This window comes from Marinomonas shanghaiensis (assembly GCF_003259175.1).
In the GTDB taxonomy this organism is placed as follows: domain Bacteria; phylum Pseudomonadota; class Gammaproteobacteria; order Pseudomonadales; family Marinomonadaceae; genus Marinomonas; species Marinomonas shanghaiensis.
Genome location: NZ_QGOK01000010.1, coordinates 115,343 through 173,013, shown reverse-complemented (window position 1 = coordinate 173,013; position 57,671 = coordinate 115,343). Strand labels below are relative to the sequence as shown.

Here is a 57,671-nt window from a genome sequence, read left to right as displayed (position 1 = left end):
GTATTCATTAGCGAGTAATTTTACATGCCTGCATGGCTCAAGGTATTGACATGACAACTGAATCTCAAACGAATGCTTCTGTAAGCAAAATGAATATGGATACCATTAATATTGGCAATAGATTGAAGTCAAAAAGACTAGAGCTAGAGTTTGATGAAAGGTATGTTGCCACTGCGTTAAAAATCCCCATAGATCAAGTTCGAGCGCTTGAAGCGAACGATTTTAAGTACTTCCGTTCTGTGACCTTTGCTCGGGGTTTTTTAAAAAGCTATTGTCGTTTATTGGGTATCGAGCACACCGAAATGCTGCATGCCTTCGATAGCAGTAGAGAAGTGGTTGAAACAACCATTAAGCCTGTTGATAAGGTGAACAAGCAAACGCATCTTGGTGATCCAATTATTGTGTTTATTTCCATTGTTATTATTGCTGTTTTAGTGTTTTTAGTTTTTTGGTGGCCATCCCAATCCACAACGGTTGCTGTGGAAGAGCAACAGATGGAAGCCAATGAGAGCGCTTTAATGGTTGAGCCAAATATGGAAACTTCCCCAGCGATTGAACCGACTATGCCACTTGATGAGTCTTCTAGCGCTCCAGCTTCGACGAGTGATGAGGCTTCAGCCCCGGTACTTGATGAGAGTGATGTAAGCACGAGCGGTTCGGTTGAGAATGAATCTGTTGCACCTTCTTCCGTTAGAAACAGTTCGGTTGTCACAGGGCTTTCTGCGGAAACGATGGCTATTTTAGAAGAAGCTGGAGTCAGACCTGAAGATGTTATAAGGGCTACGGCTGAGGTGCCTACGACACCAGCTCCGACTATTCCATCTTATACAGATGAGGTTGAAGTGGCTTTTTCGGCGGATTGTTGGACAGAAGTGCGTGATGCTACCGGTAAAATTCTATTTTCTGGCGTAAAAACGGCGGGTAGTAATTTGTCTTTAACGGGCAAAGCTCCTTACCGTATTGTCTTTGGTTACGCGCGAGGTGTGTCATCTTTAAAATTTAAAGGCGAAGTGTTCGATTTTTCTTCTTCTATTCGTAACGATTTGGCTCGATTTGAGCTCAAGTAGAGACTTTTATGCATTTTGAATCCCCTATTAAACGCCGACATTCTCGCCAAATTATGGTTGGCAATGTGCCAGTTGGCGGTGGCGCGCCAATCAGTGTTCAAAGTATGACGAATACTGAGACTTGTGATGTTGACGCGACGGTTGCTCAGATTCGTGCTATTGCGGCTGCAGGTGCAGACATAGTTCGTGTTTCTATCCCATCTATGGATGCGGCTGAAGCGTTTAAAAAAATTCGGGAAGCGGTCTCTATTCCCTTGGTTGCCGATATTCACTTTGATTATAAAATTGCGTTGAAAGTGGCTGAGTACGGCGTTGACTGTCTTCGTATCAATCCGGGCAACATCGGCAACAAAGATCGTGTTCGTGCTGTTGTTGATTGCGCGCGAGACAAAAACATACCCATACGTATCGGTGTTAATGCTGGGTCTTTGGAAAAAGATCTACAAAAAAAATACGGTGAGCCAACACCTGATGCTTTAGTTGAGTCTGCTTTTCGTCAGATCCAGTATTTTGACGAGTTAGATTTTCATGAATATAAGTTGAGTCTAAAAGCTTCCGATATATTCATGACAGTAGAAGCGTATCGCAAAATTGCGAGTCAAATAGACAATCCATTGCATCTAGGTATTACTGAAGCAGGTGGCCTACGTTCTGGTACAGTGAAGTCTTCTATCGGTCTTGGTTTACTTCTGATGGATGGTATTGGTGATACTTTGCGTGTTTCCTTGGCGGCTGATCCTGTACAAGAAATTAAAGTGGGCTGGGATATGTTACGCAGTTTAAAACTGCGTAATCGCGGCATTAACTTTATTGCCTGTCCAAGCTGCTCTCGTCAGAATTTTGATGTAATCAAAACGATGAACGAACTTGAAGAGCGACTTGAAGATATCGTTGTTCCTATGGATGTGGCGGTTATCGGCTGTGTCGTTAATGGACCTGGCGAGGCAAAAGAAGCAGACATAGGTTTGGCTGGTGGATCGCCAAACAACTTGATTTACCAAGATGGCAAGCCAAATAGCAAAACTAAAAACGAAACGCTTGTTGATGATTTAGAAAAAATGATTCGTAAAAAGGCGCTTCTTAAAGAACGAGAATTAGCCAATATCATTGTAAAAAATTAAGGATCCATTGTGGCTCGTAAAATTCAAGCGATTAGGGGAATGAATGACATTTTACCTGATCAATCCTCTGTTTGGTTATATTTAGAAAAAACAGTGGCTGATGTTGTTAAGTCTTATGGATATCAGCAAATTCGTTTTCCCATTGTAGAGAACACAGATTTGTTTAAACGCGGTGTTGGTGAAACAACTGATATCGTGGAAAAGGAAATGTACACATTTAATGATCGCAATGGTGAGTCATTGACCTTGCGTCCTGAAGGGACAGCAAGCTGTGTTCGTGCTGCTGATCAAGCTGGTTTGTTGTTTAACCAGACTCAGCGTCTTTGGTACATGGGGCCAATGTTCCGTTATGAGCGTCCTCAAAAAGGGCGCTATCGTCAGTTTCATCAGATTGGTGTCGAGTCTTTTGGCATGGGAACCGCGGACATTGATGCTGAGCTGATTATTTTGTCTGCTCGGCTGTGGCAGAAGCTTGGTCTTTTAGGGCAGGTTGAGTTGCAGTTGAACACGATAGGTTTGGCGTCTGAGCGTGAAGCTTATAAGGCAGCTTTGGTTGATTACTTGACACAATTTAAAGATCAGTTAGACGAAGACAGCCAACGTCGCTTAGGTACCAACCCGCTCAGGATTCTAGACTCTAAAGATGAGGCAACTCAGTCTGTATTAAAAGAGGCGCCAAGTTTAGAGGATTTTATTGGGGAAGAGTCGCAAAGTCATTTTGAGCGCTTACAAACCATCTTAAAAGCCAACGGCATCTCTTACGTTATTAATCGCCGTCTAGTTCGAGGTTTGGACTATTATGGCAAAACTGTTTTTGAGTGGGTGACCTCACATCTTGGTGCTCAGGCGACTGTTTGTGCAGGTGGTCGCTATGATGGCTTGGTTGAGCAGCTAGGAGGAAAACCTACCCCTGCGGTCGGGTTTGCTATGGGGATAGAGCGCTTAGTTTTATTGCTTGAAACCTTAGATTTGATACCTCAGTCGGCTAAATTTTCAGCTGATGTTTTTGTGGTTAGTATTGGTGATGACGCCGAAGTTGCTTCTTTTGTTTTGGCAGAGAAGTTGCGCGAAGTGAGCCCAAATCTGGTCATATTGCGCCATTGTGGTGGCGGTAGTTTTAAGAACCAAATGAAAAAAGCAGATAAATCAGAGGCGCGCTTCACTCTTATTTTAGGCCAAGACGAAATCGATCAAGGCATCTGCCAAGTGAAAGACATGTCAACGGGAGAGCAGCAATCTCATCCGCTCCATGATGTGGTTGCTTACCTGAATAGCAAATTATAATTTGATTTAATAGCGTGCTGCCATTTAAGTGATTTGGTAGTGCCTTGTATGAGGAAATGAAAGTGTCTGAATTAAAGACTGAAGAAGAACAAATTGAAGCGTTTAAATCTTGGTGGAAGAAAAACGGTATTATTCTAGTGGTCGCGGTGGCGTTAGCCGTTGGCGGTTATTTCGGCTGGCAAGCATGGAAAACGAGTCAAGCGAATTACACGAGTGAAGCGTCTGCTTTGTATCAAAATTTGGTGCAAGCGTCTGCCGATTTAAGTGATGAAGAGAATCAAAAAACGGTTACTTTTATTGCTAAGCAATTGGTTGATGATTATGGTGACACAGGCTATGCCATGTTTGGCCAGTTATTTTTAGCGCGAGTGGACGCTGAGAATGGTCAATATGATGACGCTATTAGTGCCCTAGATACGGCTATTGCCAAAACAAAAGATGTGTCTTTTATTGCCATTGCGAATCTGCGTGTTGCTCGTCTATTGCTTCAAAAAGAAGACTACGCGGGTGCGATGGCTCGAGCAGAACAAGTAACCGCAGAGGAATTTGAGGCGCAACAGCAAGAGTTAATAGGGGATATTTTAATATCACAAGGTAAGCGTGATGATGCCCGCGTTGCTTATACGAAAGCAAACGAAGCATTGGGCGTGGGTGTGAATCATCCTCTGCTAGATATTAAACTGAAAGATTTGGTAAAAGGCTAAATTATGAACAAGTCTCTTTTTCTTGTTGTATTGTTTTCAGCGCTAGTCATTCAGGGGTGCTCTAACTCTCGTCCCGCTTTACCCGATTTACCGGCATTAGACGCTAAAGTAAATCTTAAAACTTCATGGCGCACTGGAGTAGATGGAAACTTTGGTGAGTCGAGCGAACGTTTTAATCTCGTAGCGGAAGATGATGCTCTGTTTTTTGTAACGGAAAAAGGCACGGTTTACGAGCTAGGGCAAGAGAAAGGTAAAAAGAAGAATACACTGTCGACTGAATTTAAACCGAGCTCTGGCGTAGCTCGTCATGGAGACACGCTGTTCTTTGGTACATATGATGCTAAGTTAGTCGCTGTTTCTTTGGCAAATAAATCTGTTTTATGGGAAAAGTCTTTAAGTTCGGAAGTTTTATCTGAGGCTGCTTACGCCGCTGGCAAATTGGCGGTACAAACTGCTGATGGCTGGTTGAGTGTGCTTGACGCTGAGACCGGTGATATTCTGTGGCGTGCCAAAGAAGATTTGCCATCGCTTACTGTACGTGGTACAAGCGCTCCCATTATTGTAGATGGCAAAGTGATTGCGGGCTTTGCGAGTGGACGATTAAAAGCGTTTTCTTTACAGGGTGGCAATCTGCTTTGGTCTTATGAAGTAGGAAAGCCGGAAGGGCGATACGAAATAGAAAGGTTGAGCGATATCGATGGTCGTTTGGTAGTAAGTAATGGCGTTGTTTATGCTGTTGCTTACAATGGGACGTTGGTTGCGCTTTCTCTTGAAAGTGGACGGCCATTATGGCAACGCAGTATTGCGAGCTCAGTTGGTGTTGCGGTTAAAGGTGAATTACTCATTGCTGTTGATATGACGAGCAAAGTCATTGCTTTGAATGCAAAAAATGGTACTGAGGTATGGGAGAATGCGGATCTTGTTGAGCGTGATTTGATCTCGCCTGAATTTTTCCGTGATTATGTGGCTGTCATGGACCGAGCTGGTTATGTTCATTTACTTGACTTAAACTCAGGTGAAATAGCGGTGCACAAGGTTGCTGACAACAAGGTGCCACCAGGAAGTCGAATGGTCGCAAATGATAAACAGCTGTTTATTCTTACGCCGAACTCTAACGTGACGGCATTGAGCTACTGAAATTAATTTTGATTTTTGTTAGCGATTTTTTAAAGAGGCTGCCATCCTTTTTTAGGGTGGTGGCCGCTTTGTATTTTTATAGGTAAAAAAATGATTCCAGTTATTGCATTGGTAGGTAGACCCAATGTTGGCAAGTCAACTCTCTTCAATCAATTGACGAGATCCCGTGATGCTTTGGTTGCCGATTATCCAGGCTTAACCCGTGACCGCAAATACGGTGACGGTAAGCTTGGTGAACATGAGTTTATTGTTATTGATACGGGTGGTATCAGTGGTGATGAGCAAGGTATTGACGAAAGAATGGCACGACAGTCTTTGTTAGCCATCGAAGAAGCTGATACTGTTTTGTTTATTGTTGATGGCCGCCACGGCTTAAACCCTGCTGACGAGATGATTGCTAACCATTTGCGTCGCTCAAATAAGCCCGTTTCTCTTGTGGTGAATAAGACAGATGGTATTAACGAAGACATTGCCTTAGCAGACTTTTATTCGTTGGGTTTTGGTGAGTTGCATCCGATTGCGGCGTCGCATGGTAAAGGGGTTCATGTCTTAATTGATAAGGTTATGTTGCCTTACGCTGAGCGTGTTGAAGAAGCAAAAAATCAAATTAGTTTAGAATCTCGCGGTATTCGTATCGGCGTGGTGGGGCGTCCAAATGTGGGCAAGTCTACATTGGTCAATCGCATGTTAGGTGAAGACCGTGTGGTGGTTTATGACATGCCTGGTACGACCCGCGATAGTGTGTATATTCCTTATGTGCGTCACGATAAAGAATACACCCTTATTGATACAGCGGGCATTCGTCGACGTAAACACGTCAAAGAGGCGGTTGAAAAGTTCTCTATCGTGAAGACATTGCAGGCCATTCAAGACGCTAACGTGGTGATTGTCGTGATCGATTCCCACGAAGATCTAGTGGAACAAGATCTTCATATGATCGGTTATGTGTTGGACGCTGGTCGCGGTGTGATTATTGCAATTAATAAGTGGGACGGTCTTAAAAAAGACGACCGTGAACATATTAAGAGTGAAGTAGAGCGTCGTTTAGGCTTTGTTCCTTACGCGAAGGTTCATTATATTTCGGCGTTGCATGGTACGGGCGTTGGTGATTTATACGATACCATCGAAAGTACGTATGAATCCTGCTATGCCAAGTGGACAACCAACCGTTTGACACGGATCTTGGAGGATTCGGTTGCAGAGCATCAGCCTCCTATGGTGAACAGTCGTCGCATTAAATTACGTTATGCACATCAAGGCGGCTCTAACCCGCCACGTATTGTGGTGCATGGAAATCAGACAGACTCTTTGCCTGGTAGTTACAAGCGCTACTTGGAAAATAAGTTTAGAACCGTGCTTAATATTACCGGCACACCGATTATTTTTGAGTTTAAATCGTCTGAAAACCCGTTTTCACCGAAAAAGTAATCGCAGCTTTTTGTTTGACTCTTGACGAATCTCTAAGTGCTTTTGTTATGCAAAGGTGCTTGGAGATTTTTTTATGGAAAAGGCAGAAATCTCTTTCTAAATGTATTCTGATTCACTATTCTCGCGCCAATGGTCTTTCTCTATTTATAGGCATTTTTATAAGCATCGTTTGCTCGTGTGCTTTATTTTTCTGTTCAAAGGACATCTATGAAAATCGCAATACTTTCTCGTAATCCTCGGCTTTATTCTACTCGTCGATTGGTTGAAGCCGGTGAGCAGCTCGGTCATGAGGTAGATGTTATTGATACGATGCATTGCTACATGGACATCACCAGTAGTAATCCATCTGTGCGTTACAATGGCCAGCCTTTACCAAAATACGATGCCGTTATTCCAAGAATTGGCGCGTCCGTGACTTTTTATGGTACGGCGGTTGTTAGGCAATTTGAAATGATGGGGACCTACAGCATCAATGAGTCGGTTGCGATCAGTCGATCTCGTGATAAGTTAAGATCTTTGCAGTTAATGTCTCGTAAGGGTCTGGGGTTGCCCAAAACAGGCTTTGCACATCACCCAGATAAGATAGGCGACTTGTTGAAAAACGTCGGTGGTGCGCCTGTTGTGATTAAGTTGCTAGAAGGTACTCAAGGTATCGGAGTTGTGTTGGCGGAATCGAATAAAACCGCAGAGTCGATTATTGAAGCCTTTATGGGGCTAAAAGCGAATATTTTGGTACAAGAATACATCAAAGAGGCGGGTGGCGCTGATATTCGTTGTCTCGTGGTCGGTGGTAAAGTTATTGCCGCAATGAAGCGACAAGGAGCCGAGGGCGAGTTTCGTTCTAACCTGCACCGTGGCGGAACGGCATCGTTAATCAGATTGTCTCCGGAAGAGAGGCGCACGGCCGTGGAAGCTGCAAAAGTGATGGGGTTGAATATGTGTGGTGTGGATATTTTACGTTCTAATCACGGCCCTTTGATTATGGAGGTTAATTCATCTCCAGGTTTGGAAGGTATTGAGGCGGCCACTGGAAAGGATGTCGCTTCAATGATCATTCAGCATATTGAAAAGACTGCTTTTTTGAGTAACACAAAAACAAAAGGGAAGGGCTAATGGCGAAGACAGTTTTAACGATTGGCGGTGTGGAGATTCCGTTAGGCGGCACTGCAAGAATAAAGCTGCCAATGGTAAAACTGTATACCGATACCAATATGTCGATGCCTGTTTTTGTTAAACGTGGCAAACGATCTGGTCCAACATTATTTATTAGTGCGGCTATTCACGGCGATGAACTTAATGGCATTGAGATCATTAGCCGTATTATTCAAAGTAAATATTTGGAGAATTTGAAAGGGACTCTGATTGCCGTGCCAATTGTGAATGGTTATGGTGTTCTAAGTCAGAGTCGCTATTTACCCGACCGCCGTGATTTGAATCGTTCTTTTCCTGGTTCTCAGCGTGGTTCTTTGGCTGGTCGTGTCGCTGATCGCTTTTTAAATGAAATTGTTTCCAAAGCAGATTACGGTATTGATCTTCATACTGGGAGTTTACACCGTACGAATTTGCCGCAAATTAGAGCCAATCTTGATGACCCTGAAACACTTGAAATTGCTAAAGCGTTCGGTGTGCCGGTTCTGATGAATTCCAACCTGCGTGATGGTTCGTTGCGAGAGTGCGCAAATGATGTGGGGGCCAAAGTCATTCTGTATGAAGCAGGAGAAGCTTTGCGTTTTGATGAACTTTCCATCAGAGCAGGCGTGAAAGGGATTGTTGGAGTGATGAGGCATTTAGGGATGTTGCCCAAGTCTCGCAGTAAGAAATCGCTGTCTGAGCCAAGAATTGCTCGAAGCAGCAGCTGGATTCGCGCCACCGACAGCGGTTTTACTACACATATCAAAGAACTGGGTGACCTTGTTGAAGCGGGCGATGTGCTGGCTGAAATCAAAGACCCTTATGGTGATATTCTCGATAAGGTATTGTGCAAAAATGGTGGCATTATTATTGGTAAGCAGAATATTCCTTTAGTTCAGGAAGGGGATGCTATGTATCACATTGCACACTTTCTGGCGCCTGATGAAGTGGCTGGTTATGTGGAAAGTATGCAGGATGAGTTGATGGACAGTGAGGCGTCATTAAATTTGATTGATTATAAATCCTCCTAATCAGAGGCGTGGTATTGCACGTCCTACTGGTACGCATGTTATGACATATTAATTATAAATGTCATAACATGCGCATAAAACAAGAAATGATAGTGTCATCTTCTTGTAATACATCGTTTTTTCACTTTTTTTTCATTAAAATCTCGTCATTAAAAATCGAGGTTTTTTTATGTTTATTTTTCGTAGTCTTGCTTATCTTTTCGCTGTGGCGGGTGTGGCTCAATTAATCGCTTTGGAAGGTTATGAATTCCAAACAGCTGCTCAGTACAGTGAAAGTACACTGACTGAACACTTGCAAGACTTTATGTCTTTTTTTAGTTGTTTGCTTTTTTTGTACGCAGCGCGTTTGAATGAAAAATTGAACATAGCAGCAACTTTACTCGGTGCTTTGCTTGCGATGATGTTTGTACGTGAGTCTGATTCTTTATTGGACAGCTATGTGTTTGATGGCGCTTGGCAGACACTGGTAGTAGGGATCTTTGTGTGTGTTATGGTGTTTTTATGGGGGCGTTTTTCTTCGATATACGCATCATTAAAAGAATATTCTCAACAGCCTTGCTTCGGCACATTCTTGGCTGGATTTGTTACCATCTTGGCATTTTCTCGTTTAATGGGTCGAAGTTCATATTGGCAGGCCATTATGGGGGACGCCTATATGCGATTAGTGAAAAACATTGTAGAAGAGGGAATCGAGACGTTAGGTTATACCTTGATTTTAATTTCTGCCATTGAGCTGGTTCTGATTTGTCGTAAGCAGAATAAATTACCCTCATAGACGTTACTAAGACTATTGTTTCTAACCTAAAAAACGTGGCATATGTAAATAATATGCCACGTTTTTTTTATATTCTAGTCAGGGTTTATTGGCGAGTCTTTACTTTTGCCTTACGACGTTTTGATGGGGCTGCAGAAGCCTCATTTGCGTTTTTACGACGTGCTTTTTCGGCAACTGCATTTTTTTCCATTGTCGGTCTATTTGATGTATGAGATGCACCAATGGCCTGCCCTGGTTTTGCTTTTTGTGGTCGACGGTGTATTTGCTTGTCTTTGTCTTCAGCCGGAACCAATTTATTGTCTCCGTGACCGATAAGATCAGTACGACCCATTTTAACCAAGGTATTGCGTAGGTCTTGCCAGTTACTTGGGTCATGGTAGCGTAAGAAACCTTTTTGTACGGTTCGTTGCTTGGCGTCTTTTGGAGTATAAACGTCTTCACTCTTGTAGGTAACGGGTTTGAGTGGGTTTTTACCAGAGTGATACATGGCTGTCGCGAGTGACATAGGCGAAGGATAAAAGGTTTGTACTTGGTCTGGTTTAAAATCATTGGTTTTTAACCAGACGGCAAGGTTAAGCATATCCTCATCTGAGCTGCCTGGATGAGCCGCAATAAAGTAAGGGATCAAGTGTTGTTTCTTACCCGCTTCTTTAGAATATTTATCAAACATACGTTTGAAACGGTCGTATGTTCCCATACCCGGCTTCATCATTTTTGATAAAGTGCCTTGCTCAGAGTGTTCTGGCGCGATTTTTAACAAGCCACCAACGTGATAGGTCACCAGCTCGCGCACGTACTCTGGATCCTCAACGGCGAGGTCATAGCGCAGGCCTGAGGCAATAGAAACGGTGTGAATGCCTTCTACAGCACGTGTTTTTCGGTACAGTTCCGTCGTTGGACTGTGGTCCGTGTTTAAATTAGAGCAAATGGTGGGATACACGCAGGACAGCTTGCGGCAAGAAGCTTGAACCTCATCATCATTGCAGTTCAAGGTATACATGTTAGAGGTTGGTCCACCAAGGTCAGAGATATGACCTGTGAAACCTGGTACCTTTGCTTTTATGTCTTCAATCTCATTTAAAATAGATTCGTGTGAGCGAGATTGAATAACGCGTCCTTCATGCTCGGTTATCGAACAAAAAGTGCAGCCACCAAAGCAGCCACGCATGATGTTGATTGACGTTTTGATCATATCATAAGCAGGGATACGGGCTTTTTTGTACTTTGGATGTGGTACGCGAGCATAAGGCAAATCGAACACCCCATCCATCTCTGGGGTTTCTAATGGGATTGGTGGTGGATTTACCCAGATTTCTTTTTTGCCATGTTTCTGGATCAGCGCACGAGCGTTATGTGGGTTTGATTCAAGATGCAAAATACGTGAAGTGTGCGCGTATAGCACTGGGTCTTTAGACACTTTTTCAAAAGAGGGTAAACGAATATAGGTTTTTTCTGGATCCAGTTTTTCACCACGGCGTAGTGGTGCGGGAATCACGCGAATAGGCATAACATCCGAATCGCCTTCGTCTTTAGTCTGACATTTTCCTTCCGGAATGTATTCGTAAGGACTGTAGATTTGATCGACCTTACCCGGCCAATCAACACGAGTCGAGTCGATTTCTGTATAGCCACCAGGAGGCGCATTACGAACAATGGTGGTACCACGAATATCGGTGAGTTCGTCGAGAGTTTTGCCCATGGCCATTTGATGCGTGACTTCAATCATCGCACGTTCGGCGTTACCGTAAAGTAAGATATCTGCTGTAGAGTCGATTAAAACTGAGCGACGAACTTCATCACTCCAGTAGTCGTATTGAGCAATGCGTCGCAGACTGGCTTCAATACCACCAATCATCACAGGCACGTCTTGGAAGGCTTCTTTGCAACGCTGCGAGTAGACAATAACCGCGCGGTCAGGACGTTTTCCTCCAACACCGTAAGGTGTATAGGCATCGTCATTTCGTACTTTCAAATCGGCCGTGTAACGGTTGATTAAAGAATCCATGTTGCCTGCGGTAACACCAAAATAGAGATTGGGGCGACCAAGGCGCATAAAATCTTGAGTATTGCGCCAGTCTGGCTGATCAATGATCCCGACACGATAGCCCTGAGCTTCTAATAAGCGACCTAATACCGCCATGCCAAAACTTGGGTGATCAACATAGGCGTCGCCGGAGACAATAATGACATCGCAGCTGTCCCAACCAAGGGCATCCATTTCCTCTCTGGTGGTAGGAAGAAAGGGGGAAACCCCATAACACTCAGCCCAATACAATGGGTAAGAAAAGAGTTGCTTGGCGGTTTTATGTCGTTTGATCATTATCTACTCTTGGTATCGGGCGTAATGGCGATGATTGTTGCGTGGCAATTACAAGGATACATGGATTATCGGTGAAAAATTGTGCCGTATTATCCCAGAAAAAACCTAGGGTAGACAGTCTAATCTAGGGCTATTCAACCTTATATTCGCTAAGCTTGAATACGCCACACACTTTCCTCAAAAACATTGTGTCCTTGTTCTTTGTAGAGAGGGGTGGTTTGCGCTAAATTCTCGGACGCAATTCTTTGAATTTTATTTCCCCACAGTGCCGTTATGCTTTCTTCTTCGACCGAGAATGGTGGTCCCTGTGTGTCGCCATCATACTGTAATGAAATCAGCAATAAGCTGGCAGTAGAAGACATACGCCCAAGAGTGTGTGTGACATATTCAGCGCGTCTTGAGTCTGGCATGGCGATCATGGCGGCGCGATCGTAGCAAGCATCAAATTCGCTCTCAGTGAAAAGGAAATAATCGCCTTCAACAATGCGCAGTGGTAAGCCATTCACTGTGTGGATTTTTAGCTCACCTTGTTGATGGGTGTCATAACTTAAATCGTTATCACCTAGAAATTGAATGACTGCTAAGGAAGACAGTTCAACGCCCGTGACCTGATAGCCTTGTTCCGCCAACCAGATCATGTCATTGGACTTGCCACACAAAGGCACAAGAACGCTACTGCCTTTTGGTAATATGGGCCAAAACTCAATCAGTTTAGGATTGACACCTTCTTGGTGAAAGCCGATACGTCCCGTTTTCCATCGATCTAACCAAAATTCATTTGTAATCACGGTAACCTCGTTAAATTAGGCTTGTTTATGTTCGATGTGTATTGTATTTGTCTTATTTACGCTGAACAATTGATAATGCCAAAAGCCATTATAGACGGCAAAATGGTTTTTCACGGACTATTTAGTGTATTTTACCTATATATTATTGCCGTTTTTCGCATGGAGTTTTTATGTCTTTAGACCAAGCGCCAGATCATATCAAATTGGCTGTTGATCTTATTGCGTTATTGGAAAGTCACGATATTGAACCCAGTGTCGCCGTAGGTGCGCTGACCATTGCGCTGCAAGATTTCCAGCAAAAACTTGCGCAACTAGATGAAAAATCTAACGTGCTTGATGAAGTAGACCAGGATAGAGCAAAATAGTTTCTCTGTTTCTTGATTGCAATGAGATAAGAGACTGGGGAAAGTTTGCTTAATGGGATAAAAATAAGAAGGAGAGAGGGTATGGAGTTAATCGCAACGTTAGCCACGGTTTTTGTCGCATTCTTGCATTTCTACATCATGTATATTGAGATGTTTCTTTGGGATACGCCTAAAGGCATGAAGATCTTTGGGTTGAAGCCAGACTTTGCTAAAGCAAGTAAGGTGATGGCAGCGAATCAGGGACTTTACAATGGCTTTCTTGCTGTGGGCTTGTTGTGGGGGTTGTGGCTTGGTGACGGGGGGGCACACGTAACGATTTTCTTTTTACTCTGTGTGGGTGTCGCTGGCGTGTATGGTGCCATTACTTCAAGCAAAAAGATTTTATTTATACAAGGTTTGCCGGCAATGATTGCACTGATTGCGGTGCTATTAGCGAGATAAAAGTCACCATCCTATACCCTTAATTGGTTATAATGTGTGTAAATTTTCATTACAAAGAGTTTTATTTTGCACACACTCGACCAGCTTAACCGTGGAGAGCTGAAAGGCGTAGTTCGCTTACAGTTATCGGATAATTTAACGACTTTCCCTGAGGCTATTTTTGATCTGGCTGACAGTCTAGAAATTTTAGATTTGTCGAATAATAAGCTAAGTGAATTACCCGCGGACCTCTCGCGTCTCACAAAACTTCGTATAGTGTTTTGCTCGAATAATTGTTTTACTCATTTGCCAGAAGCGTTAGGACGATGTGAAAACTTGGAGATGATCGGGTTTAAAAGTAACCAAATCACTCGTGTCTCATCGGATTCGTTACCGACCTTAACGCGTTGGCTCATTCTTACGGATAACAAAATAACGTCGTTACCAAAAGACTTTGGCAGATTGACGCGATTGCAAAAACTGGCATTGGCTGGTAACCGTTTAACGACACTTCCCGACTCCATCGTAAACTGCCGTAATCTAGAGTTGATTCGTTTGTCGGCTAATCAGCTGGCGGCTTTTCCTGATGTTTTATTAACGCTACCTCGTTTGGCTTGGTTAGCATTTTCTGGTAATCCATTTTGTGCTGCACGTGATCCCCATAATGAATTTAAGACAGTGCCATTTCGAGACTTAGAGTTACATCAGGTTTTAGGGCAGGGCGCATCTGGCGTTATTTCCCTCGCAACATGGCGAGAAAACCCCTTTCATTTTTCAGACTCTGTTGCTGTAAAAGTATTTAAAGGTGAGGTGACCAGTGACGGTTATCCACAAGATGAACTGGATGCATGTCTTGCCGTTGGCAGTCATAAAAACTTGGTTCGCCCTCTTGCTAAGGTGGCAGAGGTGGATTGCTCAGCTCTCGTAATGGAGTTAATTCCTGCCCATTATACAAATTTAGGGCAACCGCCCAGTTTGGCGTCTTGCACACGAGATACTTTTGCACAAGACCAGCAATTTTCAGTTGATAAAATTGCCCGAATTATTGAGCAAGTAGATCAGTTAGTCGCATATTTTTGTGAGAAAAAGGTCAGTCACGGAGATCTTTATGCTCACAATACCTTGATCAACGAAGAAGGACATGTGTTGTTTGGTGATTTTGGGGCGGCCTCAAGATACGGCAATTTATCCCTTCAACAGCAGCAAGGCATCGAGCAAATTGAACGCCGAGCGTTAGGTTTTTTTATTGATGATATGTTGGGGTTATGTGTTGAGGCGGATAGGAAGAGTGATCTTTATATCTCGCTAAGATCTCATGCTTTTTCTTAGCACATTCTCTTAGTGTGTATCGTTAAAATAAAAACGCCTCGTATCATCTGAGATACGAGGCGTTTTGACGACTTTGGTGCCTGTTAAGCTAATGCTTATCGCATTTGTTTGGCTTTTTCTGTCAAGCGAATGGTTTGATCGCAGGCATTTGCCAGCTCAATTCCCTTCTTAACAAAATGACGGCTAAAGTAGTCTTTATGTTCGTCGTGTTCATGGAAGTTATGTGGTGTCAGCACCGCGGTAAGAACCGGTACTTCTGTTTCCAATTGGACTTGCATTAGGGCATTGCAGATGGTTGAGGCAACAAAGTCATGACGATAAATACCGCCATCCACAACCAATGCCGTGCCAGCAATCGCGGAATACTGTCCGCTTTTAGCAAGCAGTTTTGCTTGTAGGGGAATTTCGTAGCCGCCAGGTACGGGAATGATGTCTATTAATGACGCATCGTAACCACGAGCTACAAGCTCTTTTGTGAAGCCTTCTACGCAATTCAGCACGATTTCGGTGTGCCAAGAAGCATGCAGAATAGCGATGCGTTTTGTTGCTGGAGTGAATTCAATATTCGTTGAGCTCTGATTCATTTTTTAATCCTAAATATCTAAGGTGAATCAGGGCGAACGGGCAGGCAAATACACCACGTTTAAATGGCATACCTTTGTTGGGCACCGCAAAAAATACGGTACTCTAATAGGTTTTGTCTGACGCGCTCTCTATCATCCGGACTATGACCGTCGGCTCTGGAGTTACACCAGATCTGCTGACCCTAAAAGAAAATATCTAAAAGGCGCTCGCGGGCTTAGGCTGTTGTTTAAAAATAGCCTTTACCGCCGGTGGGGAATTTCACCCCGCCCCGAGAACGAAGTCGGATATGTCCGACGCAGGAAATATACTCGTTTTTGTCCTTAACTGTCAAAGTCTCTGATCGTCTCAATTGTGGTGATTTTGTGACAATGTATCGGTTTATTCGCCAATAAGAAGCGATTATTCACATAAAGCAACCCATCAGAATCGCGGTGGTTGATCTTATTTTCTGGCTAGAGGTCGAAGGGAGTGTTAAAATTCATGTTACTTATTATAACCATCACTCAGAAAATAAGTGGACTGGAACAAGTGGTTCTAGAATGGAGTCTCGAAAATGCGTATAAAAAAAACCGTGTTACCCAACGCCCTAGTGGTTATTTCTTTTTTTGGTTTAGTGGCTTGTAGTTCTGTAGGAACGAATATCGACTCTGACGATGAAGTTTATGAAGCTGAAAACACCATACAAACCAATTCTGCTGTTTATAACTGCAATGGTAAACCGTTAGCCATTCTTTTTCACGCAGATCAAGCGCAATTATCTTGGCAGAAAAAAGAGTATCAGCTAACTCAAGCCGTGAGTGCTTCCGGCGCTTCTTATTTGGGAGAAGGTGTGTCTTTCTGGATTCACTCCGATGAAGCCATGCTTGAGCTACGGGATATGAAAAAACTCCAGTGTCAGCTTGTGCGTGTTGAATCTTAGTGTTGCTCCTGAAAAGCGTTCATTCTAAATCGTGGTGTTTTCATCTCGTCCGCTTTGTAATCCGTGTACAATGGTCTTATTCGCGTCTTGTGGCGCTTGATTAGATTGTAGAGAGTGCATGAGCAAGTTATTTGTAATGGGTATGGGGCCTGGCGATCTCGGTTTGGTAGCGCCCAATGCCACGACAGCATTAGCTGTCTGCAGTGATTGGGTTGCCTATGGCTATTATTTAGATTTACTTGGTGAGCTGAGTGAAGGTAAGACGTTTCATGACTTGCCCCTAGGTGAAGAGATTGGGCGTGCCCGCTTAGCGCTTAATTTGGCAGCGCAAGGTAAAAATACCGCGTTGATTTCCAGTGGTGATATTGGCATTTATGCCATGGCCACCTTGGTATTTGAATTGCTTGATATGCAGTTACAAAGCAAAGAGAATCACCCTGAATGGCTGGATGTAGACATAGAAGTTATTCCAGGTATTTCAGCGATGCAAGCGGGAGCGAGCCGAGTCGGCGCTATGTTGGGGCACGATTTTTGTACCATTTCACTGTCTGATTTGTTGACCCCTTGGGAAACCATTGATAAGCGCTTACATGCCTGTGGTGCAGGTGATTTTGTGGTGTCTTTTTATAATCCTGTGTCAAAAAAACGCGATTGGCAATTGAATCACGCGCGTGATGTCTTATTGCAATATCGTCCTGCCAGCACCCCTGTGATGATTGGTCGTCAGCTCACTCGTCCAGAAGAAGAAATTACCTTTACGACATTGGGTGAATTAGACGCCAAAGACGTAGATATGTTCACCATGGTCAGTGTCGGGAACTCGGATAGCAAACACATAGTCAATGGTCAGAAGCATTGGATTTATACGCCGCGTGGCTACTCTAAGAAGCTGTAAGAGCGCTGATATAGGCTTTAGCTTGTGATAAAAGGTAAGAGAAATAAATGAAAGTTTACTTTATTGGCGCAGGCCCTGGCGATCCAGATTTGATGACGGTGAAAGCCGTTAAGACCATGGAGCGCTGCCCAATTGTTCTTTATGCGGGTTCTTTGATTCCCCCACAAGTAATAGACAGTGTTCGTGGTTCTGCGCAAGCGATATACGACACCGCCGAAATGAACTTGGATGAAACCACAGCCGTTATCGAAAAAGCGGCGCAAGAAGGCAAAGATGTTGCTCGTTTGCAGTCTGGCGATCCGGCTTTGTACGGTGCGATTGGCGAACAAATTCGTCGCTTGGAAGCTCTGAATATTGATTACGAAGTGATACCAGGGGTCAGTGCTGTTGCCGCCTCGGCCGCGTTGTTACGCAAAGAGTTGACTTTATCGGGCGTTTCTCAAACGGTCATCATGACGCGCTATGAAGGTAAAACACCTTTTCCTGAAAGGGAGCGTTTGCCTGCGCTAGCACAGAGTGGCGCCACGTTAGCGATTCATCTTGGTATTACGCGTATCCATAAAATTGTTGAAGAGCTGATTCCACATTACGGTGAGGATTGCCCTGTTGCGGTGTGTTATCGCACCAGTTGGCCTGATCAAGATTATGTGGTGGGAACCTTGGCAGATATTGTCGCCAAAGTAAGAGAGAAAAAATTTACTCGTACCAGTTTGATATTGGTCGGGAAGGTATTAGACACGGAAGATTTTGCGGATTCTTATTTATACGATAAAGGACAAGCGCACATCTTTCGTAAGATACATAAGCCTAAAAAAATCTAGTGTAAACAGACTTTCCCTCAAAGTAAGAAGGATGAATCATGCAATTGAATAAAATTCCAACAACAATTGTGACTGGCTTTTTGGGCAGTGGTAAAACAACGTTATTATCCAATGTGCTAAAACAAGCCGCAGGCAAGCGTATTGCGGTGATCGTCAATGAGTTTGGTGAGCTGGATATTGATTCGGACCTACTGCGCTCTTGTCCTCTTGATTGCCCAGAAGGGGTTGAAGAGGGAAGCCAGCGCAGCGACGACGGTTTTTATGAGCTGGCGAATGGTTGTATTTGCTGCACTGTAGAAGAAGAGTTTTTACCTGTCATGCAGCAGTTGGTTGCTCGCCGAGGTGATATTGACCATATCCTGATCGAAACCAGTGGCTTGGCGTTACCTAAGCCGCTCGTTCAGGCTTTTAACTGGCCGGGTATAAAAGAGCATTGTACCGTTGATGCGGTCATTACCGTTGTTGATGGTGCGGCCGTGGCGGCGGGGCGTTTTGCTCATGACGAAGACAAGGTGCAAGCACAACGTCTAGCGGATGAGAGTTTGGATCATGATCCAAGCCTGCAAGAATTACTGGATGATCAGCTCAGTGCCGCGGATCTGGTGGTGGTGAGTAAAAACGACTTACTTAATGACGAAGAACGTGCACGCGTGCAAGCCATTATTGCTCATGAAGTACCCAGCACAGTGAAAACCGTGTATATCGAAAATGGCGAGGCGGCATTGGATGTTTTGTTAGGCATTGACGCAGCAACAGAAAGCCGAATCGATGAGGTGCATAACCATCACGACCATCATCATGCTCATGGTGCCCATCACGACCACGCTCACGATCATTTTGATTCTTTTGTTGTGACATTGGGTGAAGTGCAATCTGATCTTTTGCAAGAAACCCTGACTCAGCTGGTTGAAGAGCACAACATTTTTCGTATTAAAGGTTTTGCTGCCGTTCACGGCAAACCAATGCGCCAAGTGTTTCAAGTGGTTGGCACGCGTTTAGATCGTTACTTTGACCGTTTATGGCAGCCAGAAGAAGTGCGCAAAACACAGTTGGTGTTCATCGGTAAGGGCATTAGTAAAGAGAACATCGAAGGTATTTTACACGATGCACTGAGTGCTTGATGGCGGCTACTGCGCTTGCTTTTAGTCATCCCAGTCGTTCTTTTGTAGGTCGTGGCTTTAGCCTACAATTGTTTGATTTATATTGTTTTTTTGTAGGTCGTGCTTTAGCGCGTCAAGGGTTTTGGTTTGGTGTTATCAGGTTTTTGACGGCCTAAAGGCCAACCTACAGGAGATTACCTTTAGCGACGACCTCGAAGGCGGGAATCAATCTCTTAATTTTAAACTTGTGGATTCCCACCTTCGCGGGAATGACAGGTAAGTACAAAAAAGAAGCTGGAGAAACCGTGCATTTATTAGCAGCCAAACCGGGTGGCTTTGTTGACGATGAAGGGATTGTTGATCTTGGGCAAACTCCAGCAGAGTTGGTTATTCTGGCGGCTGCGGATAGTGTGCTCGGTTCACTTGGCAGTGCGCTTGATCAAATTGTTTCTCTTCATCGTGCCAATGATGAATGGGAAAACGTGCGACTACCGACTGTTCGCCTTGCTAATTGGATGCAGCTGGTTAAACCCGCGGCTTACGATTTATATGAGCACAAGGTGCTTGATCATGCCAACGTCGTGGTGGTTTCACTGCTTGGCGGTGAGCATTATTGGGCGTATGGCTTTCAGCGCTTGCAAGAATGGGCGAAAGCAAAAGCCAGCCGCATTTTAATCGTGGTATCCGGTGACGACTCCCATGACCCTTTGTTAACGAATGTCTCCACCGCGACACCAGAAGATTGCCATCGAGTATGGCGGTATCTACGTGAAAGCGGGCAAGTTAACGCCCAACAATTGTTTTATTTCCTTTCTGATCGCTACTTTGCCTTGTCTTATGCGTGGCAAGAGCCAGCGCCTTTGGCGAGCGCGCTGATTTATCATGCTGGTCATTCGTCTGGCTTTACCCAGTGGCAAAGCCACTATATGGATGAATTAGCACAAAGTCGCCCTGTTGCCATCTTGGTGTTTTACCGTTCTCATTTACAAAGCGGAAACACCGACATGTTTGACGGCTTGATTGAGATTATCGAACAAGAAGGTTTGGTACCCTTGGCGGTGGCGGTGAATTCTCTCAAAGATGATGTGTCGGTTGGCTTGATAGAATCGCTGGTGGAGCGCACCCAAGCCAAGGTCATTTTAAACACGACTGGTTTTGCTGCCAATCGGGTGGGTAGCCCAGATTTGGCCTCTGAACCGACGGATTTTCAATCGGCTTTTGCGTCACCGATTCCCGTGTTGCAGTTGATTTTGTCTGGCAGTACTGAAGAAGATTGGCTCGCCCAAACTCAAGGCTTGCGTAGCCGAGATGTAGCCATGCAAATCGTTTTGCCAGAAATGGATGGTCGTATCGTGACTCGTGCGGTGAGTTTTAAAGCTTTGAGTCATTATAACGACATTGCTCAAGTCGATTTAGTACGCTATGAGCTGCACGAAGAGCGGGCACGCTTTGTCGCTCAACTTGCCAAACGTTTTGCTAATTTAGCCAGCAAACCCAATCATGAAAAACGCATTGCCTTTGTTCTCGCCAACTACCCAACCAAAGACGGTCGTATTGGCAATGGCGTGGGCTTGGATACGCCCGCTTCTGCGGTGAACTTATTAAACGCCTTAGAAGTTGCGGGTTATCCGATTGAGCATATTCCTGCGCACGGTAATGCTTTGATCGAAGCGTTGTTGGGGGCAGTGACGAATAATCCCAATACTTTGCATGAAAGAGGGTGTTGGCAAAGTCTCGCCTTGGAAGACTACTTACATTACTTTTATCAACTGCCATTAGAATGCCAAAACGCCGTTTGGGACCGCTGGGGGCCACCGGAAGATGACCACAAATGCCGCGAGCAAAATGGTCAGCGACGTATCATGTTGGCTGGGATTCGGCTTGGCGAAACCTTTGTGGGGATTCAGCCGGCCCGTGGTTTTAATTTGGATCTCGCGGCAAACTATCATGACCCTGATTTGATTCCGCCCCATAGCTATTTGGCGTTCTATTTTTGGTTGCGTCATGTCTATCAAGTGGATGCTTTTGTGCATGTGGGCAAACATGGCAACCTTGAATGGTTACCGGGTAAGGGCACGGCTTTATCTGAATCGTGCTGGCCCGATATCGCTCTTGGTCCGATGCCGCATTTTTATCCTTTCATTGTCAATGACCCTGGTGAAGGAGCACAAGCCAAACGACGTACACAAGCGGTAATCATTGACCATCTTATGCCGCCGATGACTCGGGCTGAAACGTATGGTGAGATGGCCGAGCTAGAAAACCTTGTTGATGAATACTACCAAGCCATGGGCATGGATGTGCGCCGCGAAACCTGGTTGCGTGAGCAAATCCTTAAAAAAGTTCAAGAATCTCACCTTTTAGAAGAGCTGGCGATTATTGCAAGTGAGGATGCTGAATCCGGCAATGACGATGCGGTCTTGGAGGGGCTTGATACGTATTTATGTGAGATAAAAGAAGCGCAAATTCGTCATGGCTTGCATCGCCTGGGAGAGTTGCCAGAAGACGACAAACTGGCCGATACCTTGGTGGCTTTGTTACGTTTACCTCGTGGCAGTGAGATCACCAGCCAAGGCATTCTCCATGCATTAGTAAAAGACCTTTCATTGGAGCAAGACGATTTTGACCCGATGAAAAGTGAGCGCTCACCTTGGTTAGGCAATAAGCCAGAGCGGTTGCAATCAATGAGTGAACTCGCTTGGCGCACCCACGCGGATACCAAAGAACGCTTGGAGTTATTTGCCAAAACATTGGTATTAAGCCATTTGATTGGTAACGAATCCACAGACGATTTATCTGTCAAACTACCACAAACCGCCACTTTATTAGCGCACAGTAAGAAACGCTTGTTGGTGGCTTTGCAGCAAAGTGCTCACGATGAAATTCAAGCCTTGATAACCGGCTTGGCGGGCGGTTTTATTCCCCCAGGCCCAAGTGGTGCACCAACCCGAGGTCGACTTGATACTTTACCAACAGGGCGTAACTTTTTTTCTGTGGATAATCGTGCGATTCCATCGCCTGCGGCATGGGCGATTGGTCAGAAATCGGCCGAGGCTTTGATTCAGCGACATTTACAAGAACATGGTGATTATCCAAAAGACCTGGGGTTGTCTGTATGGGGCACTGCTACTATGCGTACTGGTGGCGATGATATCGCTCAAGCTTTTGCCTTAATGGGAATTCGCCCAATTTGGGCGCCGGGATCGAACCGCGTGACGGATTTTGAGATTGTATCGTGCATGCAATTAGGTCGGCCTAGAGTGGATGTCACTTTGCGTGTTTCTGGCTTTTTTCGTGATGCGTTTGCGAATGTGATGCGACTGTATGATGCAGCCGTGTTGGCACTGGCTGACTATCAAGAGCCCGGTAATGGCAATGTGATACGCGCCAATGTGGAAGCACGTAAAACCCAATTACTTGCGAAAGGTATGAGTGAAGTCGAGGCGAATCGTCAAGCCACTTACCGTGTGTTCGGAAGCAAACCAGGCGCTTACGGCGCAGGACTGCAAGGTTTGATTGATGAGCGTTGCTGGGATACTAAAGCCGATCTTGCCGAAGCTTATGTAAATTGGGGCGGTTATGCATACGGTTCTTATAGTGATGATGTGAATAGCAAAGGCGTTCATCACAAAATGAGTGGCGAAGGTGTTGAAGCAAAAGACGCCTTTATCGAGCGACTGTCGCAACTGGATGCGGTCGTGCAAAACCAAGATAACCGCGAGCACGATATTCTTGATTCAGACGATTATTATCAATTCCAAGGCGGCATGACCAATGCGGTGACCGAGTTTAGCGGACAAGCGCCGAGTGTCTATCACAGTGACCATTCCAACCCTAGCTCGCCAAAAATTCGTACCTTAAAAGAAGAGCTGAATCGTGTGGTGCGTTCCAGAGTACTGAACCCTAAATGGATCGAAGCCATGCAAACACACGGTTACAAGGGGGCGTTTGAAATGACAGCGACGGTAGATTATTTGTTTGCTTACGATGCGACCACCGATCTGGTAGCGGATTATCAATACGAGCAGGTGACGGATAGATTGCTACTTGATCCAGATAATCAAGCCTTTATGCGTGATAATAACCCCCACGCATTAGAAGAAATGGGTGAACGCTTATTAGAAGCCATACAGCGTGGTATGTGGCAAAATGCCGATACGCATCGAGAAAAAATTCAATCCTTGTTGCTTGATTTAGATCAGCAACAAGAACAACGTCAGTGATCTTGGGCAGAAGAGCGCTGGTAACCTTGCTGTTAGTCGTTACACTCACTATCAGCTAAGACGATTTAAAGTAGAGAGAAATAATGAGTAAGAAAGAAGCGGCCAAAAAGGGCATTATGATTTGTGGTCACGGCAGTCGTGATAAAGACGCAGAGCGTGAGTTTGGTCTGGTGGCGAAGGGGCTTAAAGCGCGCTTTCCGAATCTGCCTGTCGAATATGGATTTCTAGAGTTTTCAGCCCCCAATATTCATATGGGCCTAGACAGCCTTGTCAACCAAGGTGTTGAAGAAATTTATGCGGTACCAGGCATGTTGTTTGCCGCGACACACGCAAAGAATGATATTCCTTCTGTGTTGACCACGTACGAAGAAAAACACCCTGGTTTAAAAGTGACTTATGGTCGTGAATTAGGCTTACAAGATGACATGATTGAGGCCTTTCAGGCGCGTATTTACGAATCGCTTGGTCTTGATCCAGAAAATCCACCAGAGAATATTTATGACACTCTGCTCGTGGTGGTGGGTCGTGGCACCTCGGATACTTCTGCCAACGCCGAAGCCGCAAAGTTAACGCGTATCGTCAATGAGAACATGGGCTTTGGTTGGGCGGATACAGTTTACTCTGGTGTGACTTACCCATCCGTTGGTGTAGGGCTTGAGAAACTCATGAAGCTTGGTTTCAAACGTATTGTTGTGGCGCCATATTTCTTGTTTACGGGTCGTTTGATCAAGCGAATTCAAGGTTATGTTGACAAAGTGGCGCAAGAGCACCCAGAGGTCACGTTTGTTCAGACACCTTACTTGAACGATCATCCTCGTGTTATCGATGCCTTCCAAAACCGTGTTGAAGAGATCATGCAGGGCGAATTACCAACGGGTGAAGAAACGCTAATGAACTCTTTTAAGCGTCGCCTTGCCGCCGGTGAAGTAGATGTGCATCACCACCATGCGGAGTTTGTTGATCCACAGGACGATACCCAAGGTTTGTCTGCGTTTGATCTAAAGCACGCCGTTATTTCAATGGGTGAAGTGCCCAATATCAATGTGTTGAAAAATCACACTCACGACCATGGACACGGTCACAGTCATGATCATAGCCATAGCCATAGCCATTCTCATGGGCATGCCCACGACCACTCCCATGGACACAGTCACGGCGTCTATAAACACATTGGTCATCCAATGGGACCACGCACCATGATTGGCGAAGGTATTTGCTGTTGTTTTATGGGGCAATTTACCCCTGAGATACTTGAAGAAGAGAAAGACAAAATCGACGGTGACTGCACTAAAACCGCCTTTGCTCACCGCTGAGTTCTCTGAGCGACAAGCAGAGTTTTCTTGTGCAAACATGGCCATCTAAAAACGAAAAAGCCAGCTTGTGAGCTGGCTTTTTTTGCGCTAGTTGAGCCTGTTTTATTTTTTGGCTAGGGCATCAGCCAATGCTTTTTTCATGTCTTCTAGATTATTTGTCAGTGTGCTGATTTTTTCTTCTAGTAAAACAGAATAGGTTTTCTGATCTTTTAGTTCTTTACGAAGCTGTTGTTGTGCTTGAATGGACGCTTCTTGACCTTTTAAGTTGGTTTCTATAAAGCTAACCAACGCTTTGCCTTGCTCTTCAAAAGCGAGGTCTCTACGGTCGTCAGCATTAAGCGCATTGCTGATTGAAAGCAACACTTTCTCATAACCGACAATGTAGTCTTCATAATCTTTTGGTTGGATTGTCTTTAGCTTTTTAACAGTCTGGGCGATTTGTTTTGCTCGATTCACTGCAAACATAACGTTTTCACCTTGAAGTTTGATGTCGTCTATCGCTCTTGGCTGTGTTGCAGCAAAAGCTGTTGCCGCAGTCAGTGCTGTCATGGCCTGGGAAAGCGATTTAGGCGCATGTTGAGTCGCGTCTGTTTTCATCAGCTTGTCTAGCGCATTTTTGGCATCAGTAAGGTAAATAGCGGTAACCGTTTTTACTTCAAGTGCACGCATCTTAGCGACGAGAGCTGGTTGTGCGCTGACCGCCGATTGAGCTTTATTACTCGCGATTTGGTCAACAAGTTTTTTTAGGTTGTCTTCCAATTCTTGCGAGGCACCAGGAAAGTATTGTTTCGCATTCAGGGTTTTTAGCTGAGCACGATAGTCAAAGGCTTCTGGTAAGGTTGATTGTGCCTTGGCTTTTAGGTTAACCGCGTTGGTCATGTGCTGGTTAAATGTTTTGATGGCGGTATTTGCAGCCTCAAGATAGGTCGTTGAACCAAAAAAGCTAGTACTAGCGCTCGCTTTAGATGGATCAAATTCAAATTTAGAATAGTGGTCTTTCGCTTCTGCTAATGCCTTCTTCGCTTCTTCTATATCTTGGGTGGCGAACCAAGGCAATTCGTTTTCAGCGCCTTTTGCCAAGCTTTTGTCTGCACTATCAATGGCTTGCTTGAGGTCATTGATCTGAACGATGGTTTGCGAATATTTTGCGTCTGCGGCCAAGTTTGCAGCAGAATCAGGGTTAGATGCACAACCGGCGAGCGTTAGTGAAATCACAGCAGTGAGAGCTGCAATTTTTAGTTGCTGTTTCATTACGAAGTTCCTTTGAGAGAGTATCTCAGGTGGGTGGATTTTGGCGTATTGTATGGACTTTATTGGAATTTCGTAAGTAGAGGAGAGCGAAATAAGAGGGGTATTTATAAGAATAAATTTCAGCGCCCCTCTTGCGGGAAAGGCGCTGATATGAGTGCGTTTATTAAAGGGTAAAAGGGCGGTCGCCGTTCTCATCTTTAATACGAGTTGGCAGCCCCATTTCGTTTAATAAACCTAGAAATGGTTTAGGGTCTAGCTGCTCTACGTTACGCATTTCTTTTGCATCCCATATGCCGTTTGCAACAAGAATGGCAGCAGCAACAGGTGGAACGCCTGCCGTATAAGAGATTCCTTGACTGCCGACTTCGTTGTAAGCGTCTTTGTGGTCAGCGACATTGTAGATAAAGATTTCTTTATCCTGACCGTCTTTTTTCCCTTTGATCACATCTCCAATGCAGGTTTTGCCCGTGTAGGCTGGGGCAAGTGAAGAGGGATCCGGTAAAACGGCTTTGACTACTTTAAGGGGAACAACTTCTAAGCCTTCGGCGGTTTTAACAGGTTGTTCAGATAATAAGCCTAAATTTTTCAGTATCGTGAAGACATTAATATAATGCTCACCGAAGCCCATCCAAAAACGTACGTTTGGCACGTTTAGGTTTTGTGAGAGTGAATGTACTTCGTCATGGCCTGTCATGTAAGTGGTTTGAGAGCCAACGACAGGAAGGTCGTCAGTACGGCTGACTTCAAACATGCTGTTTTCTTGCCATGCGCTGTTTTGCCATGAATAAACACGTCCGGTGAATTCACGGAAGTTAATTTCAGGGTCGAAATTGGTGGCGAAGTATTTACCATGGCTACCAGCGTTCACGTCGATGATATCGATAGAGTCAACGGAGTCTAAGTAGTCGTTATAAGCAAGCGCGGCGTATGCATTGACAACGCCAGGGTCAAAACCCACACCCAGAATGGCGGTGATGCCTTTTTCTTTGCAGGCATCACGACGTTTCCACTCGTAATTGGCGTACCAAGGGGGTGTTTCGCAAATTTTGTTTGGGTCTTCATGGATGGCCGTGTCTAAATAAGCGGCTCCGGTTTCCATGCAAGCTTCCAGAACAGACATATTAACGAAAGCAGAGCCGACGTTAATGACGATTTGGGATTCGGTTTCTTGAATCAATTTAATAGTAGCTGGCACATCAAGAGCGTCTAGGGCGAATGCTTGAATGCGGCCCTCTACCTTCATGCTGCCTTTGTCGAGGACACTGGCTACAATATCGTCGCATTTCGTAACGCTGCGCGAAGCAATTGCGATATTGCCCAGTGTGTCATTGTGTTGGGCGCATTTATGTGCCACAACTCGTGCCACGCCTCCGCCGCCAATAATGAGGACATTTTTTTTCATAGTAACGCTATCTCCAAAGTATTTTGTTGAAACAGAATTAGGATAGATTCTGTTCAAAATCGTTGTAGCCGAATTCCCTGACAAGTTCGATGCTGCCATCCAATTGGCGTATGGCAATAGACGGCATCTTAACACCGTTAAACCAGTTCTTTTTCACCATGGTGTAACCTGCGGCGTCTTGGAAAGAAAGACGGTCGCCCACTTGTAATGCTTTGTCGAATTTAAATTCGCCAAAAATATCGCCAGCTAAACAAGACTTTCCACAAATCATATAGTCGTGTTCGCCATCACAAGGTGCCATTTTGGCGTTTTCACGATAGATCAATAAATCCAGCATATGCGCTTCAATGGAGCTATCGACAACGGCTAAGTTTTTACCGTTAAATAAAGTGTCTAATACAGTGACTTCTAATGTGGTGCTTTTGGTAATACTGGCTTCGCCTGGTTCTAAATAGACCTGAATGCCGTATTTTTCGGAAAATTCTTTTAGGCGCTGGCAGAATTTATCAATAGGGTAGTCGTCACCAGTGAAGTGGATACCTCCCCCTAGGCTGACCCATTGAACTTGTTGGATCAAGTGACCAAAGCGCTCTTCTATAAGAGTGAGCATCTCATCGAAACGGTCAAAGCTGTTGTTCTCACAATTATTGTGGAACATAAAACCAGAGATATCGTTAATCACAGTGGCGATTTTTTCTGGGTCCCATTCACCAAGGCGACTAAAGGGTCTGGCTGGATCGGCAATTAAAAACTCAGAAGTGCTCACTTGTGGGTTAACACGTAGGCCACGGGTTTTGTCTTGACTGGCTTCTTTAAAACGCGTGAACTGACCGATGGAGTTGAAAATGATTTTGTCAGAATGTGCTAACACTTCGCTGATTTCATCGTCAGAATAGGCCACACTGTAGGCATGGGTTTCACCTTGGAATTTTGTTTTTCCAAGCTTCACTTCGTACAAAGACGAGGACGTGGTGCCATCCATATATTCTTGCATTAGGTCAAATACCGACCAAGTCGCAAAGCATTTTAGTGCCAGTAACGATTTAGCGCCGGACTGTTGACGCACATAAGCGATCTTCTCTAAATTCTTCAAAAGAGCCGCTTTATCGATAAGATAATAAGGTGTCTTGATCATGGCAACCTGCCCGTTAGTCAAAACCGTGTATTCTAGAGCAAAGAAGGGGGCTTTTTCTAGCACGAAAACGTTATATTACAGGGCTTTTTGTGACATTTTGACGACTTTTTCCGCTTGCTTGCTGTCATGGTGCTTTTGAGCCTCTCTTTACACCTTAATTGAAGCATTTGAGAAAATTGATTTGAATTAAGAGGGACGATACATAATGAACAATAGGTCTCTTGGTGATTTGGCACTATAATCCGCAACCATTAAAGCAGAGCAATCGGATGATCTGCGTGTAGACCGTGACTGAATTTTTTAAGTGTATGAGAGGAACATCTTGGTATGTTGATTTTAATAATGGGGTTAGTGATTTTCTTTTGTGTGCATTCCGTGCGTTTAGTGGCACCAGAATGGCGTGCATCAAATATGCTGCAAAACGGTGCTATGCGTTGGCTCATACGTTTTGGGATGATTACTTTGTTGGCTACGGCTTTTATTATTATGGGTTATATGCAAATGCGGATGGCACCTGTTTGGTTATGGTTTCCACCTGTGTGGACTCGTCATTTAGCAGGGTTGCTCATGTTGGTCGCGTTGTTTTTTGTGGGTTCGGCTTTGGTGCCAAACACAACCATGAAAAAGAAAGTTGGCTATCCAATGCTTATTGCCGTCAAGATTTGGGCATTTTCTCATTTGATCAGCAACGGTAATTTGGCGGATGTTATTGTATTTGGCAGCTTTTTGATTTGGTCTATTGTCAGTTTTGCTGTTTATCGACGTCGTGATCGAAAAGCAGGCGTGGTACGTGATCAAGAGTCAGGTGTTCAGTTTGACCTAGCGGCCTTTACGTTTGCCATGGTGTCTTGGTTTGTCATGGTGTTTTATTTACATCAGGCTGTTATCGGGGTTTCCCCTTTGGTTTGATATCAGACAATAAAAAATGCCCTGCACAATAAGCAGGGCATTTTTTTATGATAAGTAAAAACCTTCGGTGTTGAGAGACTTAACTCATGTTCTAAAGTGATTAATATTTTGTGTCAAATCATCTGCCAAACGTTTTAACTCTTCTGCTCGTGAAGCACTTTCTGTCGCCAGAACCACCAATTCGCTAGAACCTTGTTGGATATCTGAGGTGTTTTTATTGACCTCTGCAGTAACACTGGTCTGCTCTTCCGTCGCCGTAGCAATTTGAGCCGCTCGATCATTGATCGTGGTGACTGATTGTTGGATTTTATCCAAGCTGTCTTTTGCCTGATTCACATCCTCTACACTGCTGTTTGCTCTGGTGTGGCTTAGCTGGATTTTTGCAACGGCATTTTTAGTGATGCTTTGCAAAGACTCAATCATCTTCTGGATTTCTTCTATTGAGCTGTAAGTGCGCTGCGAAAGCACTCTCACTTCATCGGCAACAACGGCAAATCCACGACCTTGCTCACCGGCTCGAGCGGCTTCAATGGCGGCATTGAGGGCTAAGAGGTTCGTTTGTTCTGCAATACCAGAAATGGTCGTTAAAATAGTATTGATGCCATCGGCATTTTTACTCAGATCATTGATGACATGAGCCACTTCTTGAATGTCATCGGCGAGGGCGCGAATGCTATCTTGGCTTTTTAGCACTTGCTTCTGACCAATGTTGCCAGCGGCGACGGTTTCATCGGCATTAACGGCGGTATTGGTTGCATTGCCAGCAATTTCTTGTGTGGCTTGAGACATCTGGTGGATGGCGGTCGCAACCATAGCGATATTGTGCTGCTGTTCTTCTAGTTTTTTGGCGCTGTTTTGTGAGGAATCATAAGCATCGTTCGCTTGTCCCGCTAATTGATGACCAATTTTTTTCAAGTGAGACACTGTGTTATGGAGTAAGGCGACAAATTGGTTAAAATTACCAACAAGAATGGCAATTTCATCTTTTGAGCTAGCGGTTAAACGTTGTGTTAAATCGCCGTCTCCCAGAGCAATCTGCGCCATGCTGTCTGACACTCGACGTAAATCTCGTAATAGAAAACGTGTTACTTGAATCACAATCACAGAGGCGACAATTAATAAGATTAAGACACCAATAATTAAGCTGGTGCCAAGGTTAACAAGTGGCGCATTTAATACGTCTTGGTCCATCATTAAACCTAACACCCAAGGGGTTCCTTTGATGTTACTGGCGTACATGTTGATGTTTTTGTTGTCTAGCTGAAGCTGGGTAAAACTGGCTTGACGTTGTGTTGCTGCAAAAAAACTTGTATTAAGTGTTGATGACAGTTCAGAGGCGTCTTTCAAAATCAGCTTTCTATCTGGATGTGCGATGATTTTGCCGTCACCATCAAAGAGGGTGCTGTAACCTTCGCCAGCCACGTTCATCGCCATGATGGTTTCCATTAGGTCATCTAGAAACACCAGCCCACCAATGGCACCAATAAATCTACCATTTACTATGATAGGTTCGACAAACGTCATGGCAAGCTGTTGTGTGGACGCTGACACGTAAGGAGCCGTCACATACGCACTGTTTTTCGCTTTCGCATCAATGTACCAGCTACGAGTTCGTGGATCATAATCGGCACTGTTTAAAGAAGGGTCATGGCGGTACATAGCGCCATTTTCTAACCCTAAAAACGTCATACCAAAATTTAAGCCTGTTTGAGCTTGTTGAAGAATATTGAGAATGTCCTTTTCATTCACATCGGGATTTTCTTGCAAGGAGGCTTCCATTTTTTGCTTCACCGCTTGCATGGTGCTGATTCGATCTGTTGACCAACTATTAATATAGGTTGAAATGGCCGCTGCTTGGGAGCGGGCTTCGGATTGTATCCGTGCATCACTGTCTGTTTTAAAGGCATAAAAAGAGACACTGCCGACACTGATGGCAACAATAATCGCCACAATGATCGACTGAAGGGTAATTTTGGTTTGCAACGAGAAGTGCATCTTTTTTCTCCAGGATATTTTATATAAGTGAGTCTTACTTATATTCTTGTCTAAGTATGTTGTTATTCTGCAATTTTCGGTTATTGAGCGTAAGATTTCTAGGACAATACCCAGGGGGAATAGTTTTGATACTTTTGAATCTTTCTGTTATCGTCCGCGCCCCCTTTGATTATCGATATTAGGTATAGCATAAATGATTTGTGGATTTGATTACGGAACATCGAATTGTGCATTAGGTATAGTGCAAAACTCGCGTGTACGCTTGGTTAATTTAGAAGATGACCACGCTTTTCTCCCTTCCACTTTGTATGCGCTAGATCGAGACTTAATTACGGAATCGGTAATAAGAGGCATCGGTGATATTGTTTCTCGGCAAGCGTTCGCTGAGCTGCGCCAAAATGCGATAGCACGTGCCAAGCGTGCTCGTTATGAGGAAGATATTGCGGAGGACGATCAAACGTTATTTTTTGGGCGCGCAGCGTTCAATGAATATTTCCAGTGGCCGGAAGAAGGCTATTTTGTTAAATCACCAAAATCCTTTTTAGGTGGCGCAGGGTTGCGAGCAGAACACATTCATTTTTTTGAAGATGTTGTCACCGTGATGATGCAGAATATCAAACAGCGTGCTGAGAAAAGCTTGGGCGCTGAGATTACCCACACAGTTATTGGGCGCCCTGTGAATTTTCAAGGTTTGGACGCAGAAGTCAGTAATCGCCAAGCTTTAGACATATTAACAACCGCTGGTAAGAGGGCTGGCTTTAAAGAAATTGAATTTCTTTATGAGCCGATTGCGGCGGGTTTGGATTTCGAAGTCACTCTGACAGAAAACAAGACAGTATTGGTCGTGGACATAGGTGGTGGTACGACTGACTGTGCTATGGTTCGGATGGGACCTGAGTATTTAGCAAAAGAAGACAGACGAAATGACTTTTTAGCACACACGGGAGAACGTGTTGGCGGTAATGATTTAGACATACAAATTGCGGGTAAGCATTTTATGCCGCTATTTGGCATGGATTCTTTATTGAAAACAGGATTACCCATGCCGACTCAGTTGTATTGGAATGCAATTACAACCAATGACGTGTCAGCTATCGCGACATTTAATAGTATGGAAACAAGGCATCAGATTAATCAGTTGCGTTTGGATGCGGCACAACCCAAATTGATTGAACGATTTTTACGAATGCGAGAAGAAAAGCATAATTATCACATAGTGCGCAGTGCGGAAGAGACTAAGATCGCCTTGTCCGATACGTCGCAATACCTTGCTTCCTTGGATTATATTGAAACAGACCTAAGCGCTTCTATTAGCCGTGAAGAACTGACTAAGTCCATATTTTCACCCTTAGAAAAAATGCTGAATTTGATGACGTTGGCTATAGAGCAAGCAGGCGAGAAGCCTGATTTGATCTACATAACAGGTGGGTCGGCCAAGTCACCAGTGATTCGCGAGGCGATTCAACACCGGCTTGGTGATATTCCTGTGTTAGATGGCGATCACTTTGGCAGTGTGGCGGCTGGTTTAACCGTTTGGTCAGACCGTATTTTTAGATAGTAGAGCCGTCAAAAGTAAGATCTAAAACAAGGTATTAAAAAAGCGAACCCATCAATATGGGTTCGCTTTTTGCTTTGTGTGGCAGGTGAAAAATTAGCGTTAGCGAATCAAGATATTGAAATTACAAAGAGAAGCGATCAATAGAAGATTGCAACTTGTTTAGTACCTCTGAAAGCGTTTTGGTGGTGACCATCATCTCTTTCACACCGTGCGCGGTATCGTTTGATAGGTTGCGAATATTTTCAAGGTTTTCATTTACACTGGCGGCCACTGCGGATTGTTCAGTAATCGAGCTGGCAATGTTAATCGACATGGAGTTAATGAGACTGACCGACTGGGTCACTTTCATCAATCCCTTGCTGGCTTCTAGGGCTTTTTCTGCATTGCCTGCTGCTTGATCTCGTCCATTAATGACTTCCATAGAGGCTGTTTTGGACAATTTCTGCAGTTGGGCTATCATGCCTTCAATTTCTGCAGTGGCATCTTGTGTTCGGGTGGCCAACGTTCTGACTTCATCTGCTACCACAGCAAAGCCACGGCCTTGTTCACCTGCGCGTGCGGCTTCAATCGCCGCGTTAAGGGCAAGTAGATTGGTTTGCTCAGCAATGCTGCGAATTACGTCTAATACGGAGCCGATACTAATACTTTCCTTCTCAACGTCTTGCATCACAGTAGAAGCATGTCCAATCACATTTGCCAGACCTTGCATATCCGAAGCGACATTATCGACGACTTGGGTGCCGGATTTGGTTTCTTTGTCCGCTTTTTGAGTTTCATTGGTGGTGTCGTTGACGTTCTGCGAGACGTTTTCTACCGCGATGACCATCTGACTCATCGCGGTTGCCACTAAGTCTGTTTCTTCCTGTTGTTTGCTCATGCTTTTAGACGCGAGATTGGCGGTTGACTGTACTTTTGAACTAGCGTCCGCAAGGAGCTCCATGCACGATCTAACTTCTAACTGCATCGCCCTTAGCTGAGTAATAGTATTTCGGCCGTGTTTAAATAGCACATCGATTTCGTTTTGGCTTTCTGTTTGGTGATGTGAATGACGATGAAATAAATCGGTAGAGAGGTCGCCATTACCTAAAGCTTGCAAATCTTGCCCTGCTTGTTTCAGTGGGGAAAGTACGCGTTGTGTAATGAAAGCAATCATGATGACTAAGATAATGGCACAAAGAATAGACACAAGGATTAGGCTATTTTGAACAGACCTAGCAACCACAGTGAATTCGTTGACAGGACCGCCCGTTAGGATTGCCCAGTTCCATTTTTCGGCGCGGCTAAATGCCATAACGATGTCTTGTTCTTTTCCATTGATTGTTTGTTTGGTTTGAAACACGCCGTTCTTTTGCTGTTTTATCTGTTGTAAATACTGGTCAGCCTCTTGCACACCAATTTCAGAGAAGAGTTTGTCTTTATTTTGCGAATCAACAACGATTCTGCCAAAGTCTTTGCCTTCTTGAAGATTAATGACGGTGGCTTTTCCTGTTTCGCCAAACGATAGGCTATTTATTTCTTTTTCTAGGTTCTTTAGACCTTCTGTGTAATCAAAGCCGATGTAAAGCACACCAACGACCTTTCCTGTTGAATCTTTAAATGGAACGTACTTTGTCATGTAGTTACGACCAAATAAGGCCGCCGGACCCGAATATATTTCGCCATTAATCAGTTTTTGATAAGCAGGGTGGCTTTTGCCTAACAAGGTACCGTAGGCACGAGTACCATCGGCTTTTTTGAGTGAAGTACTGATACGTAAAAAGTCATCACCATAACGAATAAACACGGTTGCAGTGCCGCCCGTCATCTTGGTGAATTGATCTGGTTTATCAAAATTGAGGTTAATGACTTCGCCCGAGTTGGTGGCTAAAGGGCTGTCGTATTCGCCGATTTTCACCGTTTCAGAATCACTCACTGTGATACCATTAGGAAACAGCGTGAAAAATATGTCGGCCAGTCTATCTGTGCTGCTTTTTAGATTTTCATTATAAAAATCGAGCAACATACCTCCTTGTCCAGCGCTGGTCTGTAACTCGTGTTCTATGCTCTCCATAAAACCATTGTAAGATTTACTTGATGTGAGCCAAGTGAGTGTTCCAAAGCAGGTAATGGAGACCAAAAACACCACGACAGCTAATTGTCGTGTGATCGGCATGGTTTTAATAAGCTGTATCATGGAGTATTCCTCTAGTTAAAATATGCTTTGCAATCAGGCCAATACAGCATTAGATAAAGCTATTATGATTGTAGTTGTCTTTACTTTTATTGCTAAATAATGACTGAAAATAGGTTTTAAAAGGTTGTGGCAATCGAAGACGTACTTTGCTTTTCCACGATTGATCGAACCACTTCACATAAAGAACAACAAGACGATTTTTGTCTTGCTGTTCTTATTTTTGTAACCAATAGTGACGTTAGGTCAATAATTATAAATTTGGATGTGTTTTTTCCACATGATGTTTTTCATTGACTGGCCGTATCATTAGGTTCGCAAAAAAGCCAATAACCAACAAACCTGCCATGGCGTACATGGTGGTGTTATAAAGGCCAGAGGTCGGGTCTATTGTGCCTGCAGGCGCAATGTCCATCAGGTTGCTCACGGTGACGGTCTTCGCTGCAATTAACTCATTTAATTGTGAAATAGAGGCATTGAATTTGGCTTCAAAAGCCGCTGGATCAACTTTATTGGCTAAGTCGTGAATGGCACTTTCCACTGACATGTTTCTTAAATAAGTGATAACAAATGGCCCTAAGACGCCAGCGGTTGCCCAAGCGGTCAGTAATCGACCGTGTATGCCACCGACGTGTAGGGTACCGAAAATATCTGCTAGATACGCAGGAATAGTCGCAAATCCACCACCGTACATGGTGAAAATAATCATACTGGCCCCGTAGAACATGATTAACCAAGTGACCGACGGATCAGCGCTGACCGCAGACGCTGCAAATGGAATAGAAAGGTATAAAAGTGTGCCAAGTACAAAGAAGCAATGATAGGTGTTTTTACGGCCAATGAAGTCCGATGTGGACGCCCAAAAGAAGCGACCGCACATATTAAAGACCGAAATCATCAAGACATAAGTGCCTGCAAAGCTGGCTGTGGCAATCGTTGGCAAGGTGGTGCCAAAGATTTCTGTCATCATGGTTTTTGCGATACCGATCACGCCAATGCCCGCGGTCACGTTGAAACAGAGTTCGATCCATAATAACCAAAATTGCGGTGTTTTTAAGGCTTGATCAATGTGCACGTGATTGCGGCTAATCATGCTGTTGGTTTTATCTTTGGCTGGTGGTGTCCAACCTTCTGGTTGCCAATCTTTAGGTGGAACGCGATAAGCAAATGCCGCGACCATCATAATAACGAAATACACGATCCCAAGGGTGAGGAAGACGCTAGCAGCGCCAGTATTTCCCGTGCCTACAACATACACACCTGCTTCCCCTGGAATGGGGAGTTTTGAGGCTTCTGATGCACTGGCTACGACGACTTCAAGCTGTCCATTTGCCATTTCAGCGAAGCGTCTTCCACCCTCAGTAATAAGGTTGACCGCCGATTCTGGTCCAAGATACGTTGGAGCTACTGCGAATTTTTCTAATAAAAAGGTTTTTAAGGGGGCGCCAATCATTGCGCCGCCGCCGAAGCCCATGATTGCCATGCCGGTTGCCATGCCGCGTTTGTCTGGGAACCAGCGCAGTAGCGTCGATACGGGAGAAACATAGCCAAGCCCTAAGCCACAGCCACCTAATACACCGTACCCTAGATACACTAGCCATAGTTGATGGGTCGAAATGCCGACGCTGCCGATAATAAAACCGCCGCCCCAAAGGAACGCCGCTGTGACGCCTACACAGCGAGGGCCAACTTCTTCCAACCATTTTCCTGCAACCGCAGCTGACAGGCCGAGAAAAACAATGGCAACGGAGAATATCCACACAACGCTACTGAGACTCCAGTCCTCTGCTGCGCTGGTGACGACGCCAAATTCTTTGGTTAAGGCTGGGTTAAAAATACTCCACGCGTAAACAGAGCCTATACATAGGTGAATAGCAATGGAAGCGGGAGGAACGAGCCAGCGATTAAAGTTGGCGGAGGCAACGATCTTATCCTTCATTAAAAGGGATAAGAGTGAGCGAATGAGGTTCATAATCTGTGTCCTTGCAGAAGATTGATAATGGCAACATTGAGAAACAAAAAGTTACAAACGACACTATAATATTTTTTTATAAGGAAATATAAAAAAATAGTAGAGTTTTGGCTTTTAAAACACTTTATTTCGTTTTGAACGCTGATTGATGCCTTTTAAGGATGAGTGAGCCTATTGTTTTGTGTGTTTTTTCATTATTTAGAGGAGAGAATGGTGATAGAATGTTTATCTACTAAACAGATTTTCATGGAGTATCTCGTTGATAAAAGCCCTCTTGATTCAGTTAAAAGACCTTTTTTCATGGAGCGACATTAAGCGTCCTTGGCACCTTGCTGTTCTTGCCGCTGTTTGTGTTGGTATTCCTGCCTTGATTGGTGCGGCTACAGACCAATTTGCGGTAGCAACGCTATCAAGCTTAGGGGCGATGGTTATTTTATATTTGCCTAAAACGCGCACAGCACATCGAATGGTGACGCTCGCCATGTGTTCATTTGGCTTTATGGTGTGTTTTACCATTGGCTCGCTGTCTAGCTTTAATCCATATTTAGCGGCTTTGGCGCTTGGGTTGTTGTCTTTTGGTGCGATTGTTATCACACGTTATTACCGTTTGCCGCCTCCAGGCAGTTTTTTCTTTATTCTCGTTTCTGCTTTGGCGATCTATCTGCCTTTTGATTTAGGTAAATGGACCTCGAATATCGGTATGGTGGCTTTGGGAGGGATCTTATCTTGTGCTTTAGCCTTTGTTTATAGCGTAATGACTGGCGCGAACGACTTGCCTGCCACAAAAGTAGAAACCGATCCTCAGGTCAATGCGATTATCCTGGAAGCGGCGTTAGTGGCTTTTTTTATCGCTTTTTCTTATTTGTTCGCGATATGGCTGGCCTTGCCTAATGCGCTTTGGGTGCCCATTTCTTGCGCAGCTATTTTACAAGGCGCGACTTATCGTATGATCTGGCATCGAAATGTTCATCGTATTGTTGGTACGGCAATTGGTATGGGCGTTGCGTGGTGTTTGTTTTCTTTGCAGCCCAATTATTGGGTGTTGGCGCTTAGTATGATCTTTTTTCAATTTCTTGTGGAATTATTGATCGTCAAAAACTACGGTGCGGCCGTGATCTTTATTACGCCGTTAACGGTTATTATGGCCGAGTTTACCAGTGCAAATATGAGTACGGCGGTTTTACTAGAACATCGTTTGGTTGATATCTCTATTGGCAGTGTGATTGGTATCATAGGCGGGACGATCTTTCATAGAACATCTTTGCTAAAAAATATCGAGTCTAAAATGAATGCTCGTAGCTCTTTATCTGGACGTAAATCTTCTTAAAAATTTTCAGATTATCAAACTTAGATGAATGCCTTTCTTGTTTGCAGTAACAAGCAGGGCATTTGTTAACGTCTCCTTATTTCTCACGCTGTAGTTGCTTAAATTTTGGTTAAAACGTACGCTTCAAATCTCTGCGAATGGAATTGAAATGCATATCGCAGTTCTTGTGAAGGTGCCTATAAAAGGGTGAAACGGGAAACAGGTGCGTTTAATTTTTAAGCAATCCCTGTACTGCCCCCGCAACGGTAAATAAGTGGTGTATTTTTCTTGCTTCCACTGTTCATGGCTATAAAAAGTGCTGAATGGGAAGGGACGAGATTGTCAGTAATACAGATCGACCAAACGCTTATCAGTCCGGAGACCGGCCTTCATTGTTTAGGACTTTTTAACCTTGTAAATATGGCTAAACAAGTCCGCTAATTTGAATCATACGGGTGAGTATGAAGCATATTTTGGAGGCACATAGTGCATATTGAACCTGGCGTCGTTGATGGCGCAAAAATTGTTTTAAGTTACGCTACGGCATTGGTAGCGTTTGGCTTTTCTGCGAAAGCCTCTATCGATATGATAAAAAAAGACGGTCTGCTGTCTTTGGTCGGTCGTAGTGTGTTAACCACTCTGTTTGTCTTTGCCTTTTTTGAACTCTTGCCTCATCACGCTGTTGGTGTATCGGAAGTGCATCTTATTTTAGGCTCAACCTTGTTTCTTATTTTTGGCCCAGCGGCCGCTTCTATTGGCTTGATATTAGGTTTGTTAACGCAAGGCGTGTTCTTTGCTCAATTTGACTTACCTCAATATGGCATGAACGTGACAACTTTATTGTTACCTTTGTTTGCGATGAGTGCTATTGCGCGTCGAACCATTGCTGACAATACGGCTTACGTTGACATCAGCTACAAACAAGCCTTGCAACTGTCTTTCACTTACCAAGGAGGCATTGTCGCCTGGGTGGCTTTTTGGGCATTCTATGGACAAGGTTTTGGCGCCGAAAACTTAGCCTCTGTGGCGACGTTTGGCATCGCTTATCTCAGTGTTGTATTGCTTGAGCCTTTATTAGATTTGGCTGTACTAGCGGGTGCAAAAAGCGTGCAGCGCTTTAAAAACTCCTCTTTGTTTGAAACGCGCTTGTTCAATTAATCTAAGTTAGGTGTTTTTGAATACCCACTTTTCTAACCGTAAAGTGGGTATTTTTATGGGCGCCTTTTGTAGCGGCCATGTTCGCTCACAAATTCTAAAAAAGCACGATTCGCTTTTGATAAATAACTGTCTTTGCGCCAAGCAATGCCAAGATCTAACCAAATTGGTGGATCAAAGGAGCGAGTAATGAGTTCATCGTCCTCTTCAATTACCATGGCGAGTAGGGTAGAAATGCCAAAACCTTGTTGAGTGATGGATTTGATGAGCGGAATCAAGTTGGTTTCAAAACCAATTTTAGGTATTCGTTTGCAGTCTTTGGCTAATTTATCGACAATTCGCCGATGAAAATACCCTTCTTTGAACATCACTAACTCTTCTTCGAAAAACGCCTCAGGGGAAATTTTCGTGAGCTGGCTGAAAGGGTGATCAGTGGCTACCGTTACCAGCATTTCCTCTCGAATGAGGGCTTGAGTCTGAAGACTATCAGGAAGGGTTTCAGCGACGATAACGCTCAGGTCCAATTCGCCACTTTCAAGCATTTTTTGTAATTGCCAAGTTCCGCCTTCAATGACTTTAAGTGTAATAGTGGGATACTTGTGGCGAAATGCCATCAGAATCGGTGGAAAGTAATAAGAGCCCAGCATGCTCGGAATACCTACTCGAACTTCACCTTGGCTTAGTCCTTTTAGCTCGCTCATTTCCAACAAGGCATCGTCTGTGGCTTGAATGATTTTTTCCGCATGAATCAGCAATTTTTTGCCTTCATCGGTAAGACCAATATTCCGGTCTGCTCGATGGATTAAGGTTAAGTCTAAATCCGCTTCTAGCTTCTTGATGGCCATACTCACTGCAGGTTGGGCAACACCCAGTTGTTGCGCGGCCTTGGTGAAGCTCTCTGTTTTTGCAATCGCAATAAAATAACGCAGCGGTTTAATGTCCATCAATAACCCTTATGGATTGGATAAGATGGATATATTTTATTGATTATTTGGCTGGGCGTATAGTGCTGAACAACGCGTTATTTTGTTTGGTTTACCGTTGGGAGTGTGGTCGTGATCGAAGTGGGTAGTTCTGTCTTTTGGCGAGGCACTGTGGCGCTTATTATTGGCTCTTTTATGATTTTCGCCAATGTGTATGTGACGCAACCTTTGTTGCCTATGATTGCCAATGAGTTTTCTATAACCCCGCTACAGGCCAGTGGTAGTTTTACCATTACAACGCTGACGTTGGGTATCTCCTTGCTTTTTTATGGTCCAATCTCAGACGCTTTGGGTCGCAAAGGCATTATGGTGATGACCATGGTGGGTATTACGGCCACCACTTTTTGTTTGTCGTTAGTGCAAAACTATGAATCCTTACTGGCATTGCGTGCTCTGCAAGGTTTCTTTCTCGCTGGATTGCCAGCCATTGCGGTTGCGTATTTGGGAGACGAATATACACCTGAAGCCTTGATGGTAGCCGTTGGCTTGTACATCAGTGGAAACACGTTAGGTGGCATTGGTGGTCGTCTTATTGGTGGTTTTGTTGGTGAATGGCTGGGACGATCAGCGACCTTTGGTGTGATGAGTGCCATTAGCCTATTTTGTTTATTGGCTTTTTATATTCTATTGCCCAAATCCCAGCATTTCGAGCCAAAGCCATTGCGTATCGGCCACATAGTGATGAACATGAAAGGCCACCTACAGAATCGCCGTTTGCTGACTTGTTATTTAATCGGTGGCTTCAGTTTTTTCATTTTTATCAATCAATACAGCTACGTGACCTTCGTTTTGGAAGCTTCGCCTTATAACTTAACCGCTAAATACGTTGGCTTGCTTTTCTTAACGTACTTGTCGGGCACCTTGGGTTCGGCGATTTCAGGCAAGCTTGCCAAGCGCTGGAGCCAGCCGAATATTATGGTGCTAGGCACCTGTATTTTCATGTTTGGCTCGTTAGTGACCCTTGGTGATTCTTTACTAGCAATCATCTTAGGCTTATTGATCAATAGCTTTGGTTTCTTTTTATGCCATTCCACGGCCAGCGGTTTTGTCAGTCGTAATGCCACACACGCCAAAGCCAGTGCATCGTCTTTGTATCTAGTGTTTTACTACTTAGGTGCCAGTCTTGGTGGCTTTTATCTTGATCCTTTCTGGCAAGCGGATGGTTGGACCGGGGTTATCATTGGGTCTTGGTTTGTACTTGGTTTTGTTGTGTTGGCGGGCGTCAGCTTGATTCGACAAAAAAGCGCTATGAATGAATTAACGATCGAAAAGGTTTAGCTTTGTCCTAAAGTTGAGCGCTTTTCTACACTGTTTGATTATCTAAATGGCAATGAGTTTCGTTATCGCTTTTTTTATGTAAAAATAGGCTGATTGATAGGATGTCATCAGAATGTAGGTTTTATGGAAAAAACAACGAACCAACCTAGCTCAACTCTATTTAGGCAAGAAGCTTTGCGTGAGAAGCACCATTCTCATATGGGGCAAGTGCTTATTCACCAGCCTGCGAACTATACATGGATTGCTTTTATTGCTCTCTTTCTGGCGATCCTTGTTGTAGCGTTTATATTCTTTGGCACCCATACTCAAAAAGTGAGTGCTTCAGGTATTTTGGCTCCAAACCAAGGAGTGCTGAGGATTCTTGCTCCTACACAAGGCCAAGTGGTAGATGTAAGCGTCAGAGAGGGCCAATTTGTTAAATCAGGTGATTCTTTATTAACGGTATCGGATGAGCGTATTTCCAGTGCTGGTGAGTTACAGAGTCTTTTAGCGGCAAAGCTAGCGTTGAGAGAGTCTTTGATAAGGCAGGAAAAAGAGCAAGCCAGTGTGAGATTTGCTCGACAGAAAAATTTATTGAATCTTCGGCTGTCATCGATCGAGATTGGAAAAGCGCAATTTGAAACAGAAATTAATTTATTAAGGCAAAGAGAGAGGCTCGCGGAAAAAAATCTCGATCGTTTGCAAATATTACGTGATCAGAGTCATATTGCTGATTTTGAATTACAGGATGCTGAGGCTGAGTTATTGGTTTTAGCTAGCCAAAAGCAATCTCTCATACGTAGTCAAAGCAGTTTAGAAAATAATCGTTTAGAGCTAATAGCACAACGTCAAGATCAAGAAGAGCAATATCAACGTCAGATGACGGAGGCTGAGCAAAAATTAGCGTTATTACAGCAAGAAATAGCTGAAAACAATGTACGTTCAAAGCAAATTGTCCAAGCACCTTTTAGTGGAAAAGTGACAGGTTTAAATGTTCAAGCAGGTCAGCAAGTCACGATCAATACTTTAATGACCAGTCTCGTACCTCAGAATAGTAAGCTGCAAGCTCATCTATACATTACGCCCAGTCAGGTAGGTTTTATAGCCATTGGTCAAAATGTTTCGCTTCGTTACACTGCCTATCCATATCAGAAATTTGGCATGGCGCAAGGACGCATTACGAGTATTGCAAGCAGTCCATATTCACTTCAAGAACTCCCCACACATATTGCTAGTATTCTACAGAATACGGTTGTCAATCAAAATCAAGCGCAGAACTTTTATAAAGTTACTGTGGCAATAAACTCCCAACATCATGGCGGTTCTCAACCGTTACTCCCAGGTATGCAGCTTGAAGCTGATGTTCAACAGGACACACGTAGAATCTACGAGTGGATTCTCGATCCTATTTATTCAATAGTACGAAAAATATAGTTTAGACAAGAAAGGTTAACATTATGCAATTAACAAATCGAGAGCAGGAAGTTCTACGAGTTTTGGCAGAGGGGAAGAGCAATAAGAAAATTGCTTCGGAGCTTAATATCAGTCATTTCACAGTGAGAGACCATGTATCCTCATTACTTCGAAAGAAGCAGGTTTCATCTAGACAGCAGCTGGTATCAATTTATTACTGTGAAAATATGGGTAGTGGTGAATTTTAAAACCCTACATCTGTAGGGTTTTATTTTAAATTTAGATTTTATAGTATAAATAATGTTTTAAATTTATGAAAATCGATAATTTTTTAGAGGTTATTTATGAGAGAGTTGACAATAAGTGAATTAGATCTGGTTTCTGGTTCAGGGAATGCTATTGATACAGTAAACGCTACAATTACGGCCGGCGGAGCTGGTGCAGTTGCAGGATCGGTTTTAAGGGGGCAGCTATTGGGTCTAGAGCCGGAATTATAGGGGCTGTTGTTGGAGGTGCGATTGGCCTTGCTGCTGGTGTATATGACTGGTATCAAGATGGATCAGATTATTCTGATGGAACAGGTTATTGATTTCAATTAATTCTCTCTAGAATTTATAAGAGGTAATGGCATGTTTTTAAGATTTTTAATATATTTGTTTGGTTTTTTTGTGTTTTTTTCAGCTTCCTCCTCATTTTATTTTTTATATTTAGGAGAGTCAAAAGATTTGGTTATATCAACTCAGAGTATGTTGATATCTATAATTATTTATAGAGAGTTTTATAAGTATAAAAATGAATTAAATTGAGATTTTTATTGTTTTTAATTGGGGTTTTTTATTAATGGTTATGGTATAGGGCTTTATTATAATTTTTATGTTTAATCTATTTTAATATTTATTGTGTTTTACTAGCTCTTTTTTATTTTTATTGTGCTGATATTTAAAGCAGTAGTAGTTTATGCTGGTTATCTAATAGTTAATTTAATTCAAGATAGTTAGCCAACAGCGCAAAGAGCTGCTATAGCTGCAGTTATTGGTGGTACCGCGGCTTTGGCAGGCACTCTATCTCCACACATTCTTCGAACAACAGTACTCTCTTCTATTGCGGGAGGTTCGGCAGGTAATGCGGTCGATGGCTCAGATTATTGTTTTAAGTGGTACAAACTATAATTAGTATTATTTTATTATTGATCTTAAAAGGATTTTGATTTTGTTCGATATATATAGAGAGAATTTTATTTCTAACCACCTTTATAAAAAACCTTTTCTTTTTAAAAGTGTCATGTCTGATATTGGGTTGTCCTGGAAAGATATTAGTGAAATATATGAGCGGGCTGATGCATCCGACCCTAGTTTTAAATTGATGAATGGTCATGAGGTGCTAAAGTCTGAATATTTGGAATCCTATTTAAATGTAGGGCGAGTTGAATATCGTTATATAAAACCTGTTATTTATGATTATATGAGAAAAGGTGCAACCTTAGTTTATAATCGTATCCGTAATGAGCCCTTTATAAGCAATATTTCTCGACAAATAGCTAACTTCGCTCAAGCACAGGTCATTACCAGTGGTTATGCTGCATTTAGTGCTAAGCCTTCTTATCGTTGCCATTGGGATACTCGAGATGTTTTTGCTGTTCAGTTAAAAGGCCGTAAACGTTGGATTTTAAAAGAACCAACCTTTGAACTCCCTTTGTATATGCAGCAAACGAAAGATATGCCTGATGCTGAGGAGCCGGAAAAGGTTTATTTAGATGTCGTGCTTGAAGAGGGCGATATTTTATATGTACCTCGAGGCTGGTGGCATAATCCGATTCCTATTGGAGAAGAAACGTTTCATTTGGCTGTTGGAACCTTCGCGCCAACGGGTTTTGATTATATTCGTTGGCTCGTGCAGAAGGCCCCTAATATAGTGGATGGTCGCCATAATTTACATGGATTCCAAGAAAGTAAAGAATCATTAGAGCGATTTGGAAAGGAGTTTGCATCGTTAATGTCTGATGAGGCGACTTATGAGCAGTTTATGGCAGACTATATAGGGCAACATCGAGTTGATTCACCGATATCACTTAGTACCCTTGCCAATGGAAAAATAAATCAATTGGAAGTGACTCAAAAAATTCGGCTTAATGTGAATTTTCTCTATTCGTTCTCTAATGACTTTGTGGTAGTGAATGGTAACAAAATAAATTTAGATGAGATTAGTCAGGGGCTTATTGATTATATAAATAAGCATCAGGCTTGTACTGTTAGCGATGTTCTATTTGTATTCTCAAGCTACCCTAGTGACAAACTCCACGAGTTGTTATTTCAGCTTGCACTAAATGATGTACTAGAGCTGATTTCAGGTTCTGACAGTGTGGCCATTGGATTGGAAGAAAAGAATACAGCCTTGAATATGGTTTGATGAAATGAAAGTTATTCTTCAATCAGAAAGCCATGAATGCGGACTTGCTTGTCTTGTAATGCTTGCCAGTGCTTATGGGTCGCACTTAGATCTTGCAACACTACGGCGGCGCTTTTCTATCTCGGTCAAAGGTACCAGTCTTCCGCAAATTCTTCACTATGCGCAGTCATTAGATTTTTCCAGTCGTCCAGTTCGGTTGGAATTAGATGAATTGAAGCAGCTTCGTCTGCCTTGCATCCTACATTGGAGCTTGAATCACTTTGTGGTGTTAGAAAAGGTGGGTGCTCAGAAGGTGACTATTCTTGACCCTGCAGTGGGGCGAAGGACATTAACCATGGATGATGTGTCCCGTTGCTTTACTGGTGTTGCTTTAGAGCTGACACCAAGTGCAAGGTTCCTACCAGCAGAGAAGAAGCCTCGTTTACGGCTTCGTGAATTAACGGGACGTATTCTTGGTCTAAAACGAGCTCTGGTAAATATCCTTATGCTTGCTTTAGCTCTAGAAGTTGTCGCTCTGCTATCGCCACAAGTTATGCAATGGGTTGTGGATCATGCATTGGTTTCGGCTGATTATGATCTATTACTACTGGTAGTAATAGGTGGTTGCCTCTTGTTGGTTATTGACTTTGTCTTACGTATGGCGCGGGGCTGGATGGGGTTAAGGCTAAATCAACAGCTGACGTTGCAGTGGACCAGCAATTTTTTTCACCATTTATTGAGACTGCCTTGGTCTTTTTTCGAGAAACGGCATTTGGGTGATATTACAGCTCGCTTTCAATCTTTAGATGCTATTCGTGCGGTTCTTACAAATGGCGCTGTGACTATTTTGCTTGATGCGTTGGTTGCCTTGATCACGCTCACTCTGATGACACTCTACAGTAAAATGTTGACTGTGATTGTTCTGACAGCGGTTGCTTTGTATGTACTTCTTCGTTGGGCTTTTTATGCTCCCCTACGAAATGCTATGGAAGAACGTATCGTTCTCGCGACAAGAGAAAATGCGTATTTTTTAGAAACTATTCGAGCGGTACAACCGCTTAAGCTTTTTAACTCAACGCCTTTACGACTAGCTACTTGGCAAAATTTACTGACAGATGTACAGAATCGAGACCTTAAAACCCAAAAAATGTTACTGGTGTTTGGTGGTCTCAATACGCTGATTTTTGGCTTGGAGGGCATGGTGCTTTTGTATGTCGGTGGATTGGCGGTTTTAGGAAATACGTTAACCTTAGGCATGCTACTTGCGTTTCTTGCTTACAAAAGTCAGTTTACTGCTCGTGCAAGTAAGCTGATTGATCTAGGGATTGAAATCAAAATGCTATCTTTGCATGGGGAGCGCTTGGCCGATATTGCTCTTGAAACACCGGAACCTAATATTGCCATTGAAACCGACCTTAGCAGGGTTGAGCCACGTATCGAGTTTAAAAGTGTGTCTTTTCGATATGCTGATGGAGAGCGTTGGGTCATCAAGGATCTATCATTCACCATTGAAGCGGGTGATTCTATTGCCTTAGTCGGCCGTTCTGGCTGCGGCAAATCTACTTTATTTAAGCTTATGTTGGGCCTGTTAGAACCAACAGAGGGTGATATTCGCATTGGTGGTACCTCTATTCGTCAGCTGGGACCAACGGCTTTAAGGAATATGGTTGGTGTAGTGATGCAGGATGATCAGCTCATGGCGGGTTCTCTTGCTGAAAATATTGCTTGTTTCGAGGCTGGCGCAACGCAAGAGCGGATTGAAACGGCTGCACAGCAGGCCAATATTCATAAAGCGATTATAAATATGCCAATGGGCTATCAGACGTTAGTGGCTGAAATGGGAAGTGGTTTGTCCGGTGGTCAAAAGCAGCGGCTGTTATTAGCAAGAGCCTTGTATAAGCAACCTAGTATTTTGGCGTTAGATGAAGCCACCAGCCATTTAGATTTGCATGGCGAACAACATGTGGTCAGTAATTTAAAATCACTGTCCATGACGCGAGTCGTTATTGCTCACCGTAGAGAAACGGTTGCTATGGTTTCTCGGATAATTCATCTTGAACAAGGAAAGATAACAGAAGACATTCGTTTAGACACAGACGAAGTTGCATGATTTCTAATTAAGGACAGATCAATGTTGCGGTATATGGTTTTTATTTTATTAGTGTTTGTCTCCGTTCAAGCAAAAGCATTGCCTGAACTGATGAAAAGTTGGGAGGGGATTGACGAGTATAGACTAGAAAATGGTATGACCATTTTGCTGTCTCCCGATGCTGAGAAAAAAGTCATTCATGTTGACCTTGTATATTTGACAGGGAGTTTAGCTGACCCAGAAAGCGCTCCTGGCACAGCGCATTTACTTGAGCATATGATGTTTAAGGGGACAACGCAGCGCACAGGGCCACAGCTTCTGGCTGATTTGCAAGAGCAAGGTATTCAGTTTAATGCTACAACCAGTTTTGATCGTACTCGCTATTCCGCTATGTTCCATGCAGATCAGAGTAAGTTGGATTTTCTGTTAGAGCTTGAAGCCGAGCGTATGGTGGCTCCCGTTTTTTCAGAATCGGATATGAGTGCCGAAGTCGAAGTGGTTCGCCAAGAGATTACTCGAGCACAAAATGATCCATTAGGCTTCTTCAATCAACAATTGCTTGCGACAGCATGGGATGGAAAAGGGTACGGACGTCCCGTTCTTGGTAACTATGATGAGTTGCGAGCAATTACGCTTCAAGATCTACGTCAATTTCATGCCGACTATTACCACCCTAATAATGCCGTACTTGTGTTAACTGGTGGTTTTGATTTAGATCAAGCTCTTTCATCCGTGAATGATCGATTCGCGAAGATTAAGCCTTCTGCTCATGCTATCCATAACATCAAACATACGCCTTCGAAAAATACAGACAGTACTATTCAAGTTCAGCAGGGGGGACTGAACATATTGGCCTTGAGTTATGAGTTACCACCTAGTCAGGATGAGCGTAACACCGCATTAGTTGTACTTGCCGAAATGTTGGCTGGTGAGCCTCATGGGCGGCTTTATCAATCACTTGTTGTCTCAGGAAAAGCTCAATCCGTTTTTGCTATTCCTCAATTTTTTCGGCAAGGTGGGCAAGTGATAATTGGAGTGGTACTAGCGCAAGGTCAATCACCGCTGATTGTTCAGCAAGAACTTATCGCTCAAATAGAACGGCTACGAGAGCAACCAATACCGCTGGATGAACTGGCGCGTATTCAGACGATGAGGCGCCCGCTTAAAAATTTGATCTTGAATGATACTGCTAGTTTATCGGACGTACTTTCGGAAGCCGTCGCACAGGGGAATTGGTTGCTCCACTTTCAGCGCCATGATCAAGTTGAGACACTCACACCAACGCAATTACAAGTTCAAGTTGAGACTCTTTTTGCCGATCAAAAGCCAGTGGTGGGTTATTTACTAGCCCAGCATGAAGAGGAGAGTGTTTCAGATAATACTAAAGAGCCGCTAAGTAGCAACAGAAGTGCCACATCGACAAAGATGTCCCCACTTGTATCTACTAGTCAGAAAGCTGCTGTAGAGTTAGATATGCCAGATGTTGAGGAATTTAATGCTTATATTAGAGCAATAGAAGACAGCATTCAGCGCGATAAGCTGAGCAATGGCATGAAGGTAGCGTTACGTCCCTTGCCAGATAGTAAAGATTTGGTTCTAGGTAACCTAAATCTACGCTTTGGTGATTTAGAAAACTTACAAGGTACCCAGGCCGTATCCGATCTTGTTGGCACTTTGCTGATAAGAGGAACACATAAGCGTAGTTATCAAGCGCTGGTAGACAGAGTGAATCAATTGGGCGCAGGTTTTCAGGTTATGCCTAAGCGGGGCATGTTAAACGTCAGCTTTGCTAGCCCACCGGAAAATGTAACAAAAGTGCTGAGCTTAATTGCTGAGGTGTTAAAAGCGCCTGCATTTCCAGAGAGTGAGTTTGATTTGGTGAAAAGGCATCAAATGCAAGCTTTAATGACACCTGTTACTCAGCCTGCTGACCTAGTGAACAGAACGTTGCGACGTTATACAGAACAACACTATTCACAACAGGATGTTAGACGCCATCTAGAGCTACAGGAGATACGGCAGCAGCTTGAAAAGGTAACTCGGAAAACGGCACAACAATTCCATAGAGACTATTATGGTGCTCAGTACGGAGAAGTGGCGATTAGTGGAAATTTTGATTCTGAGCAGATCAAAGAAACACTAGAAGTACTGTTTGGCAATTGGATGAGTCTCTCCTCTTACGAGCCAATTATAATGACACATCGGGAGCAACCTCCTGTTCGAAAAGACGTTCAGGCGGGTTCAAAGGGCGGTTATTATCAAGGCCGTATCTATTTTTCTGCGAATACTTCTACCGAAGAAAATACTGAACTTTTTATTGTTGAGCATGTACTGGGTCGACACCCATTAACCTCTCGCTTAAGTAAACGTTTGCGTGAACAAGAGCTGCTTACTTATGACATTCGATCGTCCATACATGTACCGACTCAAGGTGATCATGCTTTCGTGAGTATTCGAGGTGGTTTTTCTAAAGGACAGGGAGAGCAATTAGCAGACACTATTAAGGAAGAAGTGAATCGCATTGCTGAATTCGGCGTTTCTCAATATGAGTTAGATCTAGCAAAATACACTATTTTGACTGAGCGACGTAATACTTTAAGTGATGATAGGAGAGTTCTTAGATTGTTGTCGAAACAACTGGCGGACGGAACAACAATGGTGTCATGGATTGTTCGTAACAAGGAGTATGCGGAGGCGAGCTTAGAGAAAGTGAACGCAGCTGCAGGTCGCTATTTTAAAGTGGACGAAATGATTGAAGTTATCGCTGACTCTGAGTGACTGAGTATTGCGTTTTTCATTGGCCCGAATAATTGTTCCGAAAAAAAGAGTCTTATTTCGAGAGACTGTCACGTATGGTTCTGTGAGCTGCTTGGGGGCGAAACTCCCCCTTGCTGACTCGATTTTTAAATACGAAAAACGGTGTCAAGAATAGATGAAATAGAACCCCTACATCTGTCAGATTTTAAAATAATTATTTTGTTTATATAATGTTGATGGGGTTTTAAATTAAAATAACGGATGGAAGGTGTTGTTTTTTTTATTGGGAATTATATAAAAAATAGAGAGAGGTGATATGAAAGAATTACAAGCTGAAGCAGAGAAAGTTTTTAAAAAGCATGATTTTTTTATGATTTTTTTTGGTAAATTTAGTGTTTTAGGTTTTGCTTTTATTTTCTTAAATGAAGAAATGAAAGCAATAGGTGTGGTTGATAAAATAATTTTTTATTTTGATGTTTTTTTTTCTATTGCACTAGTTTGCACGGTTTTTTTTGGAGTTATGATAAACTCTTATGCAGTCGGAAAATATGAAAATGATAATAATATAAGTTATATTAAAAATCCTGTAAAAGTTATTTTGCTCGAGCTTACGGTTTATTTTTTAATGATGTTAGCTGGATTTTTTATGCTTTACGTTGTGCCTAGATACTATGTTGAGACTTATAGTCAAATTGTTTATGGTTTTGTATTTATAGGTTCTGGTCTGTCTCTTTTTTATTGGAGTTGTTTTTGTTATCTACGAAAAAAAGATTAATTTTTGGTTGAATTATGTGTAGATTGGAATTTATATTTTTTTGTCGTTTAGCTGAGTTAGAAGGTCTATGGATTTTGTCCTTTGGTTTGTTGTTTTCTTTTATAATTAATCTAGGGTTTAGATTTTTTTATTAAGTTTTTTAGGGAAGAAAACGCATTCGAAAGCTATAACTCTCTCCGGCGTAATAGGTATTTCTTTATCTATAGTGTTGAGGGGATTAGTTTTCTTGTGAATATATTGTGTAAGGAGGATAGCATGAGAGATCTTACAATTAGAGAGCTAGAGTGTGTGAATGGTGGAGTAGCTCCTGTCGTAGTTGCTGCCGTTAGAGGCGTTGTTGGTGGGGTGGGCGGTGTCGGAAGTTACGTAGCATCATCATCAATTCAAGAGCAGCCAATGAGTTTTTCAGGAGCTGCTGGTGCTTTTGTTGCTGGGGCTATTACAGGCGGAGGAGCAAGCACAATTAGGACTGGCATAATATCTGGTACTGCTGGTGGACTGACAGTAAACGCTTTAGATGGGACTAGTTATTCTGATGGAACTGGCTACTAGTTATTATAATATTTTTTAATGTTTATGAATGGAAGTATATTTTATTTAAAATAAATGAGACGGATTTATAATATTTTTCGTACTATATTTTTAATAAAATGTTGGGAAGCAAATCAGGCCTGTGATTGAGGTAGGGCGAATGCAAAATTTTGGTTATATAAAAATACCGTTTAGTTTGATGCTGAGTGATGACAGGGAGTAACAGGATTTAGAAGCTATCTTGTGCTTGGATTGACGCGAATTCACTGTAATAGGATGTCCCATTGGAACTCATTCACTGTCCTGGTCAAGTTCAAGAAATGCGTTCACATATCAACTAAGTCTACCCAGTGCAGGAGGTCAGCTTTCTATTACTAGTCGCCCTTAGTTGTGGCCATCAGGGCTGGTCTGATATCGAAGATTTCGGCAACGGCAATCTGGAGTGGCAACGACGCTATTTTCCTTATGAAAATGGCATTCCAACTTGCCAAAATATTGCCCGTATCGTCAGAGCTATTGTACCGGAAAATTTGCTGGCCGCGCTGGTGGAATAGGTAAACCAAAACCGACAGCGAAACGGTCAGGTGATCATCGCTCTAGATGGTAAGGACATGAAAGGCGTGCAACGTTATGAAAAACATCGTTAGGTCAGGTATCGGCCTTCGATATTCAGGAAGGCTTGGTACTGTATCATAAGGCCACTTTCGGTAAAGGGTAGGAAATTGAAGCGGTCCGTAGCCTAATTGAGTGCCTAATTATTGAAGGCTGTATTCTGACAATGGATGCCCTGCATTGTCAGGCAGACACCTTAAGCAGGTTGTAGACAAAGACGCAACGGCACTCGTGCAGGTAAAGAAGAACCAGTCCAAATTGTTTGAGGCGGTGGACGACCCCTTTCTGGCATATTGGAAGAAGGAGGAGGTTGATCAAGTTTCTTTGACGACCTCAAAAAAAGGGCATGGTAGACAGGAAAAACGCACACTTTATCAATTACCGCTGAGCCTCAGCGGTGAGCTTAAAAAAGAAGTGGCCGATGTTGGTTAGCGCCATCGCGGTCACCCGAGAGCGCTGTTTCAAAGGTGTCTGGTCTTATGAAGCCGCCTATTTTGTCTGTACTGGAGAGCCCACGCTGGAAAAGGCGATGCAGGCAACAAGAGGGCATTTGCGAACGGAAAATCAGCAACATTGGGTGCTGGACGTGGTGTTTGGTGAAGGTGCTCAAAAAACATATGTTGGAAAGGGGCCTGAAAAATGGCCTGCTTCAGACGACTGGCGATGAATTTACTGAAAAAAGATTCGACTAAGCTGTCGAATCCAAGAAAGATGAACAAGGCAAAGTATGATCATGACTATCGTCATAGGTTACTGTTCTCAGAATTCTGAATATGGGTTATATCGATATAGCGAGAAGTTTGCACTCGCCCTGTGTTGGCGGGCGTCAGCTTGATTCGACAAAAAAAGCGATGTAAGTCGATTAAGCTCTGATAACACTTAAATGTTGAAATTTAGTAGGGATAATAAACCGTCTACTGTTTGAGTAGTGGAGGGTTTTAATAATAAAAAATATCTGTAGAATATATTTTTCATAAAGTATAGGGACGTTGAGGTGTGAATTATTATGGCAAGTTATTCTATTAGTTCAAATGCAGGCAGTTTTGAGTGTGATGATGGTTATTATTTACTTGATGCAGCTGAAGACAATGGTATTAAATTGAAATATTCTTGTAGGGCTGGGTCTTGTTCTACATGTCTCTGCTTTAGTTAAGATATAGGTATGTATGATGATTCGGATCAGTCCTTTCTAAGCTCTGAATGGCAAAATGTCGGTTTCTTTTTAAGTTGTGTAACTACACCAAAAGGTAGTATGTCTTTTGTTGAATGCGATGAGCGCTTATTATCAATACTTGATCCTTCGTGGACTGGAGAGGACAGTAATGGGGCTGCTATGTGGCGTTACTTTTTTGGGCATGGTGAACCGATGGAGTTGGGGTTTATGGCAAAAAACGCTTTAGAAACAAGTTTTTGACAGCTTCAAGCTGAGGCTAATATCATTGCTGGAACAACGGCTATATAGGGGAATTATGGAGTGGATTTAACTTATAGTGCTGGTTTCGTTAATTTGCATGTGGGTAATACAGGAGTTCATTATAGAACTGTGTGCTCTGACGGCATGTGCACCACACGATTTACAGGGTTTGTTCAAGCACAGGGTGATCGAATCATAGGGCCTGATTGTTTTCAAGAACCTCTGACGTATATAGGAATTATTGGAGAGCTACCTAGAGGAACACCGTTTCCTTATATGCCCCATATATGGGAAATAACGTTTCCAAATCCAGGGTATCCAGAAAAATGATTAGTGAAATCATAGGACAACTATTTATCTATAGCTGCATTAAGGCTGTTTTATTTAATGTTGGGGTTGTGGTTTTTTACAATTATATAGCAAAAAAACCTAATGTTTTTACAAGTATTATTGTTTGCTTTTTGTTGTCATATTTAATAATTACTCTTCCTATACAGGGGATATCAGATTACTTTGAATGGAAGATGTATACATTTGATATTAATGGTGACAGGATGTTCTCGGCTGAAGAGACCACTCAAAAACTAATATACTATCAAAGAGTTTTTATGGATGATTTAAATAGACCTATGGACATTGTTGTTCGTTTTCTATCCGCTATCTTATGCTCTTTATTTTCGAACTTACTTGTTTTTTTAGTATCTTTTATTTCTAAAAAGATACTAAAAAACATGCCTGAGGAGCGACACTTTTAAAGCAGTTGCCACACTCGAATGATTACTGCTGGATCTTCGTTATAGTTATCGGCTCTATCTAATGTGCCTAGAAAGACGGATTTATTCATCCATTCATAAGGGCTGCCGATCGGAGCTTCGAAGCTTAATACGCTTCGGGCATAACGATTATTTGGGTCTTCTTTAGTGGGTTCTGGGCTAATGGTAACTTTGTTTTGAACTAAAATCACAAAGCCATCATCGGTTTTTAGTGCGTATTTTGCATCTAATTCTTTACTGCCATCGGGTCTACCCAGCTGCCAGTCACCGCCGCCAGATATGACTTTTCCTCTCATCGATGGCCCTGCAAACTCACCACCTGTTATCCAAATAATACCACGTTCACCGTATTTGCTTTGTCCAACGGTGACGCGCTCTTTGTCTATTGTTACGCGGGATTCGTAGACGAATTTTGTTGTAAAGCGGTCGTCTCTGTTCGGGTTTTCATCGGCGGCTGATACAGCAACACTGCTGATTAAAAAGATTGAACACATTGCTATGTTGTTCATGATTTTAAACATACTTGTTCTCCATTTTTATTGTTATTGCCCTTGTAATCTAAGCGCTGCTTTTATAAAAAAGCATTTTGAGAATAGAGGTATGATGTTTGTCTTTGTAATTGTTTAATCGATAAATGATATTGATTTTTGCGATAAGCGAAATATCCCCGTTATTAATCTCTTAGGCTCAGCATTCACTCGAAAGGGTCTTATTTTACGTCGTCATATGAATTTACAGGGTTACTAATGACAAACTAAGCCTTCGATACTCTGCCAGCGCCACTTTATCCGCCTCGATATCAAGTGGGTTTGCCTTAAGCGAATGCCAAGCGACTTCATCCGCTTCTAGTGAGACGATGGTGCCTGTCCATTCTGTGATGACATAATAATGAATGAGTTGAAGTTCCCCTGTGGGGTGGTAAAGGGAACATAAATGCACATAATTTGTTGGGACTATGTCTAGCTCTTCTTTCAGCTCTCGTAATAGGGCTTGTTCCTGTGTTTCACCATGTTCCATATGGCCGCCAGGAATCGCGATCAGATTGGGGTCGTATTCTTTGTCTTTGGCGCGTTTTTCTAACAATACCTGATGGTCTTTTAGTAAGATAAAAGAAACGCATTCATGAACTTGCATTGAGATAGCTCCCATTATTTTTTAAGATCCCAGCGAAAAGCTGTCATAAATCCTCTATTAAAATTACCATACTCGCTATGACATAATCGAATGCCTTAAACAGAGTGATATATGAACACCAAAATATACAAAGAAGTGCTTTTTTTAGCCAAAGAACTCATGACCTGTGCGAACAAAAAAGACCAAGCTGGTTTTGATGCCTATTACGCAGAATTAAAAGCCATCTGTGATGACAACGATGGCACAGACAAAGATCATCCAGTTCAATGGGAAACCCTTGGTGACTTTACCGATGATTTAGAACAAGCGATTGCTGTCTATGATAAAGCCTTAGTAAAAGCCGCCGCAATCAACTCAAAAGACTACCTCTCTTCTATCGGTTTCTCTGCCGCTCAACTCAAAATTGAGCTTGGTGATACCGCTGGTGCCATTGAATACCTAGAGCAAGCCAAAATTCACAGCAACAAAATTATCGATAAAGAGCTAAAAGCGGAAATCCACGACGTACTGTTTGACCTGAAAAAAGCCTAAAAAACATTAGAGAAAAAAGAATGGAACGTCCTACCAAGGAACAAATCAGCGAATTACCCTTATACATTGGCCTTGGTCTTTCCGATATTTACATCGTTGAAAACGAACTCGACGCAGCACAAGCCATAGACGCCCTAAAAAGCGAAATCAGTCTTGGGTTCGATACTGAAAGTAAGCCGATCTTTCAAAAAGGAGAGGTCGGCCCCGGGCCGTCATTGATCCAACTGGCAACCGAAACAAAAGCCTTCCTCTTCCCAATCCGATTTCCTGCTGCTGTCGCAGCTGCTAGAGAAATATTAACCAATCAAAAGATCCAAAAAATAGGTTTCGGCATCAAAGATGACAACAAAGAGCTGCGTAATAAGCTCAATATCGACATAGTCAATACGCAAGACTTGTCCATCACTTTAAAGCAACTGGCTGGAGAGAAAAACACCATCGGCGCCTGCGCCGCCGTCGCCATGGTACTTGGAAAACGTCTTGGTAAAGGTGCCCAAAGATCCAACTGGGGCGCTTATCCACTGAAAGAACATCAGATTCTTTATGCGGCCAATGATGCTCATGCTGCTATCTGTGTGGAGAGAGCATTGAGTAAATAAAAAATAAAAACGTTTTCTTTTTACTATTTAATTTAAAGAAATTCCTGTTGTTTTTAATGATTTTATAAGGGATGGATGCTTTTTATTAAAATGCGAAAAACACAGAAGGAAAAATAGTATCCCTCTGTGTTTTTTTTTAAATGGTATTAAATATGTATTATTACTTAGGGCCTATTATTTAGGCAGTAATACGGTATCGATTACATGAATTACACCATTGCTTGCGGCAACATCAGCAATAACGACTTTGGCATCATTAATCATCACATTACCACCACTTGCTTTAACCGTCACAGCTTGACCTTGAACGGTAGTTGCACTGTCAAGTTTTACCACATCTGCTGCAGTAACTTTGCCAGCCACCACGTGATAAGTTAAAACAGCAACGAGTTTGTCTTTGTTTTCAGGCTTTAACAGCATTTCAACTGTCCCGGCAGGCAGCTTAGCAAAGGCTTCATCGGTTGGAGCAAAAACAGTAAATGGGCCTTCACTTTTTAGTGTGTCAACAAGACCACCCGCTTGCACCGCAGCTACAAGCGTATTAAAGGAGCCATTTTCAACTGCGACATCAACAATATCTTTTTTCATGCCATGATTATCTGCATGAACAACAGGTGTAAATATAAAGCTAGCAGCGATAAGTGGCAAAGTAGCAACTAATTTCTTTAACATAATATTTTCCTTTTTGAGAGAGTAGTGTTTTTGTTCAACACTTTTAAATACGATGCTAATAAAAAACTGGATCAAAATAATTTTAAAAAAATTAAAAATAATAAATCTGAGGAGGAAGGTGCTTTAAAAGAGTGAGG

Annotated in this window: 51 protein-coding genes and 2 riboswitches (1 of these 53 cut by a window edge); of the genes, 38 read left to right on the top strand and 13 right to left on the bottom strand. The window is 43.2% G+C overall.

What is annotated here, in order from left to right; all coding sequences use genetic code 11:
• The 10 genes from DKT73_RS09580 to DKT73_RS09535 form a co-directional block, all read left to right on the top strand.
• On the top strand, nucleotides 1-49 hold the final stretch of the coding sequence (locus tag DKT73_RS09580) for a tetratricopeptide repeat protein (protein ID WP_111638330.1). 677 nt of this gene lie to the left of the window's left edge; only the last 49 of its 726 coding nucleotides appear in the window; its start codon lies beyond the left edge, outside the window; it ends in the stop codon at nucleotides 47-49.
• A 1-nt stretch (nucleotide 50) separates the two neighbouring features.
• Nucleotides 51-1,067: a RodZ domain-containing protein gene (locus DKT73_RS09575; RefSeq protein WP_232827831.1), complete on the top strand. Its 1,017-nt coding sequence runs from the start codon at nucleotides 51-53 to the stop codon at nucleotides 1,065-1,067.
• A gap of 8 nt (nucleotides 1,068-1,075) precedes the next feature.
• Entirely contained in the window at nucleotides 1,076-2,188 is a 1,113-nt protein-coding gene (gene ispG / locus DKT73_RS09570) for a flavodoxin-dependent (E)-4-hydroxy-3-methylbut-2-enyl-diphosphate synthase (protein ID WP_111638328.1), read from the top strand.
• Nucleotides 2,189-2,197: 9 nt separating this feature from the next.
• Nucleotides 2,198-3,472 (top strand): histidine--tRNA ligase, encoded by a 1,275-nt coding sequence (gene hisS / locus DKT73_RS09565; protein ID WP_111638327.1) that lies wholly within the window; start codon nucleotides 2,198-2,200, stop codon nucleotides 3,470-3,472.
• A gap of 62 nt (nucleotides 3,473-3,534) precedes the next feature.
• Nucleotides 3,535-4,176: a YfgM family protein gene (locus tag DKT73_RS09560; protein ID WP_111638354.1), complete on the top strand. Its 642-nt coding sequence runs from the start codon at nucleotides 3,535-3,537 to the stop codon at nucleotides 4,174-4,176.
• 3 nt (nucleotides 4,177-4,179) lie between these two features.
• Entirely contained in the window at nucleotides 4,180-5,313 is a 1,134-nt protein-coding gene (gene bamB / locus DKT73_RS09555) for an outer membrane protein assembly factor BamB (protein WP_111638326.1), read from the top strand.
• Between the two features lie 90 nt (nucleotides 5,314-5,403).
• Nucleotides 5,404-6,741 (top strand): ribosome biogenesis GTPase Der, encoded by a 1,338-nt coding sequence (der, locus tag DKT73_RS09550; RefSeq protein ID WP_111606424.1) that lies wholly within the window; start codon nucleotides 5,404-5,406, stop codon nucleotides 6,739-6,741.
• Between the two features lie 207 nt (nucleotides 6,742-6,948).
• On the top strand, nucleotides 6,949-7,854 hold the full coding sequence (gene rimK, locus DKT73_RS09545) for a 30S ribosomal protein S6--L-glutamate ligase (RefSeq protein WP_111606423.1): 906 nt from the start codon (nucleotides 6,949-6,951) through the stop codon (nucleotides 7,852-7,854).
• Nucleotides 7,854-8,903 (top strand): succinylglutamate desuccinylase/aspartoacylase family protein, encoded by a 1,050-nt coding sequence (locus DKT73_RS09540; protein WP_111638325.1) that lies wholly within the window; start codon nucleotides 7,854-7,856, stop codon nucleotides 8,901-8,903. Before rimK ends, DKT73_RS09540 begins: the two co-directional genes overlap by 1 nt.
• A 169-nt stretch (nucleotides 8,904-9,072) precedes the next feature.
• Nucleotides 9,073-9,678, top strand: coding sequence for a hypothetical protein (locus DKT73_RS09535; protein WP_111638324.1), 606 nt, complete (start codon nucleotides 9,073-9,075; stop codon nucleotides 9,676-9,678).
• A gap of 85 nt (nucleotides 9,679-9,763) precedes the next feature.
• Here the strand turns inward: DKT73_RS09535 and DKT73_RS09530 are convergent, their stop codons facing one another.
• Nucleotides 9,764-11,998, bottom strand: coding sequence for a YgiQ family radical SAM protein (locus DKT73_RS09530; RefSeq protein ID WP_111638323.1), 2,235 nt, complete (start codon nucleotides 11,996-11,998; stop codon nucleotides 9,764-9,766).
• A gap of 149 nt (nucleotides 11,999-12,147) precedes the next feature.
• Complete coding sequence (locus tag DKT73_RS09525; RefSeq protein WP_111638322.1) at nucleotides 12,148-12,786, bottom strand: class I SAM-dependent methyltransferase; 639 nt, start codon at nucleotides 12,784-12,786, stop codon at nucleotides 12,148-12,150.
• 170 nt (nucleotides 12,787-12,956) lie between these two features.
• On the opposite strand from DKT73_RS09525, the gene DKT73_RS09520 reads away from it, so the two are divergent.
• From DKT73_RS09520 to DKT73_RS09510, 3 genes are all read left to right on the top strand, one after another.
• On the top strand, nucleotides 12,957-13,151 hold the full coding sequence (locus DKT73_RS09520) for a DUF2496 domain-containing protein (RefSeq protein ID WP_111638321.1): 195 nt from the start codon (nucleotides 12,957-12,959) through the stop codon (nucleotides 13,149-13,151).
• Between the two features lie 81 nt (nucleotides 13,152-13,232).
• Nucleotides 13,233-13,592 (top strand): DUF1304 domain-containing protein, encoded by a 360-nt coding sequence (locus tag DKT73_RS09515; protein WP_111638320.1) that lies wholly within the window; start codon nucleotides 13,233-13,235, stop codon nucleotides 13,590-13,592.
• Between the two features lie 66 nt (nucleotides 13,593-13,658).
• Complete coding sequence (locus DKT73_RS09510; protein WP_111638319.1) at nucleotides 13,659-14,900, top strand: leucine-rich repeat-containing protein kinase family protein; 1,242 nt, start codon at nucleotides 13,659-13,661, stop codon at nucleotides 14,898-14,900.
• Between the two features lie 95 nt (nucleotides 14,901-14,995).
• Here the strand turns inward: DKT73_RS09510 and DKT73_RS09505 are convergent, their stop codons facing one another.
• Nucleotides 14,996-15,484 carry a 6,7-dimethyl-8-ribityllumazine synthase gene (locus tag DKT73_RS09505; protein WP_111638318.1) on the bottom strand — a complete coding sequence of 163 codons (489 nt, stop codon included), beginning with the start codon at nucleotides 15,482-15,484 and terminating at the stop codon, nucleotides 14,996-14,998.
• Between the two features lie 120 nt (nucleotides 15,485-15,604).
• Nucleotides 15,605-15,765: riboswitch (FMN riboswitch) on the bottom strand.
• 273 nt (nucleotides 15,766-16,038) lie between these two features.
• Here DKT73_RS09505 and DKT73_RS09500 point away from each other — a divergent pair.
• The 6 genes from DKT73_RS09500 (at nucleotide 16,039) to DKT73_RS09475 (ending at nucleotide 24,756) form a co-directional block, all read left to right on the top strand.
• The gene (locus DKT73_RS09500; RefSeq protein WP_111638317.1) at nucleotides 16,039-16,404 is read left to right on the top strand and encodes an MliC family protein; all 366 of its coding nucleotides are present in this window, start codon (nucleotides 16,039-16,041) and stop codon (nucleotides 16,402-16,404) included.
• Nucleotides 16,405-16,522: 118 nt separating this feature from the next.
• On the top strand, nucleotides 16,523-17,299 hold the full coding sequence (gene cobJ, locus DKT73_RS09495) for a precorrin-3B C(17)-methyltransferase (protein WP_111638316.1): 777 nt from the start codon (nucleotides 16,523-16,525) through the stop codon (nucleotides 17,297-17,299).
• A 47-nt stretch (nucleotides 17,300-17,346) separates the two neighbouring features.
• On the top strand, nucleotides 17,347-18,120 hold the full coding sequence (gene cobM / locus DKT73_RS09490) for a precorrin-4 C(11)-methyltransferase (RefSeq protein WP_111638315.1): 774 nt from the start codon (nucleotides 17,347-17,349) through the stop codon (nucleotides 18,118-18,120).
• A gap of 38 nt (nucleotides 18,121-18,158) precedes the next feature.
• A complete protein-coding gene (gene cobW / locus DKT73_RS09485; protein ID WP_111638314.1) occupies nucleotides 18,159-19,241 on the top strand; it encodes a cobalamin biosynthesis protein CobW in 1,083 nt (360 codons plus the stop codon).
• A 284-nt stretch (nucleotides 19,242-19,525) separates the two neighbouring features.
• A complete protein-coding gene (gene cobN / locus DKT73_RS09480) occupies nucleotides 19,526-23,443 on the top strand; it encodes a cobaltochelatase subunit CobN (RefSeq protein WP_111638353.1) in 3,918 nt (1,305 codons plus the stop codon).
• 83 nt (nucleotides 23,444-23,526) lie between these two features.
• Entirely contained in the window at nucleotides 23,527-24,756 is a 1,230-nt protein-coding gene (locus DKT73_RS09475) for a sirohydrochlorin chelatase (protein ID WP_111638313.1), read from the top strand.
• A gap of 102 nt (nucleotides 24,757-24,858) precedes the next feature.
• Here the strand turns inward: DKT73_RS09475 and DKT73_RS09470 are convergent, their stop codons facing one another.
• The 3 genes from DKT73_RS09470 to nspC form a co-directional block, all read right to left on the bottom strand.
• Nucleotides 24,859-26,007, bottom strand: coding sequence for a hypothetical protein (locus DKT73_RS09470; RefSeq protein ID WP_111638312.1), 1,149 nt, complete (start codon nucleotides 26,005-26,007; stop codon nucleotides 24,859-24,861).
• A 163-nt stretch (nucleotides 26,008-26,170) separates the two neighbouring features.
• The gene (locus tag DKT73_RS09465) at nucleotides 26,171-27,409 is read right to left on the bottom strand and encodes a saccharopine dehydrogenase family protein (RefSeq protein ID WP_111638311.1); all 1,239 of its coding nucleotides are present in this window, start codon (nucleotides 27,407-27,409) and stop codon (nucleotides 26,171-26,173) included.
• A gap of 37 nt (nucleotides 27,410-27,446) precedes the next feature.
• Nucleotides 27,447-28,544 (bottom strand): carboxynorspermidine decarboxylase, encoded by a 1,098-nt coding sequence (nspC, locus tag DKT73_RS09460; protein ID WP_111638310.1) that lies wholly within the window; start codon nucleotides 28,542-28,544, stop codon nucleotides 27,447-27,449.
• Nucleotides 28,545-28,871: 327 nt separating this feature from the next.
• Between nspC and DKT73_RS09455 the strand changes: the two genes are divergently transcribed.
• Nucleotides 28,872-29,453, top strand: coding sequence for an NnrU family protein (locus DKT73_RS09455; protein WP_111638309.1), 582 nt, complete (start codon nucleotides 28,872-28,874; stop codon nucleotides 29,451-29,453).
• Nucleotides 29,454-29,537: 84 nt separating this feature from the next.
• Here the strand turns inward: DKT73_RS09455 and DKT73_RS09450 are convergent, their stop codons facing one another.
• Entirely contained in the window at nucleotides 29,538-31,448 is a 1,911-nt protein-coding gene (locus DKT73_RS09450) for a methyl-accepting chemotaxis protein (RefSeq protein ID WP_111638308.1), read from the bottom strand.
• Nucleotides 31,449-31,641: 193 nt separating this feature from the next.
• Between DKT73_RS09450 and yegD the strand changes: the two genes are divergently transcribed.
• The gene (gene yegD / locus DKT73_RS09445; protein WP_111638307.1) at nucleotides 31,642-33,006 is read left to right on the top strand and encodes a molecular chaperone; all 1,365 of its coding nucleotides are present in this window, start codon (nucleotides 31,642-31,644) and stop codon (nucleotides 33,004-33,006) included.
• 121 nt (nucleotides 33,007-33,127) lie between these two features.
• On the opposite strand, the gene DKT73_RS09440 is transcribed toward yegD, so the two are convergent.
• Both DKT73_RS09440 and DKT73_RS09435 read right to left on the bottom strand, forming a co-directional pair.
• Complete coding sequence (locus tag DKT73_RS09440) at nucleotides 33,128-35,179, bottom strand: methyl-accepting chemotaxis protein (protein ID WP_111638306.1); 2,052 nt, start codon at nucleotides 35,177-35,179, stop codon at nucleotides 33,128-33,130.
• A 250-nt stretch (nucleotides 35,180-35,429) separates the two neighbouring features.
• Nucleotides 35,430-37,148, bottom strand: coding sequence for an OFA family MFS transporter (locus DKT73_RS09435; RefSeq protein WP_111638305.1), 1,719 nt, complete (start codon nucleotides 37,146-37,148; stop codon nucleotides 35,430-35,432).
• Nucleotides 37,149-37,407: 259 nt separating this feature from the next.
• Between DKT73_RS09435 and DKT73_RS09430 the strand changes: the two genes are divergently transcribed.
• Both DKT73_RS09430 and DKT73_RS09425 read left to right on the top strand, forming a co-directional pair.
• Complete coding sequence (locus tag DKT73_RS09430; protein ID WP_111638304.1) at nucleotides 37,408-38,475, top strand: FUSC family protein; 1,068 nt, start codon at nucleotides 37,408-37,410, stop codon at nucleotides 38,473-38,475.
• Nucleotides 38,476-38,628: 153 nt separating this feature from the next.
• Nucleotides 38,629-38,859, top strand: a riboswitch (cobalamin riboswitch).
• Between the two features lie 81 nt (nucleotides 38,860-38,940).
• Nucleotides 38,941-39,612 carry an energy-coupling factor ABC transporter permease gene (locus tag DKT73_RS09425; RefSeq protein ID WP_111638303.1) on the top strand — a complete coding sequence of 224 codons (672 nt, stop codon included), beginning with the start codon at nucleotides 38,941-38,943 and terminating at the stop codon, nucleotides 39,610-39,612.
• 53 nt (nucleotides 39,613-39,665) lie between these two features.
• Here DKT73_RS09425 and DKT73_RS09420 read toward each other — a convergent pair whose 3' ends face one another.
• Nucleotides 39,666-40,553, bottom strand: coding sequence for a LysR family transcriptional regulator (locus tag DKT73_RS09420; RefSeq protein ID WP_111638302.1), 888 nt, complete (start codon nucleotides 40,551-40,553; stop codon nucleotides 39,666-39,668).
• 111 nt (nucleotides 40,554-40,664) lie between these two features.
• Here DKT73_RS09420 and DKT73_RS09415 point away from each other — a divergent pair, with 111 nt between their 5' ends.
• From DKT73_RS09415 to DKT73_RS20530, 13 genes are all read left to right on the top strand, one after another.
• Nucleotides 40,665-41,870: an MFS transporter gene (locus DKT73_RS09415; protein ID WP_111638301.1), complete on the top strand. Its 1,206-nt coding sequence runs from the start codon at nucleotides 40,665-40,667 to the stop codon at nucleotides 41,868-41,870.
• A 123-nt stretch (nucleotides 41,871-41,993) separates the two neighbouring features.
• Nucleotides 41,994-43,283: an HlyD family secretion protein gene (locus tag DKT73_RS09410; RefSeq protein WP_111638300.1), complete on the top strand. Its 1,290-nt coding sequence runs from the start codon at nucleotides 41,994-41,996 to the stop codon at nucleotides 43,281-43,283.
• 23 nt (nucleotides 43,284-43,306) lie between these two features.
• On the top strand, nucleotides 43,307-43,510 hold the full coding sequence (locus tag DKT73_RS20485; protein ID WP_111638299.1) for a response regulator transcription factor: 204 nt from the start codon (nucleotides 43,307-43,309) through the stop codon (nucleotides 43,508-43,510).
• Between the two features lie 961 nt (nucleotides 43,511-44,471).
• Nucleotides 44,472-45,668, top strand: a complete 1,197-nt coding sequence (locus tag DKT73_RS09395) for a JmjC domain-containing protein (RefSeq protein ID WP_198666580.1) — start codon at nucleotides 44,472-44,474, stop codon at nucleotides 45,666-45,668.
• Between the two features lie 4 nt (nucleotides 45,669-45,672).
• Nucleotides 45,673-47,757, top strand: a complete 2,085-nt coding sequence (locus DKT73_RS09390) for a peptidase domain-containing ABC transporter (RefSeq protein WP_111638297.1) — start codon at nucleotides 45,673-45,675, stop codon at nucleotides 47,755-47,757.
• 21 nt (nucleotides 47,758-47,778) lie between these two features.
• Complete coding sequence (locus tag DKT73_RS09385) at nucleotides 47,779-50,514, top strand: M16 family metallopeptidase (RefSeq protein WP_111638296.1); 2,736 nt, start codon at nucleotides 47,779-47,781, stop codon at nucleotides 50,512-50,514.
• Between the two features lie 295 nt (nucleotides 50,515-50,809).
• Nucleotides 50,810-51,268, top strand: coding sequence for a hypothetical protein (locus DKT73_RS09380; protein ID WP_111638295.1), 459 nt, complete (start codon nucleotides 50,810-50,812; stop codon nucleotides 51,266-51,268).
• A 255-nt stretch (nucleotides 51,269-51,523) separates the two neighbouring features.
• Entirely contained in the window at nucleotides 51,524-51,820 is a 297-nt protein-coding gene (locus DKT73_RS09375; protein ID WP_111638294.1) for a class IIb bacteriocin, lactobin A/cerein 7B family, read from the top strand.
• 329 nt (nucleotides 51,821-52,149) lie between these two features.
• On the top strand, nucleotides 52,150-52,353 hold the full coding sequence (locus DKT73_RS20190) for a transposase family protein (protein ID WP_198666579.1): 204 nt from the start codon (nucleotides 52,150-52,152) through the stop codon (nucleotides 52,351-52,353).
• Nucleotides 52,354-52,591: 238 nt separating this feature from the next.
• A complete protein-coding gene (locus tag DKT73_RS20185) occupies nucleotides 52,592-52,843 on the top strand; it encodes a hypothetical protein (RefSeq protein WP_198666578.1) in 252 nt (83 codons plus the stop codon).
• Nucleotides 52,833-53,078 carry a hypothetical protein gene (locus DKT73_RS20180; protein ID WP_198666577.1) on the top strand — a complete coding sequence of 82 codons (246 nt, stop codon included), beginning with the start codon at nucleotides 52,833-52,835 and terminating at the stop codon, nucleotides 53,076-53,078. Before DKT73_RS20185 ends, DKT73_RS20180 begins: the two co-directional genes overlap by 11 nt.
• Nucleotides 53,079-53,417: 339 nt before the next feature.
• Nucleotides 53,418-53,564 (top strand): 2Fe-2S iron-sulfur cluster-binding protein, encoded by a 147-nt coding sequence (locus DKT73_RS20535; RefSeq protein ID WP_111638293.1) that lies wholly within the window; start codon nucleotides 53,418-53,420, stop codon nucleotides 53,562-53,564.
• Between the two features lie 9 nt (nucleotides 53,565-53,573).
• Nucleotides 53,574-53,825 (top strand): 2Fe-2S iron-sulfur cluster-binding family protein, encoded by a 252-nt coding sequence (locus DKT73_RS20530; RefSeq protein ID WP_111638292.1) that lies wholly within the window; start codon nucleotides 53,574-53,576, stop codon nucleotides 53,823-53,825.
• A gap of 751 nt (nucleotides 53,826-54,576) precedes the next feature.
• On the opposite strand, the gene DKT73_RS09350 is transcribed toward DKT73_RS20530, so the two are convergent.
• Nucleotides 54,577-55,119, bottom strand: a complete 543-nt coding sequence (locus DKT73_RS09350; protein WP_111638290.1) for a DUF3237 domain-containing protein — start codon at nucleotides 55,117-55,119, stop codon at nucleotides 54,577-54,579.
• A 211-nt stretch (nucleotides 55,120-55,330) separates the two neighbouring features.
• Nucleotides 55,331-55,732 (bottom strand): NUDIX hydrolase, encoded by a 402-nt coding sequence (locus tag DKT73_RS09345; RefSeq protein ID WP_111638289.1) that lies wholly within the window; start codon nucleotides 55,730-55,732, stop codon nucleotides 55,331-55,333.
• Between the two features lie 111 nt (nucleotides 55,733-55,843).
• Here DKT73_RS09345 and DKT73_RS09340 point away from each other — a divergent pair, with 111 nt between their 5' ends.
• Both DKT73_RS09340 and DKT73_RS09335 read left to right on the top strand, forming a co-directional pair.
• Nucleotides 55,844-56,263: a tetratricopeptide repeat protein gene (locus DKT73_RS09340; RefSeq protein ID WP_111638288.1), complete on the top strand. Its 420-nt coding sequence runs from the start codon at nucleotides 55,844-55,846 to the stop codon at nucleotides 56,261-56,263.
• Between the two features lie 20 nt (nucleotides 56,264-56,283).
• The gene (locus DKT73_RS09335) at nucleotides 56,284-56,862 is read left to right on the top strand and encodes a 3'-5' exonuclease (protein WP_111638287.1); all 579 of its coding nucleotides are present in this window, start codon (nucleotides 56,284-56,286) and stop codon (nucleotides 56,860-56,862) included.
• A 174-nt stretch (nucleotides 56,863-57,036) separates the two neighbouring features.
• Here the strand turns inward: DKT73_RS09335 and DKT73_RS09330 are convergent, their stop codons facing one another.
• The gene (locus DKT73_RS09330) at nucleotides 57,037-57,534 is read right to left on the bottom strand and encodes a fasciclin domain-containing protein (RefSeq protein WP_111638286.1); all 498 of its coding nucleotides are present in this window, start codon (nucleotides 57,532-57,534) and stop codon (nucleotides 57,037-57,039) included.
• Nucleotides 57,535-57,671 lie beyond the last annotated feature (137 nt).

Excerpts from the sequence above, each read along its gene's own strand:
- DKT73_RS09575 (WP_232827831.1), top strand. The coding sequence starts at position 51 with ATGACAACTGAATCTCAAACGAATGCTTCTGTAAGCAAAATGAATATG.
- ispG (WP_111638328.1), top strand. The coding sequence starts at position 1,076 with ATGCATTTTGAATCCCCTATTAAACGCCGACATTCTCGCCAAATTATG.
- bamB (WP_111638326.1), top strand. The coding sequence starts at position 4,180 with ATGAACAAGTCTCTTTTTCTTGTTGTATTGTTTTCAGCGCTAGTCATT.
- der (WP_111606424.1), top strand. The coding sequence starts at position 5,404 with ATGATTCCAGTTATTGCATTGGTAGGTAGACCCAATGTTGGCAAGTCA.
- rimK (WP_111606423.1), top strand. The coding sequence starts at position 6,949 with ATGAAAATCGCAATACTTTCTCGTAATCCTCGGCTTTATTCTACTCGT.
- DKT73_RS09540 (WP_111638325.1), top strand. The coding sequence starts at position 7,854 with ATGGCGAAGACAGTTTTAACGATTGGCGGTGTGGAGATTCCGTTAGGC.
- DKT73_RS09535 (WP_111638324.1), top strand. The coding sequence starts at position 9,073 with ATGTTTATTTTTCGTAGTCTTGCTTATCTTTTCGCTGTGGCGGGTGTG.
- DKT73_RS09530 (WP_111638323.1), bottom strand. The coding sequence starts at position 11,998 with ATGATCAAACGACATAAAACCGCCAAGCAACTCTTTTCTTACCCATTG.
- DKT73_RS09520 (WP_111638321.1), top strand. The coding sequence starts at position 12,957 with ATGTCTTTAGACCAAGCGCCAGATCATATCAAATTGGCTGTTGATCTT.
- DKT73_RS09515 (WP_111638320.1), top strand. The coding sequence starts at position 13,233 with ATGGAGTTAATCGCAACGTTAGCCACGGTTTTTGTCGCATTCTTGCAT.
- DKT73_RS09505 (WP_111638318.1), bottom strand. The coding sequence starts at position 15,484 with ATGAATCAGAGCTCAACGAATATTGAATTCACTCCAGCAACAAAACGC.
- DKT73_RS09500 (WP_111638317.1), top strand. The coding sequence starts at position 16,039 with ATGCGTATAAAAAAAACCGTGTTACCCAACGCCCTAGTGGTTATTTCT.
- cobJ (WP_111638316.1), top strand. The coding sequence starts at position 16,523 with ATGAGCAAGTTATTTGTAATGGGTATGGGGCCTGGCGATCTCGGTTTG.
- cobM (WP_111638315.1), top strand. The coding sequence starts at position 17,347 with ATGAAAGTTTACTTTATTGGCGCAGGCCCTGGCGATCCAGATTTGATG.
- cobW (WP_111638314.1), top strand. The coding sequence starts at position 18,159 with ATGCAATTGAATAAAATTCCAACAACAATTGTGACTGGCTTTTTGGGC.
- DKT73_RS09475 (WP_111638313.1), top strand. The coding sequence starts at position 23,527 with ATGAGTAAGAAAGAAGCGGCCAAAAAGGGCATTATGATTTGTGGTCAC.
- DKT73_RS09470 (WP_111638312.1), bottom strand. The coding sequence starts at position 26,007 with ATGAAACAGCAACTAAAAATTGCAGCTCTCACTGCTGTGATTTCACTA.
- DKT73_RS09465 (WP_111638311.1), bottom strand. The coding sequence starts at position 27,409 with ATGAAAAAAAATGTCCTCATTATTGGCGGCGGAGGCGTGGCACGAGTT.
- nspC (WP_111638310.1), bottom strand. The coding sequence starts at position 28,544 with ATGATCAAGACACCTTATTATCTTATCGATAAAGCGGCTCTTTTGAAG.
- DKT73_RS09455 (WP_111638309.1), top strand. The coding sequence starts at position 28,872 with ATGTTGATTTTAATAATGGGGTTAGTGATTTTCTTTTGTGTGCATTCC.
- DKT73_RS09450 (WP_111638308.1), bottom strand. The coding sequence starts at position 31,448 with ATGCACTTCTCGTTGCAAACCAAAATTACCCTTCAGTCGATCATTGTG.
- yegD (WP_111638307.1), top strand. The coding sequence starts at position 31,642 with ATGATTTGTGGATTTGATTACGGAACATCGAATTGTGCATTAGGTATA.
- DKT73_RS09440 (WP_111638306.1), bottom strand. The coding sequence starts at position 35,179 with ATGATACAGCTTATTAAAACCATGCCGATCACACGACAATTAGCTGTC.
- DKT73_RS09435 (WP_111638305.1), bottom strand. The coding sequence starts at position 37,148 with ATGAACCTCATTCGCTCACTCTTATCCCTTTTAATGAAGGATAAGATC.
- DKT73_RS09420 (WP_111638302.1), bottom strand. The coding sequence starts at position 40,553 with ATGGACATTAAACCGCTGCGTTATTTTATTGCGATTGCAAAAACAGAG.
- DKT73_RS09410 (WP_111638300.1), top strand. The coding sequence starts at position 41,994 with ATGGAAAAAACAACGAACCAACCTAGCTCAACTCTATTTAGGCAAGAA.
- DKT73_RS20485 (WP_111638299.1), top strand. The coding sequence starts at position 43,307 with ATGCAATTAACAAATCGAGAGCAGGAAGTTCTACGAGTTTTGGCAGAG.
- DKT73_RS09390 (WP_111638297.1), top strand. The coding sequence starts at position 45,673 with ATGAAAGTTATTCTTCAATCAGAAAGCCATGAATGCGGACTTGCTTGT.
- DKT73_RS09385 (WP_111638296.1), top strand. The coding sequence starts at position 47,779 with ATGTTGCGGTATATGGTTTTTATTTTATTAGTGTTTGTCTCCGTTCAA.
- DKT73_RS09380 (WP_111638295.1), top strand. The coding sequence starts at position 50,810 with ATGAAAGAATTACAAGCTGAAGCAGAGAAAGTTTTTAAAAAGCATGAT.
- DKT73_RS09375 (WP_111638294.1), top strand. The coding sequence starts at position 51,524 with ATGAGAGATCTTACAATTAGAGAGCTAGAGTGTGTGAATGGTGGAGTA.
- DKT73_RS20180 (WP_198666577.1), top strand. The coding sequence starts at position 52,833 with ATGTTGGTTAGCGCCATCGCGGTCACCCGAGAGCGCTGTTTCAAAGGT.
- DKT73_RS20535 (WP_111638293.1), top strand. The coding sequence starts at position 53,418 with ATGGCAAGTTATTCTATTAGTTCAAATGCAGGCAGTTTTGAGTGTGAT.
- DKT73_RS20530 (WP_111638292.1), top strand. The coding sequence starts at position 53,574 with ATGTATGATGATTCGGATCAGTCCTTTCTAAGCTCTGAATGGCAAAAT.
- DKT73_RS09350 (WP_111638290.1), bottom strand. The coding sequence starts at position 55,119 with ATGTTTAAAATCATGAACAACATAGCAATGTGTTCAATCTTTTTAATC.
- DKT73_RS09345 (WP_111638289.1), bottom strand. The coding sequence starts at position 55,732 with ATGCAAGTTCATGAATGCGTTTCTTTTATCTTACTAAAAGACCATCAG.
- DKT73_RS09340 (WP_111638288.1), top strand. The coding sequence starts at position 55,844 with ATGAACACCAAAATATACAAAGAAGTGCTTTTTTTAGCCAAAGAACTC.
- DKT73_RS09335 (WP_111638287.1), top strand. The coding sequence starts at position 56,284 with ATGGAACGTCCTACCAAGGAACAAATCAGCGAATTACCCTTATACATT.
- DKT73_RS09330 (WP_111638286.1), bottom strand. The coding sequence starts at position 57,534 with ATGTTAAAGAAATTAGTTGCTACTTTGCCACTTATCGCTGCTAGCTTT.